Origin of the sequence: Paenibacillus sp. FSL P2-0136 (assembly GCF_037975325.1) — a bacterium.
Taxonomy (GTDB): Bacteria; Bacillota; Bacilli; order Paenibacillales; family Paenibacillaceae; genus Paenibacillus_AQ; species Paenibacillus_AQ silagei.
Genome location: NZ_CP150244.1, coordinates 2,305,380 through 2,363,050 on the forward strand (window position 1 = coordinate 2,305,380; position 57,671 = coordinate 2,363,050).

Annotated in this window: 57 protein-coding genes and 1 other RNA gene (2 of these 58 cut by a window edge); 36 read left to right on the plus strand and 22 right to left on the minus strand. The window is 53.4% G+C overall.

The features are described from left to right. Positions 1-1,112 carry the 5' portion of a class I SAM-dependent RNA methyltransferase gene (locus tag NYE26_RS09520; protein WP_339255337.1) on the minus strand. The gene continues 22 nt to the left of window position 1, outside the view, so only the first 1,112 of its 1,134 coding nucleotides appear in the window; the start codon lies at positions 1,110-1,112; the stop codon falls past the left edge of the window. Between the two features lie 250 nt (positions 1,113-1,362). Here NYE26_RS09520 and NYE26_RS09525 point away from each other — a divergent pair, with 250 nt between their 5' ends. Continuing rightward, a complete protein-coding gene (locus tag NYE26_RS09525; RefSeq protein WP_036725254.1) occupies positions 1,363-1,992 on the plus strand; it encodes an O-methyltransferase in 630 nt (209 codons plus the stop codon). 52 nt (positions 1,993-2,044) lie between these two features. Here the strand turns inward: NYE26_RS09525 and NYE26_RS09530 are convergent, their stop codons facing one another. After that, positions 2,045-3,265 (minus strand): MFS transporter, encoded by a 1,221-nt coding sequence (locus NYE26_RS09530; protein WP_036725253.1) that lies wholly within the window; start codon positions 3,263-3,265, stop codon positions 2,045-2,047. Positions 3,266-3,494: 229 nt separating this feature from the next. On the opposite strand from NYE26_RS09530, the gene hemE reads away from it, so the two are divergent. The 10 genes from hemE (at position 3,495) to NYE26_RS09580 (ending at position 14,063) form a co-directional block, all read left to right on the plus strand. Further along, entirely contained in the window at positions 3,495-4,556 is a 1,062-nt protein-coding gene (gene hemE, locus NYE26_RS09535) for a uroporphyrinogen decarboxylase (protein WP_209874309.1), read from the plus strand. 88 nt (positions 4,557-4,644) lie between these two features. Beyond that, positions 4,645-5,589, plus strand: coding sequence for a ferrochelatase (gene hemH / locus NYE26_RS09540; RefSeq protein ID WP_339255341.1), 945 nt, complete (start codon positions 4,645-4,647; stop codon positions 5,587-5,589). After that, on the plus strand, positions 5,586-7,046 hold the full coding sequence (gene hemG / locus NYE26_RS09545) for a protoporphyrinogen oxidase (protein ID WP_209874302.1): 1,461 nt from the start codon (positions 5,586-5,588) through the stop codon (positions 7,044-7,046). The genes hemH and hemG overlap by 4 nt, the downstream gene beginning before the upstream one ends. 130 nt (positions 7,047-7,176) lie before the next feature. Further along, positions 7,177-8,577, plus strand: coding sequence for a CapA family protein (locus tag NYE26_RS09550; protein WP_036725244.1), 1,401 nt, complete (start codon positions 7,177-7,179; stop codon positions 8,575-8,577). 19 nt (positions 8,578-8,596) lie between these two features. Beyond that, complete coding sequence (locus tag NYE26_RS09555; protein ID WP_339257420.1) at positions 8,597-9,328, plus strand: glycerophosphodiester phosphodiesterase family protein; 732 nt, start codon at positions 8,597-8,599, stop codon at positions 9,326-9,328. A gap of 60 nt (positions 9,329-9,388) precedes the next feature. Next, entirely contained in the window at positions 9,389-10,012 is a 624-nt protein-coding gene (locus NYE26_RS09560; protein ID WP_339255344.1) for a fumarylacetoacetate hydrolase family protein, read from the plus strand. A gap of 25 nt (positions 10,013-10,037) precedes the next feature. Beyond that, on the plus strand, positions 10,038-10,850 hold the full coding sequence (locus tag NYE26_RS09565; RefSeq protein ID WP_339257422.1) for a DUF92 domain-containing protein: 813 nt from the start codon (positions 10,038-10,040) through the stop codon (positions 10,848-10,850). A 76-nt stretch (positions 10,851-10,926) separates the two neighbouring features. Next, entirely contained in the window at positions 10,927-11,538 is a 612-nt protein-coding gene (locus NYE26_RS09570) for a helix-turn-helix domain-containing protein (protein WP_339255346.1), read from the plus strand. A gap of 52 nt (positions 11,539-11,590) precedes the next feature. Continuing rightward, positions 11,591-13,543 carry an ABC-F family ATP-binding cassette domain-containing protein gene (locus NYE26_RS09575; RefSeq protein WP_339255348.1) on the plus strand — a complete coding sequence of 651 codons (1,953 nt, stop codon included), beginning with the start codon at positions 11,591-11,593 and terminating at the stop codon, positions 13,541-13,543. Between the two features lie 31 nt (positions 13,544-13,574). Next, positions 13,575-14,063, plus strand: coding sequence for a tetratricopeptide repeat protein (locus NYE26_RS09580; protein ID WP_339255350.1), 489 nt, complete (start codon positions 13,575-13,577; stop codon positions 14,061-14,063). 402 nt (positions 14,064-14,465) lie between these two features. Here NYE26_RS09580 and NYE26_RS09585 read toward each other — a convergent pair whose 3' ends face one another. From NYE26_RS09585 to NYE26_RS09605, 5 genes are all read right to left on the minus strand, one after another. Further along, positions 14,466-15,509, minus strand: a complete 1,044-nt coding sequence (locus NYE26_RS09585; protein ID WP_076078417.1) for a M42 family metallopeptidase — start codon at positions 15,507-15,509, stop codon at positions 14,466-14,468. A 27-nt stretch (positions 15,510-15,536) separates the two neighbouring features. Continuing rightward, positions 15,537-15,860, minus strand: coding sequence for a lipopolysaccharide assembly protein LapA domain-containing protein (locus NYE26_RS09590; protein WP_339255352.1), 324 nt, complete (start codon positions 15,858-15,860; stop codon positions 15,537-15,539). 85 nt (positions 15,861-15,945) lie between these two features. Beyond that, positions 15,946-17,736: an oligoendopeptidase F gene (pepF, locus tag NYE26_RS09595; protein ID WP_339255354.1), complete on the minus strand. Its 1,791-nt coding sequence runs from the start codon at positions 17,734-17,736 to the stop codon at positions 15,946-15,948. 206 nt (positions 17,737-17,942) lie between these two features. After that, complete coding sequence (locus NYE26_RS09600; protein WP_209874284.1) at positions 17,943-18,113, minus strand: hypothetical protein; 171 nt, start codon at positions 18,111-18,113, stop codon at positions 17,943-17,945. Between the two features lie 6 nt (positions 18,114-18,119). Continuing rightward, positions 18,120-18,353, minus strand: coding sequence for a hypothetical protein (locus NYE26_RS09605; protein WP_036702226.1), 234 nt, complete (start codon positions 18,351-18,353; stop codon positions 18,120-18,122). A gap of 172 nt (positions 18,354-18,525) precedes the next feature. On the opposite strand from NYE26_RS09605, the gene NYE26_RS09610 reads away from it, so the two are divergent. Then, on the plus strand, positions 18,526-18,723 hold the full coding sequence (locus tag NYE26_RS09610) for a cold shock domain-containing protein (protein ID WP_036725228.1): 198 nt from the start codon (positions 18,526-18,528) through the stop codon (positions 18,721-18,723). 562 nt (positions 18,724-19,285) lie between these two features. Here the strand turns inward: NYE26_RS09610 and NYE26_RS09615 are convergent. Next, on the minus strand, positions 19,286-20,530 hold the full coding sequence (locus tag NYE26_RS09615; RefSeq protein WP_339255357.1) for an MFS transporter: 1,245 nt from the start codon (positions 20,528-20,530) through the stop codon (positions 19,286-19,288). Positions 20,531-20,723: 193 nt separating this feature from the next. Here NYE26_RS09615 and NYE26_RS09620 point away from each other — a divergent pair, with 193 nt between their 5' ends. From NYE26_RS09620 to NYE26_RS09635, 4 genes are all read left to right on the plus strand, one after another. Beyond that, positions 20,724-21,806: a tetraprenyl-beta-curcumene synthase family protein gene (locus NYE26_RS09620; protein ID WP_076078515.1), complete on the plus strand. Its 1,083-nt coding sequence runs from the start codon at positions 20,724-20,726 to the stop codon at positions 21,804-21,806. A 64-nt stretch (positions 21,807-21,870) separates the two neighbouring features. Then, positions 21,871-22,842 (plus strand): 6-phosphofructokinase, encoded by a 972-nt coding sequence (gene pfkA, locus NYE26_RS09625; RefSeq protein WP_036725223.1) that lies wholly within the window; start codon positions 21,871-21,873, stop codon positions 22,840-22,842. Between the two features lie 147 nt (positions 22,843-22,989). Next, positions 22,990-25,476, plus strand: a complete 2,487-nt coding sequence (locus NYE26_RS09630) for a CoA-disulfide reductase (RefSeq protein ID WP_339255360.1) — start codon at positions 22,990-22,992, stop codon at positions 25,474-25,476. 16 nt (positions 25,477-25,492) lie between these two features. Then, a complete protein-coding gene (locus NYE26_RS09635) occupies positions 25,493-25,753 on the plus strand; it encodes a metal-sensitive transcriptional regulator (protein ID WP_036725219.1) in 261 nt (86 codons plus the stop codon). 94 nt (positions 25,754-25,847) lie between these two features. Here NYE26_RS09635 and NYE26_RS09640 read toward each other — a convergent pair whose 3' ends face one another. The 4 genes from NYE26_RS09640 to NYE26_RS09655 all read right to left on the minus strand — a co-directional run bounded on the left by NYE26_RS09640 (position 25,848) and on the right by NYE26_RS09655 (position 30,000). Beyond that, positions 25,848-27,203 carry an MATE family efflux transporter gene (locus tag NYE26_RS09640; protein WP_339255362.1) on the minus strand — a complete coding sequence of 452 codons (1,356 nt, stop codon included), beginning with the start codon at positions 27,201-27,203 and terminating at the stop codon, positions 25,848-25,850. Between the two features lie 134 nt (positions 27,204-27,337). After that, positions 27,338-28,567 carry a putative glycoside hydrolase gene (locus tag NYE26_RS09645; protein WP_339255364.1) on the minus strand — a complete coding sequence of 410 codons (1,230 nt, stop codon included), beginning with the start codon at positions 28,565-28,567 and terminating at the stop codon, positions 27,338-27,340. A 241-nt stretch (positions 28,568-28,808) separates the two neighbouring features. Further along, positions 28,809-28,997, minus strand: a complete 189-nt coding sequence (locus NYE26_RS09650) for a hypothetical protein (RefSeq protein ID WP_171718441.1) — start codon at positions 28,995-28,997, stop codon at positions 28,809-28,811. Positions 28,998-29,172: 175 nt separating this feature from the next. Continuing rightward, positions 29,173-30,000 (minus strand): YitT family protein, encoded by an 828-nt coding sequence (locus tag NYE26_RS09655; RefSeq protein WP_036725214.1) that lies wholly within the window; start codon positions 29,998-30,000, stop codon positions 29,173-29,175. 326 nt (positions 30,001-30,326) lie between these two features. Here NYE26_RS09655 and NYE26_RS09660 point away from each other — a divergent pair, with 326 nt between their 5' ends. Continuing rightward, positions 30,327-31,994: a DEAD/DEAH box helicase gene (locus tag NYE26_RS09660; protein WP_036725212.1), complete on the plus strand. Its 1,668-nt coding sequence runs from the start codon at positions 30,327-30,329 to the stop codon at positions 31,992-31,994. Positions 31,995-32,070: 76 nt separating this feature from the next. Here the strand turns inward: NYE26_RS09660 and NYE26_RS09665 are convergent, their stop codons facing one another. Next, complete coding sequence (locus tag NYE26_RS09665) at positions 32,071-32,166, minus strand: hypothetical protein (RefSeq protein ID WP_036702210.1); 96 nt, start codon at positions 32,164-32,166, stop codon at positions 32,071-32,073. A 179-nt stretch (positions 32,167-32,345) separates the two neighbouring features. Here NYE26_RS09665 and NYE26_RS09670 point away from each other — a divergent pair, with 179 nt between their 5' ends. The 3 genes from NYE26_RS09670 to NYE26_RS09680 all read left to right on the plus strand — a co-directional run bounded on the left by NYE26_RS09670 (position 32,346) and on the right by NYE26_RS09680 (position 34,029). Continuing rightward, positions 32,346-33,194: a DUF624 domain-containing protein gene (locus NYE26_RS09670; RefSeq protein ID WP_339255366.1), complete on the plus strand. Its 849-nt coding sequence runs from the start codon at positions 32,346-32,348 to the stop codon at positions 33,192-33,194. A gap of 104 nt (positions 33,195-33,298) precedes the next feature. Then, a non-coding RNA gene (gene ssrS / locus NYE26_RS09675) (6S RNA) lies at positions 33,299-33,490 on the plus strand. A gap of 149 nt (positions 33,491-33,639) precedes the next feature. After that, positions 33,640-34,029 (plus strand): DUF1499 domain-containing protein, encoded by a 390-nt coding sequence (locus NYE26_RS09680; protein WP_339255368.1) that lies wholly within the window; start codon positions 33,640-33,642, stop codon positions 34,027-34,029. Between the two features lie 194 nt (positions 34,030-34,223). Here the strand turns inward: NYE26_RS09680 and tpx are convergent, their stop codons facing one another. After that, positions 34,224-34,742: a thiol peroxidase gene (gene tpx, locus NYE26_RS09685; protein ID WP_036725207.1), complete on the minus strand. Its 519-nt coding sequence runs from the start codon at positions 34,740-34,742 to the stop codon at positions 34,224-34,226. Between the two features lie 112 nt (positions 34,743-34,854). On the opposite strand from tpx, the gene NYE26_RS09690 reads away from it, so the two are divergent. Together NYE26_RS09690 and NYE26_RS09695 are read left to right on the plus strand one after the other, a co-directional pair. Further along, entirely contained in the window at positions 34,855-35,481 is a 627-nt protein-coding gene (locus tag NYE26_RS09690; protein ID WP_036725206.1) for a rhomboid family intramembrane serine protease, read from the plus strand. 14 nt (positions 35,482-35,495) lie between these two features. Then, positions 35,496-36,413, plus strand: a complete 918-nt coding sequence (locus NYE26_RS09695) for a LysR family transcriptional regulator (protein ID WP_209874261.1) — start codon at positions 35,496-35,498, stop codon at positions 36,411-36,413. A gap of 35 nt (positions 36,414-36,448) precedes the next feature. Here the strand turns inward: NYE26_RS09695 and NYE26_RS09700 are convergent, their stop codons facing one another. Continuing rightward, complete coding sequence (locus NYE26_RS09700) at positions 36,449-37,123, minus strand: zinc metallopeptidase (RefSeq protein WP_036725481.1); 675 nt, start codon at positions 37,121-37,123, stop codon at positions 36,449-36,451. 37 nt (positions 37,124-37,160) lie between these two features. Continuing rightward, positions 37,161-37,592, minus strand: a complete 432-nt coding sequence (locus NYE26_RS09705; RefSeq protein ID WP_036725200.1) for a MerR family transcriptional regulator — start codon at positions 37,590-37,592, stop codon at positions 37,161-37,163. A 562-nt stretch (positions 37,593-38,154) separates the two neighbouring features. On the opposite strand from NYE26_RS09705, the gene NYE26_RS09710 reads away from it, so the two are divergent. The 4 genes from NYE26_RS09710 (at position 38,155) to NYE26_RS09725 (ending at position 42,341) form a co-directional block, all read left to right on the plus strand. Further along, the gene (locus tag NYE26_RS09710) at positions 38,155-39,549 is read left to right on the plus strand and encodes an ammonium transporter (protein ID WP_036725199.1); all 1,395 of its coding nucleotides are present in this window, start codon (positions 38,155-38,157) and stop codon (positions 39,547-39,549) included. Between the two features lie 39 nt (positions 39,550-39,588). Continuing rightward, positions 39,589-40,662: a DUF294 nucleotidyltransferase-like domain-containing protein gene (locus NYE26_RS09715; RefSeq protein ID WP_339257424.1), complete on the plus strand. Its 1,074-nt coding sequence runs from the start codon at positions 39,589-39,591 to the stop codon at positions 40,660-40,662. Then, on the plus strand, positions 40,659-41,408 hold the full coding sequence (locus tag NYE26_RS09720; RefSeq protein ID WP_209874255.1) for an exonuclease domain-containing protein: 750 nt from the start codon (positions 40,659-40,661) through the stop codon (positions 41,406-41,408). The genes NYE26_RS09715 and NYE26_RS09720 overlap by 4 nt, the downstream gene beginning before the upstream one ends. 372 nt (positions 41,409-41,780) lie before the next feature. Beyond that, positions 41,781-42,341, plus strand: a complete 561-nt coding sequence (locus tag NYE26_RS09725; protein WP_339255374.1) for a TlpA disulfide reductase family protein — start codon at positions 41,781-41,783, stop codon at positions 42,339-42,341. Positions 42,342-42,436: 95 nt separating this feature from the next. Here NYE26_RS09725 and cimA read toward each other — a convergent pair whose 3' ends face one another. Beyond that, positions 42,437-44,056, minus strand: coding sequence for a citramalate synthase (cimA, locus tag NYE26_RS09730; RefSeq protein WP_209874252.1), 1,620 nt, complete (start codon positions 44,054-44,056; stop codon positions 42,437-42,439). A gap of 193 nt (positions 44,057-44,249) precedes the next feature. Here cimA and NYE26_RS09735 point away from each other — a divergent pair, with 193 nt between their 5' ends. The 3 genes from NYE26_RS09735 to NYE26_RS09745 all read left to right on the plus strand — a co-directional run bounded on the left by NYE26_RS09735 (position 44,250) and on the right by NYE26_RS09745 (position 47,510). After that, on the plus strand, positions 44,250-45,542 hold the full coding sequence (locus NYE26_RS09735; RefSeq protein ID WP_209874248.1) for a DNA polymerase IV: 1,293 nt from the start codon (positions 44,250-44,252) through the stop codon (positions 45,540-45,542). A 160-nt stretch (positions 45,543-45,702) separates the two neighbouring features. After that, entirely contained in the window at positions 45,703-45,945 is a 243-nt protein-coding gene (locus NYE26_RS09740; RefSeq protein WP_036702186.1) for a ferredoxin, read from the plus strand. 137 nt (positions 45,946-46,082) lie between these two features. Further along, the gene (locus tag NYE26_RS09745) at positions 46,083-47,510 is read left to right on the plus strand and encodes a L,D-transpeptidase family protein (RefSeq protein WP_339255377.1); all 1,428 of its coding nucleotides are present in this window, start codon (positions 46,083-46,085) and stop codon (positions 47,508-47,510) included. Here NYE26_RS09745 and NYE26_RS09750 read toward each other — a convergent pair. Continuing rightward, entirely contained in the window at positions 47,507-47,644 is a 138-nt protein-coding gene (locus NYE26_RS09750) for a hypothetical protein (protein ID WP_200869536.1), read from the minus strand. The genes NYE26_RS09745 and NYE26_RS09750 overlap by 4 nt on opposite strands. Before the next feature lie 155 nt (positions 47,645-47,799). On the opposite strand from NYE26_RS09750, the gene NYE26_RS09755 reads away from it, so the two are divergent. The 7 genes from NYE26_RS09755 to NYE26_RS09785 all read left to right on the plus strand — a co-directional run bounded on the left by NYE26_RS09755 (position 47,800) and on the right by NYE26_RS09785 (position 54,414). Continuing rightward, complete coding sequence (locus tag NYE26_RS09755; protein WP_339255378.1) at positions 47,800-48,294, plus strand: hypothetical protein; 495 nt, start codon at positions 47,800-47,802, stop codon at positions 48,292-48,294. Positions 48,295-48,449: 155 nt separating this feature from the next. Further along, a complete protein-coding gene (locus NYE26_RS09760; protein ID WP_339255380.1) occupies positions 48,450-49,544 on the plus strand; it encodes a quinone-dependent dihydroorotate dehydrogenase in 1,095 nt (364 codons plus the stop codon). 27 nt (positions 49,545-49,571) lie between these two features. Continuing rightward, positions 49,572-50,384: a GTP pyrophosphokinase family protein gene (locus tag NYE26_RS09765; protein ID WP_036725183.1), complete on the plus strand. Its 813-nt coding sequence runs from the start codon at positions 49,572-49,574 to the stop codon at positions 50,382-50,384. After that, entirely contained in the window at positions 50,350-50,838 is a 489-nt protein-coding gene (locus tag NYE26_RS09770; RefSeq protein ID WP_339255382.1) for a DUF309 domain-containing protein, read from the plus strand. Before NYE26_RS09765 ends, NYE26_RS09770 begins: the two co-directional genes overlap by 35 nt. 68 nt (positions 50,839-50,906) lie before the next feature. Further along, positions 50,907-52,523, plus strand: a complete 1,617-nt coding sequence (locus tag NYE26_RS09775; RefSeq protein WP_339255384.1) for an RsmB/NOP family class I SAM-dependent RNA methyltransferase — start codon at positions 50,907-50,909, stop codon at positions 52,521-52,523. Positions 52,524-52,526: 3 nt separating this feature from the next. Further along, on the plus strand, positions 52,527-53,276 hold the full coding sequence (locus NYE26_RS09780; RefSeq protein WP_209874234.1) for a pseudouridine synthase: 750 nt from the start codon (positions 52,527-52,529) through the stop codon (positions 53,274-53,276). 334 nt (positions 53,277-53,610) lie between these two features. Further along, the gene (locus NYE26_RS09785; protein WP_339255387.1) at positions 53,611-54,414 is read left to right on the plus strand and encodes a Cof-type HAD-IIB family hydrolase; all 804 of its coding nucleotides are present in this window, start codon (positions 53,611-53,613) and stop codon (positions 54,412-54,414) included. Positions 54,415-54,539: 125 nt separating this feature from the next. Here NYE26_RS09785 and NYE26_RS09790 read toward each other — a convergent pair whose 3' ends face one another. The 4 genes from NYE26_RS09790 to NYE26_RS09805 all read right to left on the minus strand — a co-directional run. Further along, entirely contained in the window at positions 54,540-55,766 is a 1,227-nt protein-coding gene (locus NYE26_RS09790; RefSeq protein WP_339255389.1) for a hypothetical protein, read from the minus strand. Positions 55,767-55,785: 19 nt separating this feature from the next. After that, on the minus strand, positions 55,786-56,451 hold the full coding sequence (locus NYE26_RS09795; RefSeq protein ID WP_339255391.1) for a hypothetical protein: 666 nt from the start codon (positions 56,449-56,451) through the stop codon (positions 55,786-55,788). Between the two features lie 310 nt (positions 56,452-56,761). Continuing rightward, the gene (locus tag NYE26_RS09800) at positions 56,762-56,851 is read right to left on the minus strand and encodes a sporulation protein YjcZ (protein ID WP_143803672.1); all 90 of its coding nucleotides are present in this window, start codon (positions 56,849-56,851) and stop codon (positions 56,762-56,764) included. A 114-nt stretch (positions 56,852-56,965) separates the two neighbouring features. Further along, positions 56,966-57,671, minus strand: the 3' portion of a protein-coding gene (locus NYE26_RS09805) for an RsmB/NOP family class I SAM-dependent RNA methyltransferase (RefSeq protein ID WP_339255393.1). Its footprint extends 701 nt past the window's final position; the window shows 706 of its 1,407 coding nt (coding positions 702-1,407); the start codon falls outside the window, past its right edge — the gene reads right to left on this strand; the stop codon is at positions 56,966-56,968.

The following is a 57,671-nucleotide window of genomic DNA, read 5'->3' on the forward strand; positions in this document are numbered from 1 at the left end:
CCCAGGTATTGATAGTATTGGCATTCGATCCGGCCGTTGTAGAGCTTGCGGCGCTTGTCCGCCTTGCGTCCGTAGTATTGCTCGAACTCCTTGTACGGGCTTATGGCGAAGAACGACCAGGTCGGCAGGTAGAGCATCATCTCGCCGAACTGGCGGGTCAGCTTCTCCACTTCCTTGTCATTGCTGATCCGCTCGCCGTAAGGCGGGTTGGTGATGATGCAGCCGTATTCGCCTTCCGGCCGGGCCTTCGCAGCGGCCATATGCTTGAACGTAATCTCACCGGAGAGTCCGGCGCTCTTCGCCGCCGCCTCGGCGATCTCAATTGCTGCCGGATCGATATCCGTTCCGGTCAGCTGCAGCGGGTAATCGTCACGCACCGCATCGAAGGCTTCTTCGCGGGCTTCCTCCCACAGGCGCTGCGGAATCTCCGGCCAGTGCTCGGATGGGAAGGAGCGGCGCAGGCCCGGCGCGATATTCCAGGCAATCATCGCAGCCTCGATCAGAATCGTGCCTGATCCGCAGCAAGGATCATAGAGCGGACGATGGCCGTTCCAGCGGCTGAGCTGGATCAGAGCCGCAGCCATCGTCTCCTTCAGTGGTGCTTCCGTAGCCTGGCGGCGGTAGCCGCGCTTGTGCAGGGCCGGGCCGGTGGTATCCAGGGTAATCAGCGCGATATCATTCAGCAGGATCACTTCTACCACATACCGGGGGCCGTTCTCCGGGAACCATTCAGTGCGGTACGACAGCTTCAGCTTCTCGACAATGGCCTTCTTAACGATCCCTTGGCAGGCAGGTACGCTGGTCAGCTGAGATTTATGCGAGCGGCCCTCTACCGGGAATTCGCCGTTCTCGGGAATCCAGTCCTCCCAATTTATCGCCTTCACTCCTTCGAACAGCTCATCGAAGGTTTTGGCCGGGAACTGGCCCATCTTCACCAGTACACGGTCCGAGGTACGCAGCCACAGATTGCAGCGGCAGATGTCGATGTAATCCCCGCTGAACAGGACCCGTCCGTTCTCGACCGTGGTCTCATAACCCAGCTCGTTTAATTCGCGTGCTACTACAGCCTCCAGCCCCATGGGGGCGGTGGCGATCAATTGTAATTTGCCCAAGTGCGCTCAACTCCGTTTAACTTGTGGATAAATACGTATAGCCAGTACAATAAGAGTAACTATATAAATTGTACATGTAAGTTTTTCAGTAGGGGCTCCGTTACTTTTCCCTGTCTGTAGATTTTCAAGTTCAATTTATATGGTTTGTCATCTGAACCTGTAGAACGTTCAGCTTACAGTATAGGGTAAGGAAGAGTTCTGCACAATGCCTGTCCGCAGGCACACACACCCATTCAAGAGGAGAATACATATGCAGAATCAGGAAGAGTACAGCGAACAGCTATATACAGAAGACGAATTATTGCTCCAAGTCAAAGCCGCCATCGCGGCCAAAGGCATGCCGGAGGTGTCCATTGCCCCGGGCTACGGCAGACTGCTGACGATGCTTGTGACCCTCTCCCGCTCAGCAAACCTGCTGGAGATCGGGGCGCTTGGCGGCTACAGCGGAATCTGTCTGTGCCGGGGACTCACGCAGGAAGGCCGTCTCACCTCTTTGGAGCTTAAGGCTGAATATGCAGAGCTGGCACAGAGCCATCTGCAGCAGGCGGGCTTCGGCGACCGGGTGGAATACCGGACCGGCCCTGCACTGGACAGCCTGAAGCTGCTCGAAGCACAGGGGAACAGGTATGATTTCTTCTTCATCGATGCCGATAAGGAGAACTATCCGAATTATCTGGAATATGCGATCCGGCTTGCTTCACCGGGGGCGATTATTGCCGGGGATAATATTTTTCTGCGCGGCCGCACGCTTAATACGGAGAAGAACGGACCGGCCGTCCAGGCTATGCGCCGCTTCAATGAGATGATAGCGGGCGATCCCCGCCTGACCAGCACACTGCTGCCTGCCTATGACGGCCTGGCGCTGGCGATGGTGAAATAACTTGTGCTACACCAGCCACACCAGTTATACCGCCCATAAGAGAAGCAGCCTGTTAACGGAATAGCCGGGGTTCAGTCTTCTTGTACAGCTTGATCCGCACCCAGACCGTATTGATCAGCAGGAATGCACCGGAGACAATGAACAGGCCTTCAATCCCGATATAACCGGACAGGAATCCGCCGATTACCGCACCGAGCATATTGCCGAGCGCGAGCGTACTGCTGTTGAAGCCAAACGCCCGGCTCTCCTTGCCGTCAGGCGTATAGGAGCGGATCAGGGCGTTGACGCTAGGCAGCAGGCCGCCCATGAAGACGCCCATCAGGAAGCGGACAAGAATCAGCTGCCAGACACTGGTCACGAACGCCTGCGGGATCAGGAACAGAGCGGCGCCGATCAGCGCAAAGGTCAGTATCCGGTGCGCCCCTACCTTGTCGCTGAGCTTGCCGAGCAGCGGCGAAGCGAGCATATTCGAGATACCGGTCACTGCACTGACCATACCTGCCCAGAAGGCAAGGTCCACGGTGGTGCCGTGCAGCTTCTCAACATAGAGCGGCAGCAGCGACATGGGACTGACCATGGCGAACTGCAACAGGAAGGTCACGCCGAACAAGGCGGGAAGCTGCGGTACCTTCGCCAGTTCCTTTAAGCCTTCCAGCACGGATACCTGAGGCACCTGTGCTGCTTCTGCCCGGTCGAATTTCTCTTTGACCAGGAATAACGCCAGCAATGAAGCAACGAACAGCAGTGCGCCGACCACATAGAAAATCGGTCGGAACCCGATCCAGTCCGCCAGTAATCCGCCCATTAGCGGCCCCAGAATCGTTCCGGCTACCGCGCCGGACTGCATCAGGCCCATCGCGAAGCCCATCTTCGGTTTCGGTGTGGTGCCTGAGACCAGCGCGACAGAGGCGGGGTTGAAGCCGGAGATGGTTCCGTTAAGCAGCCGGAGCAGCAGCAGCTGCATCGGGGACTGGGCGAAGCCCATCAGCACAATAACAATCGCCATGCCGAAGCTGGAGCGCAGGAGCATAATTTTGCGTCCGTATTTGTCGGCAAGCTTGCCCCAGAGCGGCTGGAAGATGAACGAGGTCAAGAAGTTGGCGGCAAAAATAAGCCCGGCCCACATCCCGATTGCGCGGTCGCCGGTCACCCCCAGATCTTTGGCGAGATAAAGCGACAGAAACGGGGTAATCATAGTCATGCCTGCATTTACCAGAAACTGGCCGAACCAAAGCACCATGAGGTTGACTTTCCAGGTCTCCCAATTCTTCAAAGTGCTTTCACTTCCTTTCAGGGGATTCATTAATACAGAGTTCACGAAAAATTGACATTATATCAGTATATCATAGATTTTCAGCCGGACAATGCAACACATGTCATAGTAATGTCATGGGATTGTCATTCCCTTTCGGGTGAGGCGGTTGTTAGCCGCTTACAAAAGGGGCATAATAATGATATGTGTTTTTTCACAGTATTCTATCAAATCTAATGGAGATCTTATCATGACCTACAACGACACTTTTATCCGTGCCTGCAGACAGCAGAACACGGAGTACACCCCCGTATGGTACATGCGGCAGGCTGGCCGGTATGATCCCGACTACCGTACAATCAAAGAGAAATATTCGCTGCTTGAGATCTGCAGGCAGCCTGAGCTTGCGGCCGAGGTGACTCTGATGCCTGTGCGCAAGCTGGGCGTGGACGCGGCGATTCTGTATTCCGACATCATGAATCCTGTGGCCTCCCTCGGTGTGGATTTTGACATTGTGAAGAACATCGGGCCGGTTATCGAGAATCCGATCCGCTCCGCAAGTGATGTGGACCGGCTGAAGCCGATTGATGTGGAAGGCGATCTGGGCCATATATTGGAGACCATCGCCATACTGGACAAGGAGCTGGACGTTCCGCTGATCACCTTCGCCGGGGCTCCGTTCACCATCGCCAGTTATCTGATCGAAGGCAGACCGTCCAAGACCTATCACCGCACCAAGGAGCTGATGTTCAGCCAGCCTCAGGTGTGGGAGAAGCTGATGGAGAAGCTGGGCGATATGGTTATCGCCTATCTGCGCGCCCATGTCGCCAGCGGCGGGAAGGCGTTCCAGCTGTTCGACAGCTGGGTCGGGGCGCTCGCTCCACGTGATTTCGGGCAGTATGTGCTGCCGACGATCACCCGGATCTTTGCCGAGTTGTCTGATCTGGAGGTTCCGAAGATCTACTTCCCGGGTGTCAGCTCAGGGGAGCTGCTCCCCAGCCTGACCAAGCTGCAGGCCGATGTAATCGGGCTGGACTGGCGGGTAAGCATCACCGAAGGACGGCGCAGACTGGGCGGGGGCTATGCGGTTCAAGGCAATCTGGATCCATACCTGCTGACCGCGCCGATGGATATGCTCAAAGCCCGGGCCAAGGAACTGATCGATGAAGGCATCACGCAGCCGGGGTATATTTTCAACCTGGGGCATGGATTATTCCCTGAAGCTTCACTGGACACGCTCAAGGAATTAACGGATTACGTGCATGAGTATTCGGCAGCAGCAATGAAACAGGCGGCACCGCCGCTGGCCTAGTTGAAGAAATAGCATCAAGATGGCAGCAGCCTTTGCTGCTCTCTTTGCTGTATAGGACGTTAATTAATTCATAAAGGGGATGGAAACCGTGGCCAACAAAATTGGAGTACTCGTGATGTCGTACGGCACGCCTGAGAGTCTTGAGGATGTAGAGCCTTATTATACGCATATCCGCCGGGGGAACGCTCCCTCTGCTGAGCAGCTTAAAGAGCTGACTGACCGCTACAAGGCGATTGTCGGCGGGGTTTTTCCGCTTAGAGAAAATACCGACCGTCAGGTGGAAGCCTTGCAGGCCAAGCTGAACAGCGGGCAGATCCAGTATGTTTGCTACCAGGGTCTCAAGCATGCCAGACCATTCATCGAGGATGGTGTCGAGGCTATGGTCCGGGACGGTATTACCCAGGCGATTGGCATCGTGCTGGCTCCGCATTACTCTGTGATGAGTGTAGGAACCTATATCAAGCGCGCCAAGGAAAAAGCTGAAGCCTGCGGTATTCATATGGAGTTCGTAGAGAGCTACCATATGCATCCCGAGCTGATCGATGTGCTTAGCCGGAGAGTGACTGCCAAGCTGGACGAGTTCGAAGAGACCGGCGCGGCGCGCGAGGAAGTGCGCGTGCTGTTCAGTGCACATAGTCTTCCTGAACGTATTCTGGCGATGGGCGATCCGTACCGTGACCAGCTGCTGGAGACCTCTCAGGCGATTGCCGCTCAGGCGGGGGTGGAATCCTGGCAGTTCACTTGGCAGAGTGCGGGCCGGACAGCGGAGCCTTGGCTGGGCCCGGATATTCTCGATACGCTGCGTGAGCTGGCCGAGAGCCAGGTGAAATACGTGCTGTCAGCCCCGATCGGCTTCGTCTCCGACCATTTGGAGGTGCTGTACGATCTGGATATTGAAGCGCAGCAGCTTGCCTCCGAGCTGGATATGCGTCTTCTGCGGATTGACTCGCTGAACAGTGATCCGGCCTATATGTCGGTGCTCAGCGATGTGGTGCGTACGAAGGCGAACCAGTTGAAGGTGAATCTGCCATGACGGCATCACCCCGCAAGGTAGTTATTATCGGCGGAGGCCTTAGCGGGCTCAGCGCCGCGTTCTATATCCGCAAGTTCTACCGTGAGGCGGCAGTACAACCGGAGATTACCTTAATCGAGAAGGACAAGGTCCTTGGCGGCAAAATCGAGACACTGCACCGTGACGGCTTCGTGATTGAGAAGGGCCCGGATTCCTTCCTGGCCCGTAAGACGGCGATGGTCGATCTGGCCAGGGAGCTGGAGCTGGACCACGAGCTGGTAAGCACGAATCCTAATGCCAAGAAGACCTACATTCTGCAGCGTGGCAAGCTCCATCCGATGCCTGCCGGTCTTGTGCTGGGCATTCCGACAGAGCTGAAGCCCTTCCTGAAGAGCGGTCTGGTCTCCTTCGGCGGCAAAATGCGGGCGATGATGGATTTCGTCCTCCCGCCCCGCCGCAGTGCAGAGGATGAGTCGCTAGGCGATCTGATTGAGCGCCGTCTTGGTACAGAGGTGCTGGAAAATATGACGGAGCCGCTGCTGGCAGGGATCTATGCAGGGGATATGCGCAAGATCAGTCTTCAGGCGACCTTTCCGCAGTTCGGTGAGGTCGAGCGCCAGTACGGCAGCCTGATCCGTGGAATGACCACCGGCAGGAAGCCGGTGGAGACCCATACGGGAACGAAGAAAAGCGCCTTCCTCACCTTCCGGCAAGGGCTGCAAAGTCTCGTGCATGCGCTCATCCATGAGCTGCAGGATGTCCGGCAGCTCACGGGGACAGGAGCGAAATCCATCCGTGTTCTGGGAGGTGCGGGTTCTTCCGGCGCTGCCCGTTATGAGGTGGAGCTTGAGGGCGGTGAGTTGCTGGAAGCAGACGACATCTATATTACAGTGCAGAACTTCGCAGCCGCAGAGCTGCTGCGTCCCCATGTGGATGTCTCGGCGCTGGATGCAGTGAACTATGTATCAGTAGCTAATGTGGTTCTGGCGTTCACCCGGCAAGATATCGTTACTGAATACGACGGATCGGGCTTCCTTGTTCCGCGTAAGGAAGGGCGGAACATCACCGCCTGCACTTGGACCTCTACCAAATGGCTGCATACCAGCCCTGACGATAAGGTACTGCTGCGCTGCTACGTGGGACGGTCGGGGGATGAACAGAATGTGGAGCTGCCCGATGACGCGCTGGCAGAGCTGGTCCGCAAGGACCTGAAGGAGATCATGGGGATCACTGCAGCGCCGCTGTTCACAGAGATTACCCGGCTGAGGTCATCTATGCCGCAGTATCCGGTCGGCCATCCCGGCCGGATTGCCGGCCTGCGCAGCGAGCTGGCGCAGAAGCTGCCCGGCGTCTATGCTTTTGGCGCAGGCTATGACGGCATCGGGATGCCGGACTGCATCAAGCAGGCGAAGCTTACGGCTGAGACTGCCGCAGCCAGTCTCACGAAGCTGCCGGAGCCGGCGGGAGCTACAATCTAAAAGCAACGGTGGAGCGGAGCAGTGGCGCTCCACCTTTTTTTATGAGAGGCTCCGTTCCCGGCTTGGAGCGGCGGCTGATAGATATGCTATAATAGAAACACTTTAAGGGTAAAGGAGATTACTTGGACTCATGTATCCGCCGAGATCAGGCAATAGACAAGGCAAGAGACAACATAGCAGGCGACGGCGCAGAAGGGTCTGGGCGTGGGTCAATGTGGCGCTGCTGCTGATGATTACCGCAGCGCTCGCTTATTCATTCATGGATGACAAGGACCCGCAGGGCTCTGCTGCTCCGCCAGCGGCGCTTGTCACATCCCCTTCACCAGAAGCTGATGCAACGGCGGCCGTCCCTACAGAAGCCGTCCCTACAGCGGCAGAGACTGGGACGGAGGCTACAGCCACTGCTGAGCCTGCTCCGGAGGAGACACCGGAGGCTTCTCCAGTGCCTGCGGCGACCACGGAAGCTTCGGCTACGCCTGCACCGTCACCAACGGATCAGGCAACCCCTACGGATGCACCGCGGGCCACAACGGGAAGCAGCAGCGGGCTGGTCGCAGGCTTGCCGGAGAATACCTCCGGCGGGACGGTGAAGCTGAGCTTTGCCGGAGATATCATCTTCAGCGGAAAAGCAGGCGCACTGCTGGAGCAGAAGGGCTACGATTATTCCTACAGCGCGCTGGATGGAATGTTCAAGAAGGATGACCTCACGGTAGTCAATTTGGAAACGCCGATTACTACACGCGGGGTTGGGGCCAAGAACAAGCAGTTTGTGTTCAAGGGCCCGCCGAAAGCACTGGACGCGCTCAAAGCCGCCGGTGTGGATGCCGTCAATCTGGCTAACAACCACACGCTGGATCAGGGGGAGGAAGGTCTGCTGGACACCCTGAAGCATTTGGGTGAACGCGGAATCCCTCATGTGGGGGCAGGGCGGAATAGTCAGGAGGCCTATTCGGCGCAGTATTTTGAACGTAATGGAATTAAGATTGCCCTGCTGGGCTTCACCCGGGTGATGCCGGTGATTGAATGGAAGGCGGAAGCGGGCAAGCCTGGCCTTGCCTCGGTGTATGACAGTGCGGAAGCGCTCAAGGCGATTGCCGCAGCCAAGCAAAAGGCCGATGTTGTCGTTGTCGTCGTCCATTGGGGACGGGAGCGGATGGAGCAGTATGACAAGACCCAGCAGGCGCTTGGGCATAGCTTCATTGATGCCGGAGCCGATCTAGTGATGGGCGGCCATCCGCATGTGCTGCAGGGAATTGAGCCGTACAAAGGCAAATGGATTGCCTACAGCACAGGCAACTTTATTTTCACACGCGGCTCCATCCCGGCGACTTGGGAGACGGCGGTATTCCAGGCGGAATGCAGCAAGCAGGGGCAATGCGCTCTTAAGCTGAAGCCGATGGATGCCGAGCTGGCGCAGCCGGTGCCGATGAATGAAGCCGACGGGCAGCTGCTGCTGCACAGAATACAATCTATTTCTTCCGGCCTGATCAAGGTCCGCAATGACGGTACCGTAACCCAAGCGGTGAAATAGCCGGAGGTGCGTATCAATGATGAACAATATGTGTGTAGCCCACCGCGGTTTTTCCGGTAAAGCCCCTGAGAACACATTGGCTGCCGTGCGGATGGCGATTGCGCTGCCTTATGTACGCTGGATGGAGATTGATGTGCAGCTGACGAAGGACGGGGTGCCTGTGGTCATCCATGATTATTCCCTGGACCGCACGACTAATGGACACGGCAAGGTGAAAAATATGGATTATGAACACATGCGGCGGCTGGATGCCGGTAGCTGGAAAGGGCGTGCTTTTCGCGGAGAGCGGGTGCCTTCCCTGGAAGAGGTGCTCGCTCTGGCGTCAGGCCGGCTGCGGCTGAATATTGAACTGAAGACGGTGGGCGACATGTATCCCGGTCTTGCGCAGGCGGTCATTGATCTGGTGAATGCCAGGGGAATGCGTGAGGAAGTGGTGCTGACCTCGTTCGATGCCGGCGTGTTACGGCGGATCAAGGAGCTGGACGCGCGGTTCCATACAGGGCTGATCTATGACTCCAGATCCGGTAATCCTGCGGGTAAGCTTGATGAGCTGGGCTGCTCCTTCTTATCCATCAGCTATGACCGGCTTAGCCCGGTTCTGGCCAAATCCCTGATTGCACGCGGGGTGCAGGTGATGGCCTGGACCTTGAACAAGGGCAAGGAAATGCGCCGCCTGTCGGAGATTCATTCCGATATTATGATCTGTACGAACCGTCCGGATATTTGGGGCGAACTCTTTTTGAAGGCCTAATAAGGATTGCAGCATTGCAGTATGAATTCCAATTCATAGAGGAAGAGAGCTGACGGAACAATGAGCAGTGCGATCAATAATGTATACTGTGTAGGACGCAACTATCAATTACATGCGGAGGAGCTGGGCAACAAGGTGCCTGCCGAGCCGCTGATCTTCCTGAAGCCGTCTCATGCTGCCGTGGCCCTGGATAAAGCGATCATCCATCTGCCCAAGGACGCCGGATTGATTCATTACGAGGGGGAGCTGGTGCTGCGCATTGCACGTGATTACGTGCCGGGGATGAGCGTGCAGGAGCTGGTGGATGTCATGGCGCTGGGCCTCGACTTCACGCTCCGTGATGTGCATAATGATCTGCAGCGCAAGGGGCTGCCGTGGACCGCTGCCAAGGGCTTCAAGAACGCAGCTCCGCTGACCCCGTACATGGCATTGCCTGAGGAAGAGGAACTGGAGGCCACCGACTTTACCGTCCGCAAGAACGGAATTGAGGTTCAGCGCGGGAACGTGAAGAACATGATTTTCTCCCTGCAAAAAATCGTTGAATTCATTGCCGCCCGCTACGGGCTGGGCAAAGACGATATTATCTTCACCGGAACTCCCGCCGGGGTAGGTCCGGTAGTGGCGGGCGATTCGTTCGAGCTGTTCTGGGGCGACACCCTCATGGGCACCTGCCTGATCGGTTAAGGCGATGCTCTCAGGACTTGAAGTGCTGCAATGGCTGATCGGGGCCTGCGGTGCGCTGCTGGTTGCCGGGGCCGCTTACTGGAAGCAGTCGCTTAGCTTCTCAGGAATGGTGGCGGCAGTGGTTATGGGGACGATCTATTTCGGCGCGGGGAATCTGTTCTGGTTCGGTATCCTGCTCCTGTTCTTCATCTCTTCAACCCTGCTGTCGAAGCTGCATCATGAGAATAAGGCAGAGCTGGAGGCCACGTATGACAAAACCGGACGCCGCGACGCGGGCCAGGTCTTCGCCAACGGCGGACTCGGGATGCTGGCCGTTCTGCTGAACGCGGTCTATCCGCTGGAGCTCTGGGGCTTCCTGTTCATCGGGGTGATGGCTACCGTGACCTCGGATACATGGGCGACAGAGATCGGCACACTGGCCCGGAAGCCTCCCCGGTCGGTACTGACCGGGAAGGTGCTGCAGGCAGGCACCTCCGGCGGCGTATCCCTGCCCGGGACGCTGGCCGCTGCGGCGGGAGGAGCGCTCATCGGTGCAGCCTCCTGGCTGCTGCGGGCGGCCTCCGGCATGACGCCCCATGCCTCCTGGCTGCTGGTGCTGGCCGGACTGCTGGGCGGGCTTGCGGGAGCTTTTGCCGACTCGGTTCTGGGTGCTACCGTGCAACGGATGAACCGCTGCACGGTCTGCGGCCGCGAGGTCGAGGCCTCCAAGCACTGCGGGAAGCCTACGGTATACGCCAGGGGCTGGCGCTGGATGGACAATGATACTGTAAATGCTGTAAGTTCTATAATAGGCGGTGCTGTAGCGCTGCTGGTCAGTTATATCAGTTACATAGGATAAGGACGGACCTGAGGATTAAGCTGGCCGTTGCGTTATCCGGTAACATACAGGATTCTATGGGTTGGGAGGTGAACCGTTGAGCAGTGCATCCGTAGACAAACATGCAGCTATTCTGGATGCCGCTTATGAGCTTTTCGGTTCAGGCGGCTTTTATGAGACCAAGATGTCGGAAGTGGCCGAACGTGCAGGCATTGCCAAGGGTACGGTCTATTTATATTTTAAAAGCAAAGAGGAGCTCTTCATGGCGGTTACCCGCCGCGATTGTGAAGGCTTCCTTGAGCAGCTTGAGGGTAAGCTGAGGACCTGCTCCGCAATGACAGACAAGCTCTCCGTGATTGCAGAGCATCATCTGTTCTATTACTATGAGCGCAAGCAGCATACGAAGCTGTTCTTCCGTGCGCCTAACAATAACCCGGAGCTGGTGGCTTATATGGCGCAGTTCATGGAAGCCTATATGCAGGCTGTGGTGAAGGTGCTGCTGGAAGGCGGGGCTACCGAGCCGGAGCTGATGGCACAGTCGTACATCGGGATTCTGGACCGTCTGAAGATGGATATCCTGTTCGACCCTGAGTTTGCCGAGGCAGATGCGGATAAGAGGGCGAAGTTTGCGGCCAGGCTCTTTATCAATGGGGCACTGGGCAGCCTGGATTCGGCGCTGGGCGACTTCCCTGCTGAAGCTGAATCTTAAGAGAGTACAGCTAAGTTCCGGTTTCAAAATATAAGGCAAGCGAGGACAACTGATGAATATTATGACGGTGGAACACCTCTCCAAGAGCTACGGGGAGAAAACCCTGTTCCGTGATGCCTCCTTTGGCATGGACGACAGGGATAAGATAGGCGTAATTGGCGTCAACGGCACGGGAAAATCAACCTTTCTGAAGATTATCGCTGGGCTCGATACAGCAGATGAAGGGCAGATTAGCATCGGCAATGATGTGCGGGTGCAGTTTCTGGCCCAGAATCCGCCTTATGAGCCTGGAAATACGGTCCTGCAGCAGGTATTTGCCGGAGAGGACCCGGAGCTTGCGACGATGCGGGAATACATGGAGGTGATGTCTCTTCTGGAGCAGAATCCGGGAGACTCAGGGCTGGAGAGCAGGCTTGTCCGGATTGGACAGGCCATCGACGCCGCTGGAACCTGGCAGCTGGAGAGTGAGGCCAAGACGGTCCTCACGAAGCTGGGGATTACCCGCTTCGATGCCCGGATGGAGAGCCTGTCGGGCGGACAGCGCAAGCGCGTAGCACTGGCGGCGGCACTGATTACACCGTCGGAGCTGTTGATTCTGGATGAGCCTACCAACCATATTGATACGGATTCCGTAGCCTGGCTGGAGCAGTATCTGCAGAAGCGGCGCGGGGCTCTGCTGATGGTAACGCATGACCGTTATTTCCTGGAACGGGTAGCCAGTGTAATGCTTGAGCTGGACGGCGGGAATCTGTACCGGTATGAAGCGAACTATTCGCGGTTCCTGGAGCTGAAGGCAGACCGTGAAGAACGGGAGGCTTCGGCCGAGCAGAAGCGCAAGAATCTGCTGCGCACCGAGCTGGCCTGGATTCGCCGCGGGGCTAAGGCCCGCTCCACGAAGCAGAAGGCGCGGATCGACCGCTTCGAGAAGCTCAAGGAGAGCACGGGAGGCGCATCGGCGTCATCTATGGATATCTCTGTAGCCTCCACCAGACTGGGCCGCAAAATCATTGAGATTCAGGATCTCACCAAATCGCTGGATGGCCGGACCTTAATCAAGGATCTGAATTATATTGCTGTGCCGCAGGACCGCGTGGGGATTGTCGGCAAGAACGGCAGCGGCAAGTCCACGCTGCTTAACCTGATTGCCGGTAAGCTTACCCCGGACAGCGGTGAGGTGCAGCTCGGAACAACCGTGAAGCTGGGCTATTTCACCCAGGAGCATCAGGACATGGATCTCAGCCTGCGGGCGATCGAGTATGTGAAGGAAGAAGCCGAGATCATCAAGACCGCAGACGGCAGTGTCATCACCGCCGGGCAAATGCTGGAGCGCTTCCTGTTCCCGCCCGCGATGCAGTGGACGCCAATCTCCAAGCTGTCCGGCGGCGAGAAAAGACGTCTCTACCTGCTGCGCGTCCTCATGGGAGCCCCGAACGTGCTGCTGCTCGATGAGCCGACGAATGATCTGGACATCGGCACACTCGCTGTACTGGAGGATTACCTCGATGAATTCCCCGGCGTAGTCTTCACCGTATCGCATGACCGCTACTTCCTGGACCGTACCGTGGATAAGCTGATTGCCTTCGAGGATGGGGGCATCCGCCTGCATGTCGGCGACTATAGCGAATATGAAGAGTGGCTGGCGAAGAACGTCCCTTCGGCCAGCGGGAACGCCGGCAAGGCAGACGGCGGCTCCGGCCGCAGCGCCAACGGGACGGGTGCTGCCGCTGCTGAGCAGGGCGGGAATGCTCAGGCCGGGTCAGCGCCGCGCGAGAAGCTGAAATTCACCTTCAAGGAGCAGCGCGAGTATGAGGGGATCGACGAGGCCATCGAACAGGCAGAGCAGCATCTGACAGACATCTCGGCCCAGATGGAAGCGGCCTTCGCTGACTCCGGCAGGCTGCAGGAGCTGGTGGAGAAGCAGCGGCAGGCCGAGGCAGAGCTGGAGCGTCTGATGGAACGCTGGACGTATCTGAATGAATTGGCGGAGAAGATCGCGGGTAAATAACACCGCGGTGCAGAAGGAGGGAACAGTGGCTGTGACTCATACGATAGAAGCTGCTGTGCAGCTCCGGTCCTCTGGCCGGGCAGAAGAAGCAAGGACCATGCTGCTAGAGCTACTGTCAGCAGACGGGAGCAATGCCGAGCTGCATTATCAGCTGGCATGGACGCATGATGTGCTGGGCTTGGAGCGTGAGGCGGTAGCTTATTATGAGCGGAGTCTTGCCCTGGGGCTTCCAGATGCGGAGCAGAAGGCAGGCGCGATGCTGGGCCTGGGCAGCACCTTCCGGACGCTCGGGCAGTATGCGGAGTCCCGTGTGGTGCTGGAGCAGGGAGCGCTTGAATTCCCGCAGCGTGCGGAATTTAAGGCTTTTCTGGCCATGACGCTGCATAATCTCGGTGCTCACACCGAGGCCATGGAACTGCTGCTTACCTTGCTTGCGGATACATCCGCCGATCCTGGTATCCAGGATTACCGCAAGGCCATTAAGTACTATGCGGACAAGCTGGAGCAGGTATGGCCTTAACCGGGGGATGCAACATCTCACGCGTGAACACAGCCCTAATCCTCAAAGTCAGAGGGTATGCGGAAATCCTGCCCAAAATGCAACATCTCTCTCGTTATCTCAGCTCTAAGCCGCAAATGTTGCCCAAAATGCAGGATTATTCCTCACCGGAGCCGGTGGGCAGGGGAATTGTTGCAATTTGTGCAGGAATCCCTGCAAATATTCAATTATGGGCGGGCCAGGTTGCAATAGTTGCAACATTTCGGCCGTGTAAAGTAATATTTGTCTAATTAATATATCACCAAGGTTAACTAAAAAGGCAGCACCAGCTATTGAAGTGAGCTGGTGCTGCCTTTTGTACTTGTTTACTAATATCCAGGTCGTGTTGCTATAGAAAGTGACCCGCCGTGGCGAGCAGCCCGATCAGTTCGCCCCAACATAAGCCGCCAGCAGCTTAGCCGTATTAAGCACAGCCTGCTTGTGGGTACGCTCCATGGAGTGCGAGGCGTGTACGCCCGGTCCGATCAGTGCGGCCCGGATGTTATTTCCGCCGCGCAGCGCAGCAGAGGCGTCGGAGCCGTATTGGGGATAGATATCGACCGCGAATGGAATAGCCAGACCGTTCGCCAGCTCGATCATGCGGCTGGTCATGGCATAGTCATACGGGCCGGAGGAGTCCTTGGCACAGATGGAGACATCCGTCTCTTTGCAGCTGAGGTCATCGCCCATCGCGCCCATGTCCACAGCGATCATCTCATTGATCTCCCCTGGAATCCAGGCAGCGCCGTGACCTACCTCTTCATAGTTGGAGATGAGCAGGGACAGGTTATGCAGCGGCTTCCAGCCTTCGCGCCGGATGCTCTCCAGCAGCCCGAATAAGGCGGCTACACTGGCTTTGTCGTCCAGATGGCGGGATTTGATATATCCGCTGGGGGTGAGCACCGCCCTTGCATCGAACGAAATGAAGTCACCTACCGAAATCCCCAGCTTCAGCACATCATCCTTGGTGGAGACCAGCTCATCAATCCGGATCTCCATGTTCTCTTCCGCACGCTTGAAATCACGGGCATCGGCATACACATGCACAGATGGATGACTGGTCAGGATCGTACCGGTATAAGTTAAGCCGCTGCGGGTATGGATGATGCAATATTCATTCTCAATGCTGTTCATGCTAAATCCGCCCACAGAGGTTAAACGGAGGGTACCGTTAGACTTAATAGAGCGGACCATGGCACCGAGCGTATCCACATGGGCGCTGATGCCGATCGTGCGCGAAGGATCAAGTCCGGGTACGGTGAGCATCGCGCCGCCTTTTTCATTCCAGGTGAGCGGAATATTGAGCGCCGCCGCTTCTTCAGCCACGAGTGCCATCACCTGGGCGGTGAAGCCGCTGGGGCTTGGGGTGTCCAGCAGTTTTTTGAGCAAATTCAGAATATATTCTTCATTGGGCTGGATGTTAAGCAAGGACAGTTCCTCCTATTCGTCTATAAATTACAGCTGGGATGATCCTTCTGGCGTAAAGGGGTCACTCTCAGCAGGGATAGGTTCCATGTTGATACTATTAGCGTCACGCAGCTTGGCCAGCTCCGCATTCAGGCTCTTAATCTGCTTCTGCAGCTTGTACTGGCGGAAAATTCCGTACGAACCTACAACCACGCCGCCGATCAGCGCACAGCCAAGAATAACGAGGATAAGCGGAATGCTGACAAAGTCAAACCCGAAATTAACGGGCACCGTATCCACATTCATTACTGCGAATACTGCAGTCAGCAGAGCGAAAAATAAACCTAATATAAGTGACCATTGAAATTTCATATAGCTTCCTCCTCAGGATGATCTGACAATACAAATCCCCTGCCATCAAAGGGCAAGGGATTACTGTAATACTAAGCCTTCTATCTTACTTGGTCAACTGCTCCATCTGTTCGATCACGCTCTCGAATACGCTCATGGCTTCGCGGATCGGTTCAGGAGACGACATATCAACCCCGGCTTTGCTCAGGATGTTAATGGAATAATCACTGCCGCCGCTCTTTAGGAAGCCGAGGTAACGGTCTACCGCTGGTTTGCCTTCCTCCAGAATCTGTTTGGCGAAGCTCGTCGCCGCCGAGAAGCCGGTAGCATATTTATAGACATAGAAGCTGTTATAGAAATGCGGGATCCGCGCCCACTCCATCTCAATATCCTGATCAATCACCATATCCTTGCCGTAATACTTGACATTCAGGTCATAGTAGATGGCCGAGAGATCCTGCGGTGTGAGCGACTCGCCTTCTTCAGCACGCTGGTGAATGATTTTTTCGAATTCAGCGAACATCGTCTGCCGGAATACCGTCGTGCGGAACTGGTCGGCATAATAGGTGAGCAGGTACATTTTTTCCTTCGGATCTGTGGATTTGTTCAGCAGGTAATCCATCAGCAGCGCCTCATTGGTAGTAGAAGCAACCTCCGCCAGGAAAATAGTGTACTGCGCGTCCCGGTATTTCAGCGCTGTGTCCGAATAGTAGGAGTGCAGGGCGTGACCCATCTCATGTGCCAGTGTGAACATGCTGTTCAGATTGTCATTATGGTTCAGCAGCACAAAAGGATGGGTGCCGTAAGCTCCCCAGCTGTATGCGCCGGAGCGTTTGTTCTCGTTCTCGTAGACATCGATCCAGCCTTTGTCATAGCCTTCCTGCAGAACACTAAGGTAGTCCTCGCCAAGCGGCTTCAGGCCTTCCTTGGTAATCTTCTTGGCCTCGTCAAACGTAATATCCAGCTTATATTCGTCTACCAGCGGAGCGAACAAGTCATACATATGTAGCTCATCTACCCCAAGCAGCTTCTGGCGCAGCTTCATATAACGGTGCATCAGCGGCAGACTCTCGTGAATCGTATCGATCAGATTCGTGTAGACTTCCTTCGGAATATTGTCGCCGTAGAGGGACATTTCCAGCACGGAAGGATATTTGCGCACACGGGAGTAAAAGACATTCTTATTCACATTCGCGCTCAGCGTGGCGGCAATGGTGTTCTTTTGCTTGCCGTAAGTTTCATAGACCGCTTTGAAGGCGTTCTTGCGTACCTCACGGTCCGGGCTTTCGAGGAATTGAATATAGCTTCCGTGGGTCAGCTCAGCTTCCTTGCCTTCTTCGTTCTTAACCTTCGGGAACTTCAGATCCGCATTATTCAGCATGCTGAATACAGTTTGCGGGGCCTGGGCGATCGTGCTGACCTGAGCCAGCAGCGCTTCTTCCGCCTTGGACAGGACATGGGCCTTCTCACGCTTCATTTCAGTCAAGGTGAAGGTATAGTCAGAGAGCGAAGGGTCAGCGATGAACTGGTCCAGTGTCGCATCAGGCAGGGCCAGAATCTCAGGTGTGACAAAAGAAAGAGCTTCACCCGCTTCAACGCCAAGCTTCTTGGCCTTGGAGGAGAGAGCCTGGTACTTCGGAGCCGCTGTATCCTCGTCCTGGCGCATATGCGCATAGACATAGAGGCGTTCAGTCAGCAGGGACAGCTTATCGTCCAGCTCGAAGCACTTCTTCAGGGCATCCGGAGAATCCAGCTTCCCCTGGAAGGAGGCAGCGCTTGTAATCAGCGCCTTCACTTCCTTATATTCGGCATCCCATTGCTCCTCTGAAGCAAACATATCTTCAAGCTTCCAGCGGTTCTCGGCGGGCACTTCACTTCTCTTAGGTAATTGTTCCATAGAAATCCTCCTCGGTAGATGGGATGCGGCTGGGCTGCTCTCCGCCTGCGGGAGCGCTGAGGACAGATTTCCCTGCAGCAGGCTGAGCGCAAGCAGGAGCGGGAGTGATTTGGCGGTAACGGACATGACGGCAGCCTCCTGATTCTCAAAGTCTGCTTAGTATGCCCTGCCAATTCATGTTTATTAAATCTTGCTTACAGATGAAGTTATGTGAGCAGGCTATAAATAATGAAGACAAAAGCCAGCGCAATCATAATGACTGCGGTCAATGCCATCCCGCGCTTCAAGCGCGGGGGCATTTTGTCCTTGCTCATAATCAGTACGGCACCCAGGCACAGGACGACAATGACATAAATGACAAGACTCTCATTATCCATGCCGGACTATACCTGTTTGAAGGCTGCGATGATATTCTTGTACTCTTCTTCATTATCCTTGTAGGATTCTTTATTGAAGCGGTTGTTCACCCACTGCATCATAGCCGGACGGCTCATGAAGGTATGCGTTTCTTCTCCCCATTGGTCGGAGATTTCACGAAGGATAATATAACGTCCCTGAACCTCCACCGTCATCATGTTCCACTTGTCTGTTTTGTATATTTCATGTTTTTTGATCATTATCATTACCACCCTGGCGATTTTTGGCTTTTGGGTCAATGATAACGCACCAGAGAAGGGAAAAGCAAATTAAATCATGAAATCAGGGAAAAGATGGATTGCTTTACAAGTATAGAAAGAGTATAATGTAAGCATACGCCATATATGGCGGTATTTTTAGGAGGTTGTTCATTTGAAAGGTACAGTAAAATGGTTTAACGCAGAAAAGGGTTATGGTTTCCTTCAAGTTGAAGGCGGCGAAGATGTATTCGTTCACTTCTCAGCGATTCAAGGCGACGGATTCAAGACTTTGGACGAAGGCCAAGCGGTAGAATTCGATGTTACGGACGGTAACCGCGGTCCACAGGCAGCGAACGTAGTTAAATTATAAAATACGGCCAAGGCAGAGCTTCTGTCAGCCGCAATATATATATTTGATCTAGCACGCACTGGCATAAGTAGCATCAGGCAGCTTGAGCAGCACAGTTCCTTCGGGGGCTGTGTTTTTTTATTGGTTAGGAAATTATGATTTACGTCCGATGTGGATAAGTTACGCATCAAGTTAATAGGAATGACTTCGCTGATTTCAGCGAACAGCCGGATATGGTCGAAAAACCGACCACATCCGGTACGGCAGAGGCGAGTGGGCCGGATATGGTCGAAAAACCGACCACATTCGGTACGGCAGAGGCGAGTGGACCGGATATGGTCGAAAAACCGACCACATTCGGTGTGGCAGAGGCGTGTGGGCCGGATATGGTCGAAAAACCGACCACATTCGGTGCGGCAGAGGGGCAAGGGCCGGATATGGTCGAAAAACCGACTACATTCAGTGCGGAAGAGGTGCGAGGGCGGGATGTGGTCGAAAAACCGATCACAATGGGGATGCCGCAGGCATTTTTTTATGCTGCAACGGGCCCGGTGGTGCTATATCCTTCCCCGCCCATAATCAGTCAGAGCGGGGTCTTGCTCTTACGCCGCAGCGGGCGGTCCGTGCCGCCCCCGAGGTCCATCAGATGCTTGGACAGGAAGCCGATGAAGGCCAGAACCGAGAAGCCGGTAGCAACCAGATAGAATACAATCCGGCCGGCATCCTGGTAGATCAGTCCGCCGAAGGTGCCGCTGAGCAGACCTGCGCCGCTGGACCATACGACGGTGAAGAGTGCCATTCCGGTTGCCCGCAGGTGATCAGGGATGATCCGTGTGATGTAGCGGACCGCAGTTACATAATAAATGCCGAACGAAATGCTATGCATGGCCTGAATGGCAACCACGGTACCCGGCTCCTGGGCCAGCGACATGAACAGAAAGCGCAGCGTGAACATCAGGCTGGCAAAAGCAAGCAGCGGCAGCTCCTTGAACTTGTCGCCATATCTGCTGAGCAGGAAGAAGATGGGGATCTCACTGAGCGCTGAAGCCAGCAGCGCCCAGCCGACAACTTCATCTCCTGCATTCATGCCCTTGAGGCTGATCGTCAGGAAGGCCTCGTTCATCCGGTAGCCGATGGCGAGCAGGAATACAGAGCCGAAGAACCACAGCACTTCCTTTTGCAGGAGAATCTCGCGGAGTCCGGCGCCCTTCAGCGGTCTGTCCGTAGACTCCTTGTCTACAGAGAGCGGAGCCGCCTCGGTTCGCTTCACATCCTTCAGCCCAATCGTAATCAGCAGCGCGGTTACGACAATCACAATACAAATCGCTACGCTGTACTGAGGTCCCAGCGTTCTGAGTACATAGCCGATTGTAAGGGCGAAGAAAGAGTATCCGAGCGAGCCGAATACACGGATGGCAATGAAATTCCGCCCGTGACGCTGGGCAATTTTAATTGCCATCGTATCTGCCAGTGGAAAGACAGGGTAATAGAAGAAATAGAAAAAGGATAAAATAAGCATGACACTCGAGAAATCGGTGGCTCTGGCCAGAATAATGGCGGTAATCAGCTGGCCTCCAAGCAGGAGAGCCATAATCTTACGGACGGTACCCAGCCGGTCGCTCATCATACTCCAGAACAGATTAGAGAGAATCGAGATTAACGGGCCTACCGAGTAGAGCAGACCCATTTGCGGACTGCTGAAGCCTAAGTGGGCATAAAATAACGGGAAATAAGAAACAACCAGCACACTGGTGCCGTACAGCGTAAACATAAAGGATCGCAGCCAGTTTTGATCACTGTATTGGCCGCCGCTCCGCCTCGCATTCATGATTGTGCACTCCTTCGGGATATAGAAAAGTATAGTATAGCATAAAGCGAAGAGGCCGGGGGATTCGTATAATATCGATTTTCTGAATCTTTCAAGAGTTTGCGAAAGTGATTTTGTTGTTTGTACAAATCCGCTCTGCATATTATAATAATCATGATTTGGATAAGGAGACAACAATGTGGAGGCACTGTCATTGAATGAATTTGAGCAAGGCCGTAACCGTAGTCCGCGCGGTCCTATTGGACTCATGAAGAGGGTCTATAAGTACGTGCTGCCGGAAGTGCGATCATGTCTCGATTCCTGGCGCAAGGATGCAGAAGGAATTCCCGATCCCGAGCTCCGTAAGCAAGCGCTTGCCAGCATTGAAACGAAGCAGTTTCATTGCGAAGGCGGCGGAATCTATGCCGCCGGCAATTTGTCGATGAGACATATACTGATTCCGCTAATTGTTGCTTATCAGACGATCAGTGATTATTTGGACAACCTGTGTGACCGCAGTACTTCGCTTGATCCGGCCGATTTCCGGTTGCTGCATAAGTCCATGCTGGATGCTGTTACCCCCGGCGCGGAGCCTGTGAACTATTACGCGCTGCGCACGGAACAGAATGACGGCGGATACCTGCACAGACTGGTCCGCAAATGCCAGGAGATGACCTCCCGGCTACCCGGCTACGGTGCTGCTACTGAAGAGGTCTATAATCTGGCTGTATTGTACACTGATCTTCAGGTCTATAAGCACATTCACCCGGAGCTTAGAGAAGCTGCCCTCAAGGAATGGTGGGAGAAGGAGGGGTACCGCGCGCCTCATCTCCAGTGGAATGAATTTGCGGCCGCAACCGGTTCAACCCTGGGCGTATTCATGCTTTTTCTGGCATCCTGTGATCCTAAGCTAAGCACAGTGGCATCATCATCCATTCGTGCTGCTTATTTTCCGCATGTGTGCGGTCTGCATATCATGCTGGATTATCTGATCGACCAGGATGAAGACCGGGCCGGCGGTGATCTCAATTTCTGCAATTATTATGAGAATACGGATATGATGCTGAACCGGATCGCTTCCATTGTGGAGTGGGCCCGCAAGGATGTCCGGAGTCTTCCTGAGAACTCCATGCACCGTATGATCATCGAAGGACTGCTGGCCCTGTATTTATCCGATCCCAAGGTTAGTGAGCAACGCGAGGTCCGCTCGGTATCCCGGAGGCTGATGAAGAATAGTCCGCTGACCAGACTCTTCTTCTTCGTCAACAGCCGCTGGATACGCAAACACATGTATTAGATGCTGCCGGATCTTCTCCGGGTAAGGAGAGAAACTGGCACAAATTTAAGGAGGAACTAACAGAATGTCAAACGTAAAAAAAATCGCAGTATTAACCAGTGGAGGAGACTCCCAGGGGATGAACGCCGCAGTGCGTGCGGTTGTCCGCAGCGCGATCTACTTCGGAATTGAAGTATTCGGCATTCAGCGCGGGTATCAGGGCCTGTTGAACCGCGACATTTTCCCGATGGATCTGCGCAGTGTCGGAGATATCATCCAGCGCGGAGGTACGGTTCTGCAGTCTGCACGCTGTCTGGAGTTCATGAAGCCGGAAGGCCAGCAGAAAGGTGCTGACATTCTGAATGAGCTCGGCATCGACGGTCTGGTTGTTATCGGCGGAGACGGCTCTTACCATGGCGCCAACAAGCTCAGCAAGCTTGGGATCAAGACGATGGCTCTGCCGGGTACCATTGATAATGATATATCGTTCACAGACTACACTATCGGATTCGATACTGCCGTTGGCGTGGTAGTGGATGCGATCAATAAATTGCGCGACACCATGTCATCCCATGAGCGTTCCTCCATCGTAGAGGTTATGGGGCGTCACTGCGGAGATATCGCTCTGCATGCAGGTCTTGCTTCCGGGGCGGAGACGATTCTGGTGCCGGAAATGCCTTATGACCTGAATGAGGTAGCTGACCGGATGAAGGATAATTTCGCACGCGGCAAACGTCACAGTATCGTCATTGTAGCTGAAGGCGTCGGCAAGGGTGAGGATGTTGCTCAGGCACTCAAAGACCGCCATGCTTCCCTGGATGCCCGTGTTACGGTACTGGGACATATTCAGCGCGGAGGTACTCCAACACCAGGAGACCGTAACCTCGCCAGCCGTCTGGCTGATTTCGCGGTCCGTAAGCTGATCGAAGGCGAATCGGACAAGGCATGCGGAATTATTAAAGGGGAATTGACCCTGACCGATATCGATAAGGTAGTGAATACGAAGAAGGATTTCAATATCGAGCTGTATGAGCTGGCTTCCCGTTTGTCCCAGTAAGAGCAGCAGAATTTATAGGATCTTCAAATTTCACCGGAGCAGCAAGCCTTCCATCACCGGAAGGGGCTGCTCTTTTTTGACTTGACAGTATACCCCCACCCGTATATATTAATACCCATAGGGGTATACAATTAGGAGGGAATAAGCATGAGTAGAACTATAGTCATTATCGGCGGTGTTGCCGGAGGGGCATCCGCTGCGGCACGCCTAAGAAGACTGAACGAAGAAGACAACATTATCATGATTGAGCGGGGAGAGCATGTTTCTTTTGCCAATTGCGGGCTGCCTTATTATATTGGGGAGAGTATTGATTCCCGGGACAAGCTGTTTCTGCAGACACCGGCTGGAATCCGGGCACGCTTCAATATTGATGTGAGAATCTTTACCGAGGCGACAGAGATTGACCGTGAACATAAGCAGGTACACTGCCGCAATGTTACAACAGGCGAGAGACTGCAGATTCCATATGATATCTTAGTACTTTCACCGGGAGCGAAGCCGATAGTTCCCCCGATGCCGGGTATTTCAGAGGCTGAGAACCTGTTTACCTTAAGGAATATTCCTGATACAGACCGTATCAAGGCCTATGTGGACAGCCGTCACCCCCGGCATGCCACTGTAATTGGTGCAGGTTTTATTGGTCTTGAGATGGCGGAGAACCTGCGGGAGCGGGGGCTTGATGTCACTGTGATTGACCGGGGTCAGCAGATTCTGAACCCGCTTGATCTCGAGATGGTTCGTCCACTGGAAGAGCATATGCGTATGCACGGGGTGGAACTGCGGATGAATGAGGGTGTAGAGGCTATTGAACAGCAAGGCAGCCTGCTCCGTCTCTCCTCCGGCGGGGAGCTTAGAACGGATATGGTTATCTTGGCAATTGGGGTCAGTCCTGAGAATGACCTGGCACGGAGCTGCGGGCTGGAGCTGGGCATCCGGGGATCGGTTAAGGTCAATGCCTCGCTACAGACCAGTGATCCGGCCATCTATGCCGTAGGGGATGTCATTGAAGTGAAGGACCGCGTTCAAGGGTTCGATACCATGGTCTCCCTGGCCTGGGGAGCGAACCGGCAGGGGCGTCTGGCCGCCGATCATATCAACGGCCGGGAAGCCTCTTACACTGGGGCATTAGGTACTGCGATTATCAAAATTTTCGATATGACTGCTGCGCTGACCGGGAACAACGAGAAGACGCTTAAGTCGCTTGGGGTACCTTATGAAGCTGTGCATATCCATCCGAATTCTCATGCCGGTTACTACCCCGGTGCTGCACCGATAGCGCTTAAGCTGCTGTTCAACCCGCAGACAGGAGAGATTTATGGAGCACAAGCGGCCGGAAGTGCCGGAGTGGACAAAAGAATAGATGTCATTGCCACCGCGATCCGCAGCAAGCTTAAGGCAGATGAGCTGGCCGATCTGGAGCTGGCGTATGCGCCGCCGTATTCCTCGGCCAAAGATCCGGTCAATATGGCGGGCTATGTTGCCTCCAATCTGATGGAGGGACTCGTCCGTAATCTGCAATGGCATGAAGTGGACGAATTCACACGTAGTGGCGGCCTCATCATTGATGTAAGAGACGAAGCAGAGCGTTTAGCCGGGTTCATTCCGGGTTCCATCAACATTCCGCTGGCTGGGCTGAGAGACCGGCTCACAGAGATTCCAGGGGATCGGGAGATCGCCGTGTCCTGCCAGGTAGGGCTGCGCGGCTACATTGCTGCCCGCATGTTAATCCAATACGGATATGCAGTACGAAATGTTGACGGAGGGTACAAAACATACGCAGCGATGGCAAGGGGGAATAACACTGATGATTCCGGGAAAAGAGAGACGCCGGCTTTAAAAGTGAATGCCCCGTCTCCCGCCAGTATAGTCCATAGCCACGAACAGCTCAGCCCTAAGCCGCAGCTCCTGCTGGATGCTTGCGGATTACAGTGCCCCGGCCCTATACTCAAAGTATATGAGACTATAAGCTCAATGGAGGAAGGCCAGCGGGTTGAGATCACTGCAACGGATTTCGGTTTTGCCGCTGATATCAGGCAGTGGTGCAGCAAGACAAGGAACACACTGGAATCAGTGGATGTATCCGGGGGCAAGGTTCAGGCGTTGGTACGGAAGGGAGTAGACCTGGCAGACAGAACCGTAGTTCCGGCGGAACAGTCAGCAGTCTCTGAAGGTACAACGATGATTGTTTTCAGCGGTGATCTGGATAAAACTATCGCATCCTTCATTATTGCAACAGGCGCCGCAGCAATGGGCAAGCAGGTAACCATGTTCTTTACCTTCTGGGGGCTTAATGTTCTGCGCCGGGGGCAGTCTCCGCAGGTGAAGAAGAATGCTCTAGACCGGATGTTTGGCATGATGATGCCGAAGGGAACGCGGAAGCTTCCCTTATCCCGCATGAACATGGGCGGGCTTGGGTCGAAGCTGATCCGCTATACTATGGGCCGTAAGAATGTGGAATCCCTGGAGAATCTGATGCAAGGCGCACTGAATGCCGGGGTTAAGCTGATGGCCTGCACGATGAGCATGGACATCATGGGCATCAAGCAGGAGGAATTAATTGAAGGTGTAGACTTCGGCGGTGTTGCCAGCTATCTTGGAGCTGCCGAGGATTCCGGCGTGAACTTATTCATCTAGAGGGGGCCAAGGGACAGTGGAGTATGATAAAGCTATTAGCAACCGGTTGAAGCGTATCGAAGGTCAGGTGAGGGGAGTACTCGGGATGCTGGAGGAAGGCAAAGATTGCCGCGAGATCGTGACTCAGCTGACAGCGATCCGAACAGCCGTAGACCGCTCTATTGGTGCAGTGATCGGAGACAATCTGGAGCACTGTATTCAGGAAGAGCTTGCGAAGGGGAACTCCCCTGATCAAGTGATTAAGGAAGCAGTAGATTTGCTTGTAAAGAGCCGTTAATGAAGAACAGCCACAGACGAAGGAGAGTAATCTCCCTTGTCTGTGGCTGTTCTTGTTATAAGACAAGAACTTTTTTGTGGAGCTCCGTGCTATTTCATGCCTTCTCCGGGGCGAATCTGCGCTGCACCCTGACGAGCCGGCCCAGGAGCAGAATTGCGCCGATTCCAAGGCCGGTAATGAGTCCGATCCAGTAGCCGTAAGCCCCAAGCTCAGTATAAGTGGCGAGCAGGTAGCCGACGGGCAGGCCGATCACCCAATAGGCAATGAAGCAGATGACGAACGCAGGATTAACATCCTTATATCCCCGCAGTACGCCTTGGGTCGGGGTTGCGATGGCATCAGAGATCTGGAAGAAGATCGCGTAGATCAGGAAATGCTGGATCAGCGAGATCACCTCATGGTCATCCGAATACAGTCCGGCGACATGATTCCCGGCGAAGAGCAGCACCAGCGCTGTGAGCAGGGAGAGGACAGCCGCCGTACCAATGCCCATAATGCCATACTGGCGCGCATCCCTCAGCCGGCCGGAGCCGCTCTCGAAGCCGACGAGAATCGTCAGACTCATGCAGATGCTCAGCGGAATCATATAAAGGGTGGAAGCGAAGTTAATGGCGGCCTGATGGGCAGCGATTGTAATGGTATCGAAGCGGCTCATCAGCAGGGTTACAGCCGAGAACACCGCCGTCTCGAAAAAGATCGAAAAGCCGATAGGCACACCAATCTTCAGCAGCTCCTTGAGACTTACCAGGGACACCGCATGAAATTTACGGAAAATCTGCAGATTGCGGAAAGGCTCAGCCCGGTAGACGAAGATTAGGGCAATTAGAAAAATGACCCAATACGTGATCGCAGAGGCTACGCCTGCGCCTACTCCGCCAAGGCGGGGGAAGCCGAAGTTGCCGAAGATCAGCAGATAGTTAAGCCCCACATTGACCGGCAGGGCAATCAGGGTGATGAACATGGAGACACGGGTCTGACCCAGGGCATCAATACAGCTGCGGACAACGGTATAGCCGAACAGCGGGATAATGCCGAAGGAAATGGCACCGAGGAAGCGGAAGGCAATATCTCGTACCGCAGGCTCCAGATTCATGAAATTCAGGATCGGTGTGAGAGCGAGGCTGCCAAGAATCAGCACGAGCACGGATACGATCAGGGAGAGCCAAATGCCCTGCATCACCTGGTTAGCCACATCCTTACTCCGCTTGCTGCCGAGGAGATGAGACACAATGGGCGTAATTCCCATAAGAATACCGCTAAGGCCTGTCTGGATCGGAATCCACAGGCTTGTGCCGATGGCTACGCCGGCCAGATCATTCGTGCCGAATTTGCCGGACATATTGGTGTCGAAGAAGGTAATGGCCGACAATGCAATCTGAGTAATTAGAATCGGAAGCAATATATGCAGGAATTGCCCGGCCTTTTGTTTAATGGAAGTTGTCTGTTTCATAATCATCAATGCCCCGTTATCTTTATTTTGAATACTTATTTTCCCAGTGTAAATATTCCCAGTAAAAAGCCCGGCAGCTGCCGGGCTCTCTAATATCGTGCGGCTATGGATACATCCGGATAATTGCAGAAAGCTTATTGGTCGTACTTTACATCGGCGGTGTAGCGGTTATTGGCATTCCAAAGCAGGAATTCGTCGATATTCTGATCCTTCAAGGCACGGATCTGATCTTCAACCTGCTTCTTGCCGTATTTGACATAATGCCCGCTGCCCAGCCAGCTGGCGGTGAAATCCTGAATCCATGGGCGGATGACCGGCTTGTAGCTGCCTAGCGGATTGAGCTTCTTGTGTGTATCGACCATTGAGCCCTTAATGGTAGCATAAGGGTCTTTGTCCGGGTCCTTCACATCGAACCAGCCGGTGGAATAATGGCTCGGATAGACCATCGGGCTGATAACATCGACATTCTTTGAGATCTTCACGAAATCCTGTCCGATACCTTCTGCGGCAGGTACCGAGGCGGCATAGCCGAAGATATCCACAGAGATCCGAACTCCCAGTGGTGCCAGCTCAGCTTTGGCATACTTAACAAAGTCGGCGATAATTTCCACGCGCGGTCTGTCGCTCTTCGTGTATTTCAGAGTGTCCGCACGCTTCTCGAAGCCTTCAGGGAAGCGTACATAGTCAAACTGGATTTCCTTGAACCCGAGCTTAACGGCCTCCTTGGCAATATCTACGTTATACTTCCACACAGTTTCATTATAAGGATTGACGAAGCTGTCTCCGCCTTTGTTGGCCCAGACAGAGCCGTCTTTGTTCACGAAGGATAATTCCTTGTTCTTTTTGGCGAGCACAGAATCCTTGAATACTACGATACGCGCAATCGGGTAGACATCATGCTCCTTCAGGCGGGTCATCAGCTTGTTGATATCACCTATGAACGGTTGTGGATGTCCCATTTGCTGAAGTTCAGCATTGTCCGTTTTGTAGGTGATGTATCCGGCATCATCTTTAATATCGATAACCATGGAGTTGAGCTCAGTCTTGTCCAGCAGGGCAAGCAGGGTCTCCATCCGTGCACCCCCGGCACTGTAGGCAGTCACGTATATCCCTTTAACCTTGGGAGCATCCGGCTGCGGATCGGCAAGAAGTGCTGTCTCCGGCGATGCGCTTGGTGAAGGTGCAGGAGAGGCAGTGCCGCCTCCGTTCGGTGATGCTGCTGCGTCCGGATTGGTGGTGTGTTCTGCGACGATGGGGGGATTCATGGCGCTCTGCAGGGCTGCTGCCACATCGGCTTCATGTCCTTGATTCGGAACACCTACGCCTCCCAGGGCCATCATCAGTAAAGCCCAGGTGATATTCATTTCTTATTCGCTCCCTTTATGTACATTCCTTATAAAGTATAAGGTAACGGATGCACCCAAAAAGAACAGACTTGTAACAATACCCGTAATTTTTTGAGGTCATATTTCCGCTCTTGTTGTTTATAAACGGGATGTACAGATTTTGAACCGCTGATTATAAAAGTAAATGCCGCCCCGGACTGGCACGAAGGCCAATGACCAGGGCGGCAACTATTACAACTTGCTCTTTAGGGCAGCTTGCTTAATGAAGATACGCAGAATTCTGATGCTCGCAAATGCTGTAATGGATGATATCCATGGCATCTGCCGGTTCCAGAATACTCAGACCGTCACGCAGTACGATTACAGAATTGAGTTCGTCCTGCTTCAGGAACGGTATCATATCCGGATACCACCTCATGACGATTGCTGACAGTTTTACCGTTTCCATTTCCACAAAAATCACCCTTTCCTTTTTCGAATCGAACTGAATCAGAATTCAGGGTCCACCCGGAAAAACGAAGTGCCTGGAAAAAAGAGGGTAAATCACAATCTTCATGAAATTGTTAAGGTCCTGCGTAGCTATAATATAACATAATTTGAACGGATAAGCATTTTCTTATGAATTACCGTTTGCGGAAAGAGCCCATCACACCGACAGTCTCAACGATATTTACAAAAGCCTGCGGGTCGCTTGTTTTAATAATACGTTTCAGTTCTGCAAGCTCATACCGTGTGGTCACTGTCATTAGCATGTCCCGTTCTACATGAGAATAAGCACCTTCTGTCTTAAATTTTGTAACGCCGCGCTGAAGGCCCAGCAATTGCTGCAGCAGCTCGTCAGTCCGGTTGGTGATAATGTACACGGTAACTTTGATGTGGCTGATATGAATCAGGTCGACCACCTTGCCGGTGACGTAAATGGAGACCATCGAGGCCAGCGCCAGATTCCAGTTGTCGTCAAAATAAGCCGCAGCAAGAATGACGAGACCATTGAGACCGACCAGCACACTGCCTACCGGGAAATCCCGGTACCGTGTTATAATGGAGCCCAGAATATCGAAGCCGCCTGAGGAGCCTCCTACACGGAAGGAGATGCCCGCACCGGCACCCACAAGCACCCCGCCGAAAACAGAGGCAAGCAGCATATCCGAGGATACTTGAAAGACCGGTACCACCGTCATCAGCCAGGTGGTAGCACCTACAGAGACCATGCTGAGAATAATAAACCGGCGGCCCAGCTGGAACCATCCTGTAGCAAGCAGCGGGATATTGAAGAGTAAATAGAGTAAGCTGATGTTAAAAGGAGTGAAATAACCGGCCAGCATGGCGAGGCCGGATACGCCTCCGCTGAGCAGTCTGTGGGGGATCAGGAACAGATTAAAGCCGCTTGCGATCATCGCTGAACCGAAGAGGACGGCAAGAAAGCTCCCGAATAATCTTAGTTTAACCAAGCAAATTCACCTCTGAGTGTAGTGTGAGTGTCATGTAAGTAATGAAAGTAAGGAATACACTGGTATTCCTGATTGGGTTTGTGATATAATGTATAGGATATTCTTGAGTAGGACGTTACAATGGTATTTTTGCATTGCTTAGAATGCGAAGCTACAATTGTCAGGTGTATGTAGTGGCCTGATCATAGGACAGTTGTTTGTCCCAATACGCGCTAAACCATGCAGAAAATCCGGCATGATTGGACAGCCTATAAATGTGTTTACCGCTACTTAAGAATACAGACAAGCATGTGGAATGTCCACTGTATAGAAGGAGCATGAATAATTTGAAAACATTCGCAGAATTCGGCTTGGAGCCAAAAGTACTTCAAGCAATCACAGAGCTAGGATTTGAGGAAGCAACACCAATCCAGGAGCAGGCTATCCCGCTTGCTATGGCCGGATCGGATCTTATCGGACAGGCACAGACGGGTACAGGTAAGACCGCAGCCTTCGGGATTCCCCTCATCTCCAAGATCGCAAGAGAAGAAGAGAAGATTCTGGCACTGGTAATGACGCCAACACGTGAGCTGGCCATCCAGGTCGCTGAAGAAATCGGTAAGTTGACCCGCTTCAAAGGACTTCGTTCACTGGCTATCTACGGCGGGCAGGATATCGGCCGCCAGATCCGCGGACTGAAGAGAAAACCACAGATTATTATTGGTACACCAGGACGCCTCCTGGACCATATCAACCGCAAGACCATCCGCCTGGATGATGTTCAGACGATCGTACTGGATGAAGCCGATGAAATGCTAGATATGGGCTTCATGGAGGATATCCAGACCATCCTCAAGCTCGTTCCTGAAGAACGTCAGACCATGCTCTTCTCGGCTACTATGCCTCCTAACATTCAACGCCTTGCCCAGCAGTTCTTGAAGAACCCGCAGCATGTATCCGTAATTCCTAAACAGATTAGCGCACCGCTTATCGACCAGGCTTATGTTGAAGTGCCTGAACGCCAGAAATTCGAAGCGCTTAGCCGCTTGATTGACATGGAATCGCCAGATCTGGCAATTGTATTCGGCCGCACGAAGCGCCGGGTAGACGAGCTTGCAGAAGGCTTGCAGAAGCGCGGATATTCCGCTGACGGCCTGCATGGCGACTTGTCGCAGAACCAGCGGGATGCTGTAATGCGCAAATTCCGCGACGGCAGCATTGATGTACTGGTTGCTACAGACGTAGCTGCACGCGGCCTGGACGTATCCGGCGTAACGCATGTAATCAACTTCGACCTTCCGCAGGACCCGGAGAGCTATGTACACCGTATCGGCCGTACAGGCCGCGCCGGCAAAGAAGGAACAGCCTGGTCCTTCGTAACTCCGCGCGAAATGGATCACCTGCACCTGATCGAACGCGTGACCCGTCACCGCATTACCCGCAAACCGCTTCCTACGATGGCCGAGGCTATTGAAGGCAAACAACGCATTACAGCAGAACGTCTGCTTGCAATGGTTGAGGTTGGCGAACTGAACGAATACAAAGGCATTGCCATTCAATTGCTGGAGCAATATGATTCTGTACAGTTGCTGTCCGCAGCTATGAAGCTTCTTACCGGCGATAACAAGGATGCGCAAATTGAGTTGACTCCTGAAGATCCGATCCGTGCCAAGCGCCGCGGCGGCAAGAACGACATCCGCAGCGGGCGTAAGCCTAACGGCGGCTATGGCGGCAACCGTTCCGGTTCCGGTTCTAGCTCTGGTGGCGGCTATCGCGGCAACCGAGACAATGCAAGCGGCGGCGGCTATCGCGGAAATCGTGACAATGCCAGCAGCGGCGGAAGCACCCGTGGCGGCTACAGCAGCGGCTATGGCGGCAACAGCGGAAGCGGCAGCAGCTACGGCGGCGGCTACAAAGGCAACCGTGATGGAGCGAGCCGTAACACAGACGGAAGACCTTCCTCGCGTCCGAGCAGCACAAGCACCCGCCCGGCCAAGCAGGATTTTGACGCTTAAGCTATAACAGAACACCTTGAAGAAGACGAGCAACCGTTACCGGTTCCCGTCTTCTTTTTTTTTGCTGTGGATTCACTTAGATGAAGGTACGGCTGATGATGACCAGCAGGATGAAGAGCACGAGAATTGTTCCGGTGGAAGTCCAGGGATTGCAGCAGCCAGGTGCGGACATGAGGTCAACCTCCTTTGAGCATGGGGGATTTGTTGTGGTTACAATGTAATATATGGACGTATTGCGGAGCTTGCTTAGACACTTACCTAGAACTTGTAAACTTGGGCGCTGGAAAAGTCCTGTACAAACAGGTATAGTTAAGATACGCAGTATGCACAAGATAGACAGGAGGAAGGGAATTGGAGTTTAAAGGAGCAATGGGCGGTATATACCGCATCACGGAATGGATCTCACGCATCGCCTTCAGCAATATTTTATGGGCATTGTGTTCGATACCGTTTCTGTTCGCAGGAATTATGAAGATCCTCATGCTGGGTTCAGGAGCAGGCGGACCGAATGAGCAGATTATGCTGAACTGGGTACTTGGTGTATTCGCGCCATTTACTGTATTTCCGGCTACGTCGGCGTTATTTACAGTGGTGCGCAAATGGGTAATGGGCAATACCGATGTAAGTACATTCCGCACTTTTTTTCAGGGATACAAAGAGAATTATCTGAAAAGCATGCTGGGAGGGCTTATCTACACCCTGCTGTTTGTCGTGATGTACGTTGATGTGACCGTATACATGACGCAAATGCCGAATTTCAAGATTGTCGGTATCCTGATGCTGGTGCTGATGATTATTTTGTTCGTATCGATGTTTAACTTCTTCTCCATCGTGGTTCACTACCAGATGACGTTCAAGGAAGTGGTAACCAATTCGATTCTGCTCACGATCGCCCGGCCGATCCGTGTGTTCTCGACGTTGATTGGTTCAGGCGTTCTTCTCTATATAGGTCTGCGGTATCCGGTGCTCTATGTGCTGTGTATTCCTACGCTGATTGCTATGCTCGCCTTCTTTAATTTCTTCGCTACATACAATAAGCTGCAACTTCAGGTGGAGAAGAAGAAGCTGGCTGAAGAACAGGCCGCGCTGGAAGCAGCTGAGAATGAAGGTCTGCCGGCCGATGATGATGACGATGATGACGAAGACGAGGATGAAGACGACAGAGATAAGGACACCGGTAAGGATTTTAAGCGGACTTAACATTTCCGTGATCATCCGGGCAGTAATGTCAACGGAAAATGATCCCGGCGTTAAATAAAGCGCATACAGGTTTACTTTTTCGTCAAAACGCACTATAATGTTAATAAATCCTGCGATGTACGTTATGGTTGCTCGTTGTTTTGAACCAATGATAATGTCTTGGGAGATCTACATGAAGCGCGGCTGAACAGCCCTGTCTATATGACCTGGGGAATTCAAAAACGACTTCTGCGGTCACCCACCTGCTCTAGCAGGTTCAGAAGACACTGCAGCCGGACGGCATAGGCGGGTTTTCTAATGGAATTGACAAGGCATCCTGTTACCTGCTCACTAGCGGGTAGAGGGTGCCTTTTTCAAGGTTAAAGTGAGCAATGCCCTTTTGTTCCGCGGACAAGAGTGTTACACTTAGGGTAGTGAACTTGGGATTTGAAGAGGGGGAAGAATTTTGTCGTTGAAAAGAACCTTGGTCGGTTTATTTCGCAGTCATGACGGAACAAGCGACCGTGCCAAAGATCCGGCATTGAAAACGCGTTATTACAATCTTTCAAGAGACAAGGCGTGGGATGAAGTATCCGCAACGCTGAAGAAAATTCCTGGTTATAAGGTCTTGCATGAAGTGCAGTCTGTAGGGGAGATTACCCTGGAGAAAAGAACGGCGTTAGGCCGCTCGCTGGATATTACCGTATCTGTGTTAAGCACCACGCCCGTACGCTGTGCCATAGATATATATTCAGCATCCAGAGGGTCGCTTGGCGATCTGGGTGCCAATTACCGTGTCATTCAGCGTTTGTACCAGTCTCTGGATAAGAAGCTGGGCAAATATAAGGTGGATTAAGGATAGCATTCGGGCATGTATTGCCGGGATTGTATGCGGTTTTCGGGAGTGGGACAGCCTGTTCCAGGCACGGATACCCTTATTGATCATCATACGCAAAAAGCGGAGAAGGATGACCTTCTACCGCTTTTTTTCAAAAATGTACATTTATAGGCCTGGATGCTGTATAACATATCAGTGCTGTCAGTCTTAGCTTAGAGCAGAGCTTTAACTGCGGAAATCGCCGCTTCGTAGTCCGGGTGCTCAGCCATTTCACCGAGATACTCGACATAAGCCAAAGTGTCGTTCTTGTCTACAACGAAGATGGAGCGCATGTCGAGGCGGAATTCCTTGATCAGGACGCCATAGGCTTGTCCGAAGGAAGTCTCTTTGTGGTCGGACAGGGTAATTACACTGTCGATGCCTGCGGCGCCGCACCAGCGGGCCTGGGCGAAAGGAAGATCTGTGCTGATGGTGAGAATGACTACATCATCGCCAAGACCGGCAGCCTCACTGTTGAAGCGGCGGGTCTGCGCATCGCACACACCGGTATCCAGGGAAGGTACAACGCTGATCAGCTTGATTTTGCCAGCGTAATCTGTAAGTGTAACATCTTCCAGGAGATTCTTGCTTACCGTGAATTGCGGCGCGGAATCTCCGGCTTTCAGCTGCGGGCCTACCAGAGTAATGGGGTTGCCCTTAAAAGTGGCTACGCCTGTTCTTTCTTGCGTCATGTCCTTGTTTCCTCCTTGAATTGCATTATTGGCATGTACCTGCCAGAATAAATTATAATCTTTTTAGAAGCTGGATGTCGAGCTGGACAACATACATAAAAGGATGGGTGTTATGATTTTTATAAGGTATGAGAAGTGGAGAAGCTATCTCCGGTATTATCCTGTAACCTGTGCGCTGATTCTGGCCAATGTGGTTATGTTCATCGTGCTGTCCCTGAATGGCGGCTCCACCAACCTGTATACACTTGTGGAGTACGGGGCTACGGTCAATGTGGGTGCTGAAACGGATGAGTTGTGGCGCTGCGTGACGGCGATGTTCCTTCACAACGGCTTCGCTCATTTGTTCTTCAACAGCTTCTCGCTGCTTGTGTTCGCCCCGCCGCTGGAGCGGTTGATGGGCTGGTGGCGTTATGCACTGCTGTATCTGGGCGGCGGCTTCATTGCTAATCTGCTGTGGGTTCTTATAAGCAGCCGAGGGAATGTGGAGATTGGAATTGTCTCTGTAGGGGCCTCGGGGGCGATCTACGCCGTCTATGGCGCATTCCTCTATATTGCGGTGTTCCAAAGGGCAATGATGGATGAGGGCTCGCGCAAGACGCTTTACGGACTTCTGGTGATGGGGATTATCATGTCCTTTGCCGCTCCAAATATCAATTATATGGCTCATATCGGCGGCCTGATCGCTGGATTCTTCATCTATGGGCTAATCATCCGTGTATTCAAACGAAAACGGCGATAAGGAAGGGTGTAATCGTGGAGCTTAGACAGCTGCAGTATTTTCTGAAGGTTGCCCAGAAGGAACATGTCACCAGAGCGGCGGAGGAGCTGCATGTCGCACAATCTGCGGTAAGCCGCCAGATTCATCAGCTGGAGCAGGAGCTGGGAGTGGATCTGTTCATGCAGAAGGGGAGGAATCTGCAGCTTACGCCTGTCGGGCAGCTCTTTTGCAAAAGAGTGGAGTCGGTCCTGAATGAACTCGACCGGTCGGTGGCGGAGGTGCATGAATTCCTTGACCCGGAGCGCGGCGAGATCCGCATCGGCTTCCCGCACAGCCTCGGGACCCATCTGATTCCTTCCATTGTGGCGGAGTTCCGCAGCCATTATCCCCATGTGAAATTCCGCTTCAAGCAGGGAGCCTATCCATCCTTAATCAAGGATGTTATCTCTGGAGAGGTGGATCTGGCATTCATCTCGCCGTTCCCGGAGAATGTAGGGCATGTGGCCGGAGATATCGTAATGACCGAGGAGCTGTTCGCCATTCTGCCGCAGAATCATCCGCTTGCAAGCAGGGAAGTGATCCGGCTGGAACAGCTGCGGGACGAGAAGTTCGTATTGTTCAGCCAAGGCTACTCGCTGCGGCCGATTGTGTGGCAGGCCTGCCTTGCGGCAGGGTTCAAGCCGCAGATTGCTTTTGAAGGCGGGGAGACCGATACAATCCGCGGTCTGGTAGCCGCCGGGATGGGGGTAAGCTTGCTGCCGGAGATGGCGCTCTACCAGACCAACCCGATGCAGCCTGCACAGGTCCGGGTGGTGGAGCCTACGATTACCAGAACCGTCGGGCTGATTCACCGGGCAGAAGGCAAGCTGCCGCTGGTCGCCCAGTCCTTCCGTAACTTTCTGCTTACCTATTTCAAAGACAGGCACACAGACAATACCCCGGTCGGCTCATAGCCTACCGGGGTATTGTCTGTGTAGTAATATAGATCTTAATCGCGGTTACCGAGGAACATCAGGATCAGGCGGATCAGCTCGATCAGAGATACCAGCGCTGCTGCCACATAGGTGAGCGCTGCGGCATTCAGGACCTTGGCTACGCCGCGCTCTTCATCATTACGGATGAAGCCCTGCTGTACCATAATCCGGCGCGCGCGGCTGCTGGCGTTAAATTCAACGGGCAGCGTGACGAGCTGGAAGGCTACTGCGGCAGAGAAGAAGATAATGCCGAGCCCGATAAGGTTGAACGAGCTGAAGATGAAGCCTGCAAGCAGCATGAAGGGAGCGACCCCGGAGGCGAAGTTCACGACCGGGAACATCCGGTGGCGCAGCGCCAGCATCGGATAATGCTCCTTGTGCTGAATCGCATGGCCGATCTCGTGACAAGCGACGGAGACCGCTGCGATGGAGCTTTCATAATATACAGGCTCCGACAGCCGTACAACGCGGTTAATCGGGTCGTAGTGGTCTGTAAGAGTTCCCTGAACCGGTTCAATGGGAACATCGTAGAGTCCGTTGGCATCCAGCATACGCCGGGCAGCTTCATAACCCGTTAAGCCATTCATGTTCGGCACCTTGGCCCATTTCTTGAAATTGCCCTTGACCCTGAACTGGGCCCATACAGAAAAGATAAAAGCGACAGCTAACAACAGATACATTAGTGGCATCATATGTGCTCATTCCTCCATTATAAATTACAAGCTGTTACATTGGCGGCCCTTGCGTCAGCAGAAGCCGGATCGCTTCCATACAGGCGACGCCCTGAGGAATCAGTGCTGCCAGTGCCCGGTTGGCCTGGCCAGGCTTCAAACCGCTTATCACGGGCTCCAGGGCCTTCACTTCCCGTTCTAGCTGCTGCATCTGAAGCTCAAGCTGGACCAGCTTGCCGGAGACCTCAGCCTCAGGTGTGGCTGCATTCCACTTGCCCATCAGGGATTTGATTTCTTCCAATGTATATTTCTCTTGCTTAAGCTGATTAATACGTTGAAGAACGACTAAGGTTTCATGACTGTAGAGCCGGTAATTCTTCATGCTCCTGGATTCCGGTGTAATCAGTCCAAGCTTCGTATAATAATCAATGGTACGTTCACTGATGCCGGCAGCCTTGGCCAGCTCTCCGATCCGGTAAAGGGTCATATCTCCAAGTTATCTCACCTCGCTATTTCCTGCGTAAAATAATCATATCAAATTGGAAACCGTACAGTCAAACGTGACGCTTACTTTAAAGTATATGCTGACTTTTCATAAAGATGCTGGGGAGGCAATCGAAGCGAGAATATTCCTTAGAGGAGAAGAATCCATGTAAAACATGACATGGCGTGTCATATACTTAAGCGCCCAGCTCAGCTGGTAATCATCAGGATCGCGGTGAGCGGGTGATACGGTATGGTGTGATCAAGGGATAATAAAAGGCATGTTTACTAATAGACATTAATAAAAATACAGTATGAAACTTAGGAAAAAGCTCTGTTGACTGTATGCGTTTGCATGATTGGTACGTAAGGAAGCGTGCTAATTGTGCCGGGTTACCGGTAATCGTGCTCGGGAATAGTCCTTAAGTGAAGAAAAGCGCAGCTTCCAAAATTAAATTAAAGCATTCAAAAAAATAGTCTTGTCAATTTACCTGACTTCTGATTATAATGACATTAAGAGTTTCACGCTTTGTTAGAAAATATAACATTGGGGAGTGGGGTACACTATGAAAAAAAAGATGTTGATGATGTTCCTGGGTATGATTACACTAATGATCTATCCGGTCAGCGCCTTCGCGGCTGAGGGTCCGGCAGCACCGGATCTGCAGATTGGACTCGACACTGCATTTACGTTCCTGGCATTTATCCTTGTATTCTTCATGCAATCAGGATTCGCATTACTTGAGGCGGGTTCGGTCCGGATGAAGAATGCCGGCCACGTGGCCGGTAAGACGGTACTGACACTGGCGATTGCCAGCTTGTGCTTCTGGGCACTGGGCTTTGGCCTTGGCTTCGGTAACGGCAACAGCTTCTTCGGAACTACAGGCTTCTTCTACGGTGGAGATTCCACAGCCTCCGCATTTGAATCCCTGGCCTTTTCCGATGTTACACTAAATACGAAATTCCTGTTCCAAATGGCATTTGCGGCAGTCTCCCTGGCGATTGTATCCGGCGGTATGGCTGAACGTGCTAAGCTTAGCGTATATATTATCTTCGGAATTCTCTTCTCGGTTGTGATTTATCCGGTTGTAGCTCACTGGGTATGGGGCGGCGGCTGGCTGGCAGAGCTGAGCATGCAGGATTATGCAGGCTCTACAGTAGTCCATCTTACAGGTGCAACAGCGGCTGTAGTGGCGACCATTCTCCTCAAGCCCCGTCTTGGCAAATTCAACAAAGAAGGCAAGCCGGTTATTATTCCGGGTCATAACCAGGTCTTCACTGTACTTGGTGTTATCATTCTCTGGTTCGGCTGGTTCGGCTTCAACCCCGGCAGCGCGTTGTCCCCTATGGGCGGATTCTTCGGACACGTAGCGCTGACTACGAACATTGCAGCGGCAGCAGGCGGTCTGGCAGCACTGGCAGCTTCCTGGCTGTACTTCGGCAAATCCGATATTCCGGCCATGCTTAACGGCGTACTGGCAGCTCTGGTTGCCATCACCGGTGCCTGTGCCTTTGTAGAGCCTTGGGCAGCCATCATTATCGGTCTCATTGCCGGTGCCTTTACTTTCATGACCTCGCAGTGGCTGGAACGTGCAGGATTGGATGATCCGATCTATGCTTTCTCTGTACATGGTATCGCCGGTATGTGGGGGGCGTTGTCTACAGGCCTCTTCGCAGCACCTGATCTGATTGAACAAGGCGCACTTGTAGGTAAAGCAGGTCTGTTCTACGGCGGCGGCTTCCATCAGCTCGGCGTGCAGGCACTGGGTGTAGTCGGAACCTTCGTGTTCGTAGCTGTGATGTCCTTCGTCATCCTGTATGTAATGAAGATGGTTATGGGTATCCGTGTAACGGAAGAAGAAGAATTGATGGGTCTGGATATCAGTGAGCATGGTACGTACGGTTATCCTGAGCAAATGAAGCTGATTAGTGAATCAGAATCCAAAACCCTCAAACACTAATATTTATACTCAGGCAGGGAGGCGGACCGAGTGGCTTCGATGGAGGCAGCAGATTGGAACGAAGAAGAAAGTTACTTGTCCATCGTAACAGCCGGTTCGCCGGAGGAGCTTAAGGCGAGGCGTACCGCTTGTCAACAATTGCTGCTGGAGCAGCTGGGCGTGATTCCCGTTCAGGTATGGATGCACCGGGTCAATGCGATGCATGACCAGCTTGCCGGGACGGCGGTACGCATATGTGAGGCGCAGATGAAGGAGGCGGGCTACGGCCTGCCTCCCTGCGCCTATTCCTTTATTGTATTCGGCAGTGCGGGCCGGCAGGAGGCTACGCTGTGGAGCGATCAGGATAACGGCTTAATTGTAGAGGAAGCGCTGGAGGGTGAGCGGAAAAGGTATTTCGAAGCTTTTGGCAGCATGCTGTCGGATGTGCTTGAGGCGATTGGCTATGAGAAATGCGAGGGCAGGGTCATGTGCTCTGAGCCGCTCTGGCGGAAGTCACTGGCAGACTGGAAGCGCCAGCTGTCTGACTGGATGGAGCAGCTCGAATGGGAGCCTGTCCGGTACCTGATTATAGCTTCGGATATGCGCCATGTAGCGGGAAGTGAGGCACTGTCTGCGCAGTGGCGGGAAGCCTTGCATGCCGGATTCACAGATAACAGCAAATTGACGATGGCGGTACTGCGCAATACGGTGCGCCATAAAGCAACGCTGAATCTGCTGGGGCAGGTGCTCACGGAGCGGTTCGGTGATAATGCTGGCGGCTTCGATGTCAAATATGGTCTCTACATTCCGCTTGTCAATATTGTCAGGCATTTGTCGCTGCTGCACGGAATCGAAGCATCTTCGACACTGAAGCGGCTTGATGAGCTGGCTAAGCTGGAGCAGTATCAGCATCTGGAAGAGATCAGGCGCGCTTGTCTGACGGCGCTCAGGATGCGGGTGAACACGCCGTTTACAGTGACGGACGGCCTGCTCGTGAGCAGCGATTATTATGCCGAGAATGATCTGAAGAATAAGCAGCTCCGGGCGGAGCTGCGGGAAAGCCTGCTGCTGATCAGACGCCTGCATAAGGCGCTGCAGCGGCAGCTCCGGTCAGCGGAAAGGAGACAGCTATGAAGGAGCCGAGCAAGGGCGGAGGATTCTGGAATAATCTGCGGCAAGGCGGAATGCCCTCCGCCATCGCTTCCATGAGAGGCGGAGAATCGGCGCAGCAGACAGCCCAGCAAATGGCCTTTATCCGTTCTCTGATGCGTGAGAAACGGCGTCCCGAGGTGCTGCATACTCCGCTGTCTGAACTGGAGACGGTGATATTCGATCTGGAGACTACGGGCTTCTCCCACCAGGGCGGGGATGAGATTATGTCCATCGGGGCGATCCGGGTGGTCGGGGAAGAGATCAAGGCAGAGGAATGCTTCTATACACTGGTGAACTGCGGGGCAACGATTCCGGACAATATTACGAGACTGACCGGAATCTCAGCAGAGATGACCTCCTCTGCTCCGCCGCTGATGGACGGCTTGCATAACTTCATGTCCTTCGTCGGGCAGCGGGTACTGGTGGCGCACGGAAGTGCCCATGATAAGGCGTTCCTGAATGCCGCCCTATGGAAGACCTCCAAGGTCCAGTTAACCCACCGGGTGCTGGATACGATGATGCTGGCCCGCTGGCTGGAGCCGCACCGCAGCAATTATACGCTGGATGAGCTGCTGGCGATTCATGAGATTCCCATCGAGGGCCGCCATCATGCGCTGGAGGATGCCAAGATGACGGCGAAGCTGTGGGTAGCTTACATCCGCCAGATCTTACAAAAGAATCAGGTAGATACGTTAGGCGACTTATACGCCTATCTAAGCAGGACATGAGAGTTATTGGTAAGACTGGCCGGATTGCAGTGCAAAGCGGGGACTGATTAAGGTATATCTGGAAGGCGGCGGGTCAGGCGCTACGTTGCGTATCGGCCTTAGGCCAATACACATGCCACCCGCTGCGGCAGCGCCAGCAGCTGTTCGCAGGTCTCCTGCGGCAGCCGGGCAGCAGAAGCTTCCCCAGCCTCTGCTGTACGGAAGAGTCCGGTCTGAACAGCCGGGGGCTTCCCTGGCCGCTGTCAGCTTTACCCCTCTCTCTTCATGGGATTTCGTCTTTGACGGAATCCTCTTTTTTTATGATAACGTTTGAAACTGGAGCAAGTGGGGGTACAATAGAGAAAAATCCTCCATGTAAAGGATCTGAACTCTATGAAAGCAGTCCATAAACGGAATGTAACGATTCTGGCCTTGATTGTTTTTCTGGCCGTTCTTGCCATAGAACATAAATTGAAATCGGAGCCTAAGGCGGTTGCGGTCCTGCAGCAGACGGCGGAACCGGAGATTGGTGCATCTGCCGGACTCAAAGCGCCTCCTTTTACAGTGCAGGAAGGGGATAAGCAATATGGCGTCGATGGGGCAAGGGAGAAGCCGGTGATTCTTAACTTCTGGGCCTCCTGGTGCGATCCTTGCCGGCAGGAGGCTCCTGAACTGAATAAGCTGGCTATGAAATACAGCAAGGTGCTGGATGTATACGGCATTAACGTAACTAGCCAGGATTACAAGCCTAATGCGGAACGCTTCGTCAAGAAGTATATGCTGACCTTTCCGGTAATGTATGATCTAAAGGGCCAGATCTTCGACAAGTATAACGGGGCGGTGTTCCCGACCAATGTATTGATTGATAAGAACGGGGTCATCAGCGAGATTATTCTGGGGGTCCTGAGCGCAGAGGAATTGGAGAAAAAGATTATTGCGCTGACTGGCTCTTAGCACCGGCGATCAGCCGCATAGTGAAAAGCCCTCCTGCGCGGAGAAAGTTCCGCAGCGGAGGGCTTTTTGGAGTGCATAGAGCGAAGCCAAGGAGGTCAGTGATTCACCAGACCTCTCGGTTCATTGCTGGTCTGGATGCCCTGCTCCAGTGAGATCTGTCCCAGAAGGGCATATCGCATGGAATCGACCAGAGCCTCCCAGCTCGCTTCGATCACGTTGCTGGATACGCCTACTGTGCTCCAGGTGTCGCTATAATCCTTGGATTCAATCAGCACACGTACCTTCGCGGCAGTCTGATCCTGTTCATCCAGCACACGGACCTTATAGTCGGAGAGGTGCATATCCTTAAGCTGAGGGAAGTAGGTCTGCAGCGCCTTACGCAGCGCATTATCCAGCGCGTTGACCGGTCCGTTGCCTTCGGCAGCTGTGTACAGGCTCTCACCGCCGACCTTCAGCTTGACGAAGGCCTCGGAGACGACGGGGCGGCCGGCGGTCTTCTCAACCAGCATCTTGAACGACTCGAAGGTGAACAGCTCATTCATCTCGCCGGTCGCTTCCCGGAGCAGTAATTCAAGCGAAGCATCCGCGCCTTCGAACTGATACCCCTGGTGTTCAAGATTCTTGATCTTGTCAATCACCTTGCGTGCCTGCTCGCTGCTTGGATCAAGGCTGAGTCCCATCTCCTGCGCCTTGGATAGCACATTGCTCTGTCCGGCAAGCTCAGAGACCAGCACACGCTGCTTATTGCCGACCAGCTCAGGGGCGATATGCTCGTACGTGCGTGAATCGCGCAAAATGGCAGATACGTGGATGCCGCCCTTGTGGGCGAATGCGGCTGTGCCGACATAAGGCTGATTCACCGGCATATTCACATTGGCAACTTCGCTGATGAACCGGGCCGTATTGGTTAACTGCGGCAGGGAATCGCCAGGGATGCAGTGATAGCCCATCTTAAGCTGAAGTGTGGGAATGATGGAACACAGATTGGCATTGCCGCAGCGCTCGCCATAGCCGTTAATAGTCCCCTGAACCTGCCGGGCACCAGCACCGATTGCGCTCAGGGTGTTGGCAACCGCAAGCTCACAATCGTTGTGTGTATGAATACCGAGCGATGCTTCCGGGAGCAGCACGCCGATGCTTGTCACAATATCATGAATCTCCTGCGGCAGGGTGCCGCCGTTCGTATCGCACATCACCAGCCAGTCTGCTCCGGCCTCGCGGGCACGGGTGAGAACAGCAGCGGCGTACTCAGGGTTGTTCTTGAAGCCGTCGAAGAAATGCTCTGCATCGAAGATGACCTCAAGCCCCTTGCGCTTCAAATAAGAGATGGAGTCGAAGATCATGGCCAGATTCTCTTCCAGGGTGGTCTGCAGGGCAGTATGAACATGGAAATCCCACGATTTGCCTACCAGGGTAGCCGCCGGAACGCCTGCGTTAATCATCCGCTGCAGCCCCTCGTCCTGCTCGGTTACAGTGTTTTTGCGCCGGGTGCTGCCGAACGCGGTAATCTTGGCATTCAGATGAAGCTCCTGGACTCTTTTGAAAAATTCGATGTCCTTGTTGTTGCTTCCCGGATTGCCGCCTTCGATATAATGGACACCCAGATCGTCGAGTTTCCTGGCAATCTTCAGCTTGTCATCCGCCGACAGACTGATCCCCTCGCCTTGTGTTCCGTCGCGCAGGGTAGTATCGAAGATGGAGATAGACTTAGACATGAGTGTCCTCCTAAAGTGTTATTAGCCTTCGCATAGGAAATTAATTTTTATATTATAGCATTTTTACGCGGGAAAGTAACAAAGAACTTTTCACCCCGCTGTCACAAGCGCCTCTCTGGCAAGTTGACCTTCCGCCGGGGTAGAGGTATGCTGACAATAACAATGGAACCCGGAAGATAAGAAGGTGGATGCCATGCAGAGTGTGGATCAATATTATCCGGCAAGCGGCAGGGTTATTCTGCATGTGGACATGAATGCCTTCTACTGCTCTGTGCATGAGGCGGAAGATCCGGAGCAATATAAAGGCAAGGCGACAGCTGTGGCGGGCAGCGTGGAGGCTAGAAGGGGAATTATCGTCACCTGCTCCTACGCCGCGCGCAGGCTGGGCATCTCCACGGGCATGCAGGTGCAGAAGGCGCTGCGGATTTGTCCGTCTTTAATGCTTATTAAGCCGGATTTTCATCTATACCGCAAGTACTCCAATGCATTCATGCAGATTGCCTACAGCTATACTCCGCTGCTCGAAGCCGTCTCTATAGACGAATGCTATCTCGATATCACCGGCTCCCGCCAATTCGGAACGCCGCCGGAGATTGCCGAGGCGCTGCAGCGGCGGATTATGGAGGAGCTGGGTCTGCCTTGCTCCATCGGGATTGCCCCCAACAAGCTGCTGGCGAAGATTGCTTCTGATCTGAAGAAGCCCAGCGGCATCTCCGTGCTGCGGCTGCGCGATGTACCGTCCGTGCTGTGGGACAAGCCTTGCAATGAGATGTTCGGCATTGGCGGCAAAACGGCCGAGAAGCTGCGCAAGCTGGGCATCTACAGCATCGGACAGCTGGCAGCCGCAGACGAGGCGATGCTGGTCGGCCATTTCGGTGTCATGGGCGCCTGGCTGAAGCGGGCGGGGAACGGGATTGATCACGGGATCGTGAATCCTGAGCGGGAGCAGAGCAAATCCATCGGCCATACAACCACGCTGCCGCATGATGTGGTGGGGCTGGCTGAGGCGCGCCCGATTCTGCTGAACCTGAGCGATCAGGTTGCGCGGAGGCTGAGGAAGCAGGGGCTGGTTGCAGCGGGGGTACAGCTGACGATCCGCACGCCGGATATGAAGACGATCACCCGCTCCCGCCAGCTTGAGGCTCCCACCGAGAGCGCCGAGGACATTTATAAGGTGGCATGCGACCAGTTCGCGCGCCACTGGAAGGGCGACAAGCCTGTGCGGCTGCTGGGGGTAACGCTCCAAGGGCTGATGCCCAAAGAGGAGTCGGCTATTCAGCTGGACCTGTTCGACTACGAGCGGCAGCCGAAGAAGGAGTCGCTTAATAAGGCGATGGACATGCTGCGCAACAAGTTCGGCGAGAATGCGGTGCTGACCGCAGGGATGCTGAGCGACAGCCACTCGGCGCGGCTGCGTAACCATAAGGAGCGGGGCACCTCGCTGCAGAAGGACAATCTGGGCGGCGCAGACAAGGATATAGACTGAATTAAGGCCCGTCATCAGCCGCCTGGAGCACCGCAGAGAATGAGGCAATAATGTCAACACATTGAAAATTCATTGAAATTGTATCCTATTTATATTAATATGAGAAAAATAACAGGCTGCGACTGCAGGCTGTATAGTTAAGCGGGAGGCAGAGAAAAAAATGGCTAAGTACACTTGGGTCGAGAAGGACACATGCATCGCTTGTGGTGCTTGTGGCGCGACGGCCCCTGATATTTTTGATTATGATGACGAAGGTTTGGCAGAAGTGATCTATGAGAACGACGGCAACCACGGTAATGTTGTGATTCCGGACGACTTGTTCGATGACCTGCAGGATTCAGCTGACGGATGCCCTACAGATTCCATTAAGATTGCAGATGCACCTTTCAACAAAGAGGGCTAAGCTTCTGCCGTCTCCATAAAAGACATCTCAGGACCGCGATAAATGCGGCTTGAGGTGTCTTTTTTTGCATTCCCTGCCGATATACAATAGAAGGTACATACGAATACATAACCATACCACCAATAGTGGAGGCCAACATGAAGAATGCTCAGCATCTAAAAGCCTATGTACAGATGCATCCGGATAATAAGATGGCATGGTACTTGCTTGGTAAGGAATACTATAAGAACGGGCAGTATGGAAAAGCGAATTACTGCTATAATCAGGCCGGGGAAGTGTATGAGGCATTTGAACGCAGCAAGGTGCCCGCGGAAATGCTGCAGCAGTACGAGGAAGGGCTGCTGGAATCGGCCCGGGAACGGCAGACCGCGAGGCTCAGGAAGCGCCGGGTGCTGCTGGCTCTAATGCTGCTGCTGCTCATGCTTATTCCGGCTGCCGTCGCACCGGGAATTCTGCCGGACAGTAAGGGTGCAGCTGCCCCGGTCGAAGCGGTCTCAGCCGTGCTGCCGGAGACAGCCGCAGAGACGCAGGGAAGTCCGCAAGAACCGGCAAGTCTGGATTTCACGGCGGTAGCGGCGGATGCTGCTGCGGGGGGCGGGGGCCTGGCAGCCATCCTGAAGTCGGCGAAGACGCCTTCCGCCACCGCACTGCTCGGTATGAAGCGCTCGGGCAAATGGCTGCTGTGGAAGAAAGGGCTGCCGCTGGAGGCTACTCTTGCTAAGAGCGGAGAAGGGCGTATAGTCTATCAGTCCTATATTCCGGCAGCGTGCGCATGCCAGCCGCCGGATTCGGCGGAGCTTAAGCAGCAGGGGCTGGGCTGGCAGAAGCAGCAGGAGGAGCTGGCTGTGCTCTGGAGTGCGCTGCGTGCGTACAAGAGCAGCAAGGGAGCATATCCCGAAGCGGTACAGGAATTAGTGAAGCCGTTCCCGGCGAACGTGCTGGGCGGCATCACCCCGCTGATGAAGGAAGCCTTCGCACCTCTGCGCAGAGCCGCACGGGGAGAGGCGCCGCTGTTCTCAGCATCACCGCAGCCGTCCGGCGGCCAAGATGCAGGTATTCCGGGGCAAGAGCAGACGGGCGGCGGAGGTCCGGCGGAGGGGCCGGGGGAGAAGCTTTTTTTCAAAGAACCGCTTGCTATTATTGTAGATAAGCAAAACCACCGTCTGGCGGTCACCAGCGGCAATGTGATTCTACGGAATTATGCCGTAGGACTCGGCGGAGATAAGACCCCTGAAGGGGAGTTCTTCATTAAGGATAAGGTTGTGAACCCGAACGGGCGCGATAACGGGGAGTTCGGCAGCCGCGGCATGCAGCTCTCGGACAGTAATTATGCGATTCACGGGACGAATGAGCCGGATAGCATCGGCAAGGATGAGTCGCTGGGGTGTATCCGGATGAGCCGGAAGGATGTGGAGGAACTGTTCGCCATGGTGCCGATGGGCACGAAGGTTCAAATCAGTCAAGGGGTTCTGCCTGAGGAGCTTGTCGTACCGGAGGAACGTTTCCCTTCGGATTCGCCCCGTAATCAGACCAACCCCCATAAAGTGTACCATTGGCTGAACTAATTCCCGACAAAGACAAATAAAACGGCGATAAGCGCAATCAGCAGTACCAGACTGGCGCTGATCCACAGAATGGCTTTGCGGTTCACTTCTTCTTTTTTCTGCTGGAGTGTGGGAGGCTTGCGTTTCGTTGACATTTGGTCACCCTTCTTTCTCTCTTGATCTGTGATAACCCTTACATGTGAGGATTGGCGGCGGTGCATGGAACTTGTACCCGCTCCTCTATTCTAGTCTGGATGAAAAGACAAGTCTAGCTGCAATCTCTTACGGTAGGGACTGGCTGGCCGAAGTCTTGGTCTATACAGAGGATTACCGGCTGGAGTATCATAAGGAAGGTTTTATGCTGGAGCATGAAGAACACAGGAGCAGGAGTGATGCTGCCATGGCGAGCAGGTCCAAAAGCGAAATTCCGGTACTGCTCTACCGCTATGCAGGTCCGCGGAGGAATATAGGGTTTACCTTTTCCCGGTATGATTTGAACATGGACGCGGGCGGGAATGCACCGGGAGAGATGCTGTTTATTTATGAAGGGGATTTCGAGTATCTTAAGCCTGCAGTCAGCAGGGTCTTCCCTCTATCCGATCCGTTCACCGGGGAAGAGATGACATTGCTGGACCCGTGCTGGGAGAACCCGATTCCGAAGAGCCAGTGGGAGTCTATCTTGACTGAACTGGAGCAGCAGCCGGTTACAGACGCTGAACTGCAGGATTTCCTGAACCAGTTCATAAGCTGGGCAAGGAATCACCTGCGGACTGCGGACGGGATTGAAATTACGGGGAATCTGTGAGGATTGGCGGCGGCGTTAAGGAAGTACGGCAGGGCGGAGACAATCGCTGCGGCAAAAAACTTTTCTTTTCCCCCGGAAACGGATAAAATTAAGAAGAAACCTATAGATACGGGAGTCGTTATGTCAATTGTGGTTCCCTTAAAGGAGCGAGAACGGTGCTGTATCGACATTTTGGTAAACCAATTTTCTTTAAAATGGACCCGGAGACGGCACATCATCTCGTCATCGGCGGACTGAATAAAGCAGATCTGGTTCCCGGCGGGAGCGCGGCTATGCGCCTCATGTACGGGGTTCCTGAGACAGCTGACCTTGCGGTGGATCTGTTCGGGGTACATTTCCCGACCCCAGTGGGCTTAGCGGCAGGACTGGATAAGAATGCAGAAGCGGTAGGAGGATTCTCTTCGATCGGCTTCGGATTTATGGAGGTAGGCACGGTAACTCCGGTAGGCCAGCCCGGCAATGACAGTCCCCGGCTGTTCCGGCTGCTGCCCGACAAGGCGCTCATTAACCGGATGGGCTTCAATAATGAAGGCGCGGAGGCCATGGCTGAACGCCTCAAGAGGCTGAAGAAGCGCAGAATTCCGGTGGCGGTCAATATCGGACGCAACAAGGCCACCCCGAATGAATTGGCACATGAGGATTACCGCAAGTGTATCCGTACGCTGTATCCGTACGGTGATTTTTTTGTGGTCAATATCAGCTCGCCGAATACCCCGGATCTCCGGAGTCTTCAGCATGGCAGCGAGCTCTCGAACCTGCTTAGCGAGGTTAAGGAAGAGATGGAGCTGCAGCGGGCGAAGACGGGCGCCGCGAAGGGGCTGCTGGTCAAGATTGCTCCCGATGTCAGTGACGCTGAGCTGGAATATATGGTACATACCATCGCGGAAGCCGGAATGGACGGTATCATTGCCACCAATACGACCCTCTCCCGTGAAGGGCTGCAAAGCGACAAAGCCGGTGAGACGGGCGGGCTGAGCGGCCAGCCGCTGCGCGAACGTTCTACAGAGATTATCCGCAGAATCTATAGCCAGACGGGCGGCAAGCTGCCGATTATCGGTTCGGGAGGGATTTTTACAGCCCAGGATGCTTACGATAAGATACGGGCAGGCGCCAGTCTGGTCGAAATTTATACAGCACTCATCTATGAAGGGCCGGAGGTTAACCGCAGAGTGCATGCCGGACTACGGCAGCTGCTGCGGCGGGACGGCTTCGAGAGGCTCCTTGATGCGGTAGGCGCTGATCATCACTGAAGGATGAATGGACAGGAGGACAAGGCGATGGACGTCAGGGACTGGGGAACTTTTCTGCTTCCTTATGAACAAACGGTGGAGGAATTGAAGGTTAAATTCAAGACGATGCGCTCTGAACTCAAGAAAAGGGAAGAATATACGCCGATTGAATTCGTTACCGGCCGTGTGAAGCGGCTGTCTAGCATACTTGAGAAGGCCAAACGGTTAAATGTAAAAATGGAGGATCTGGAAACGGGCATCGAGGATATCGCCGGCATTCGCATTATGTGCCAGTTCGTCGAGGATATCCGCAGAGTGGCGGAATACATCCGTGCCCGCAAGGATCTTGAAGTGTTATATGAGAAGGACTACATTACCAACTATAAGGAAAGCGGCTACCGCAGCTTCCATATGATCATCCGGTATCCGGTACAGACTGCGCTTGGCCAAAAGATTGTGCTGGCTGAAATCCAAATCCGTACACTGGCGATGAACTTCTGGGCAACCATTGAGCATTCGCTGAATTATAAATACCGGGAGAGCCTGCCCGATGAAATGCGGGTGCGCCTGAAGACGGCAGCAGAAGCGGCTTCCATTCTGGACAGCGAGATGTCGAGTATCCGGGAAGAGATTCTGGAGGCCCAGAAGACTTTCGAGGAGAACTCGAACATGACGACCCAACTGCTGAAGGCTATTCATCAGCTGTATTTCTATCATCTTGTGAATGAAGCGATTGAGAGCCAGGAACGGTTCAATGCGATCTGGCAGGCTCAGGATATGGATGCGATGAAGGAACTGCTGGACCATGTGCGCGAGCTGCTCTCGAATGCCAAGAAGGGCAGCGAGCCGGATGGCTTATGAGCCGTTGTATCTGGCCTACCTCATCTACTTCAACCGGGACAGGGATTATTTCGAATGTCATGAGGTGCTTGAGGAATTATGGCTGGAAAAGCAGCGTGATCCGTTATACAAAGCTCTGCTGCAGGTGGCAGTCGGACTGTACCATTTCCGTAATGCCAATGTGCGCGGGGGATTGATTCTGCTGAAGCAGTCTCATGAAGTACTGGGCAGATATCCGGCGGTGACGCTTGGTATTGATCTGGAGAAGCTGGTCCGGGAAGCGGGAGCGTATGTTGCCCGTCTGGAAGCTTACGAAGATCAGCCCTTTGATTATTATGATCTCACCATCCGCATCGTAGACCCCGTGCTGAAGGAAGAGGTCAGGCTGGCGGCAGAGTCCATTCAGCCTGTGGTGCCCCAGCGGCGCGGGCCGCAGCAGCCGGACAGACCGAGGAACAGGCCGGATGGCGCTTGACCATAGTAAGGCTACAACAGGAGCACCCGCAGGGGTGTTCCTGATTATTTGAGCGGGAGGAAGGCATCATGACAGCACAACTGCCCGGAGCTTTCGCGCGGCGTATGAAAGAGCTGCTGGGACCGGAATATGAGCAATTTACAGATACCTATCAGCAGTCACCTTACGGGGGAATCCGTGTCAATACACTGAAAATAACGGTGGACGGGCTGCGGGGGCGTTCCCCCTTCACCCTGGAGCCGATTCCCTGGTGCCCTTCGGGCTTCTATACCGGAGAGGGAGCCAGACCCGGCAAACATCCCTATTATCATGCCGGGCTGTACTATATTCAGGAGCCGAGTGCCATGGCCCCGGTTGAACTGCTGGACATTCAGCCGGGGGACCGTGTGCTCGATCTGTGCGCAGCACCGGGCGGCAAGTCTACACAGATCGCCGCCAAGCTGCAGGGTGAAGGTCTGCTGGTGACCAACGACCTGCATCCCGAGCGGACAAAAGCACTGGCCAAGAATCTGGAGCTGTACGGCGTGCGTAACGGTATTGTCCTGAATGAGCGCCCGGAGCGGATTGCGGCGGCCTTTCCCCGCTTCTTCGACCGGATTCTGATCGACGCGCCGTGTTCGGGTGAAGGCATGTTCCGCAAGGACGAGGATATGGTCAGACAGTGGGAGCCGGGAACCCCGGACAAATATGCGGAGATGCAGCGGGAGATTCTGCAGGCCGCAGCTTCAGCGCTGAAGCCAGGCGGTACTATGGTGTACTCCACCTGCACGTTCGCTCTGGAGGAGAATGAGGAGATGATTGCCGGATTCCTGTCCGGGCATCCGCAGTTCTCGCTGGTTCCCGTAGGCGGAACCGGCCCGTTCGCTGCCGGACTCGGCCCACTGCCGTGTGCGGCGCGGCTGTGGCCGCATAAGGTTAAGGGGGAAGGACATTTCATGGCTGTATTGCGCCATGACGGAAGTGGCGGACCTGCGAGAGAGGCATTTGAGGCCGGGGCAGCAGAGAATGGAGCTACGGTGACAGACACTTTAGAGAATGTAAAAGCACGAAATGATAAAAGAGAGAGAAGTCTGTCTGCCGCGCCCCGGAGCACGGCTGCGAAAACAGACTTTCACAGTAAGGCAGTTCCCGGCAGGGCAGATCACGGCCGGGGCGGCAAGGGAGGACGCGGATCTGGACACGGCTCCGGCTCTGGTAGAGCCGGAACGGGTCCAGGTCCGCAGTCACAGCGAACTGGCGGGGAAGCGCTAGCGTTCGCGGTCTATGCGGACTTTATTCAAGAGCTGCTGGGGACACAGCCGCCCGGACATGCCATATGGTTCGGCGATCATCTATATATCTCCCCGTTGCCGCGTGAAGCGCTGGACGGTCTGAAGACGGTTCGGCCGGGCTGGTATGTGGGGCAGATCAAGAGCGGCAGATTTGTTCCCGGTCATCCGCTCGCTACAGCACTGCGTCCTGAGGAATGCAGCCGCTCGGTATCGCTATCCAGCGCCAGCGGGGAAGCGGTGTCCTACCTGAAGGGGGAGACCCTGTCGATCCCCGCAGGGCGCCTGTCCGTTAAGGAGGGACATGCTTACAAAGGCTATACCCTCGTCTGCATTGACGGCTTCAGCGCAGGCTGGGGCAAATGGCAGGACGGGCTGCTGAAGAACGAATATCCCGCAGGCTGGAGGTGGACTTAGAGTATGGCTACAGGAGAAAATGCAAATAAGAAGCAACGGATTGACAAGGTGCTGTCCCACATGGGGATCGGCTCGCGCAGCGATATCCGCAAGCAGGCCAAGCAGGGCCTGATCACAGTAAATGGAGCTGTCGTCAAAGACAGCGGGTTCCATGTAGACCCGCAGCAGGACCGCATAGAGGTTGGCGGGGAGCCGGTCCTCTACCGGGAATTCATCTATCTGATGATGAATAAACCCCCGGGCGTGTTATCCGCCACCGAGGATAAACGGGACCGCACGGTTCTGGACCTGCTGAAGCAGGAGCATGCGCTGTTCGAGCCTTTCCCGGTCGGGCGGCTGGATAAGGATACCGTGGGTCTTCTGCTGCTCACGAATGACGGCAAGCTGGCACATGAGCTGCTGTCCCCGCGCAAGCATGTCCCCAAAACCTACGAGGCCACCGTCGAGGGGGAGGTCGATGCTGCGGATGTGGCTGCTTTTGCCGAGGGTGTTACGCTTGAGGATGGTTATGTGACCCTGCCCGCGCAGCTTAGCATTCTGAGCAGAGAACGGGGCAGCCGCGTGCTGTCGTATATCTCACTCACCATTACAGAAGGCAAATTCCATCAGGTGAAGCGGATGTTCGTAGCTGTCGGGAAGAAGGTAGTGTTCCTGAAGCGGGTGTCGATGGGCGAATTGAAGCTGGACGAGACTCTGCCCGAGGGAGCCTGCCGGGAGCTCACGGCCCGTGAGCTGGAGCTGCTGAAGCGTTAGATGATACACCTCTGACAGCCTGATAGCCTAACTGCCGGTAACGGACTCAACTGCGCTTATTTCGGCAAAAAGGCTGATTTTAACCTGTTAACGGACTCCATAGCCTTTATTGGCGGGCATTTGGCGTAATTTCAACCACTGGTGAGGAGATAAGTACACTCGGGTCCGTTAGATGCTTAAAATAACCTTTTGTGCCGAATTAGCGTCTTTGGAGTCCGTTAAACGGAAGCTTAGTTAGGTACGCCGGGAGCAGCTTGATCTCAATGAGCTGCCAATGAATGGTGAAGCAGGAAAATGCCTAGCGGTATACTATACAGAGATAGGATGATGGGGTATGAAATACAAACTGATTGCACTGGATGTAGACGGAACACTGCTGAATGATGATCATCAGCTCAGCGAAGAGAACAAAGCGGCGGTTGCTGAGGTCACGCGTCAGGGCGGGCAGATTGTACTCTGCACAGGGCGCAGTCCGCAGAATTCGATTCCTTTTATGGAGGAGATGGGCTTGTCGGGGTATGTGCTGGGCCATAACGGAGCGGCTACAGTGAGTGTCAAGGACCGTAAGGTACTGCACCAGTACGGGCTGGACGCCAGAGGGCTGGACCCGTATATCGCCTATTGCCGCGAGCGTGATATCCATTTTGATGTGAATACGGCATTTGAGATGTATGTGGATAATGTGGAGAACCTGACGAAGGAAGCCCACTTTATGTATGAGCATTTCCGGATTATGCCTGCATCCCTTCCAGCCTGGGAGGAGTTCCGCGAACCGATTGTCAAATTCACTGTGTTCACACAGTCCGATATTCTGGATGAAGCGCAGCGGGAGTGGGCTACTTGGGGAGAGCAATACAATATTCTGCGCAGCGGAGAGTTCTTCGTTGATCTCATGCACCCGGAATCCTCCAAAGGCAATGCCCTGAAGCACCTGGCAGCCGAGCTTGGCATTCCGCAAGAGCAGGTGCTGTCGATCGGCAACTATTATAATGATATCTCTATGCTGACGTATGCCGGTCTGGGCGTGGCGATGGATAACTCTCCGGTAGAGGTCAAAGCAGCCGCAGATGTGATCACCGGCACCAATAATGCGAACGGTGTGCGCGATGCGCTGGTGAAATATTGTTTGTCTTCCTGATGGCTTGTACACTCAGCATATCTAATTTCTTGCTAAGTAGCGAGCGACCAAAAATGCAAAAGGGCGATCCTCCAATAACGGAGAATCGCCCTTTTTTTGCCGCTTTAAGCTTTTAAGAAGCTACTCTACTTCAAGTCCGACAATGATAATTGAATTTCGCTTAAGCTTCTGAGGTCGTTCTCATCGGTCTGATTTGCACGTTGAAGAAGTCCCTGAAGAATTATTTCTTGAGATTCATGGTCTTTGATAATTAGTTCTTGCTCTGTATTCTTAGTATCGTATCGTTGGAAGGCATCAATAATGGTTTCGCTTCTATCCAGTTGGTCATTAATATCCTGTATTGATTTTTCTTTAGGGGTCAGCTCCTCATTCGTAGGACGGATAGATTCAGTGACTGGAAATTTTGTTGCATAATAAAATACTTGATCATCAGAAGCCTTTAAACTCGTGACCACAGATGGGGCGATATTCAGTTTACTTGCTTGTTGGTCTATTTCATCTCTTGGTATTTCTATGATCCCACATTCAGCTTTTTCTTCGGGAGTCATCATTCCTGGGTTCCAGTTTTTGTCTTGTATCGCAGCAGACTTAGCTAAACTATTACTACTTCTTGCTGTACCAGCAGTCAGGTTATAATAACGTTTCCCCGCGGATAACACCTCGTATCCAGTGCCTAATAGCATATATTCAGCAGAAAGTTGCGAGGTTGTATTTGCAGGGACATCAGCACTAAACCAAAAAAATTGGCCAGTATCAGCAATGTCGGTTGACCAGTTCCACTGACGAGTTAATGCTGAAGCACTAGTTGTATTACTGTCAGAAACATTGCGCAATGAAGCAATGAGACTACCAGTGTTATAAAGAAAACCGCTCATGGGAGTAAGGAGGAATGTAGAAAAATTTAATACTGCATAGGCTGCATTATAGTATCCTGGTAGGTTAGATCCTGAAGATTCGGGAGCAGAACCGATAAATGCTGGGTCTGTATATGAATTAAGTGCCATATTACTTGGGTTTTGAGTGTTTTTTATCTCCATTCTTGCTATTTGGATCCTATTATTTATAGGTATGGGAGGGCTTGTGGTCGCTCTGCTAGCCCCTGTGCCCGCGAATCTGAAATCGAAATGCCATCTATTAATTGTACCAAGCCATGTTGCCCCCATGAATCCAATTGACGAAGAAGCAGCAATTTTGTTAGCTCCAGTAGTGTAAGGCCAATTAATTGAATTACTAGCGTCTACATGACTTACGGGCGTATCATATGCGTAAGCCATTCCTGTGGGTACTAGAGTTAGAGATAAAATGAGTGCTATACGAATAGATTTGAGTGCTGACTTTCTGAATTTAATCATAATCTAACATCTCTCCTCATTAATCCTTGCTCTCAGCTTTCACAGAGATTGGGATTTTAATTGAATTGACGCCTATCGACCTTACGCCGCCTTTGGTATCGGAGCCAACGGAAACCATAATGTTGAAATTTTCCGAAGGTAAAATTGTTTTGCTATCGGATACTAGATCGATAATTATCATTCCACTTCCACCGCCTGCAGGGTTTTGTAGATTTGTTACACCGACTTCAACCTTATTTCTCCACTCCTTACCTAGGTTCATATCAGTTTCGGAAGCAAATGGCTGTAGTAATGTTTTTTGATTCTCAGGGAAATTGCTTAGAATGTTGGCGATATACCATTTCTTCGGAATGTAGATAGTCATTCCGCCGAAATCTTTGGGATCAATTTCAAACGAAGCAACAATTCGTATGCGCTTGGCCATTGCTTTTTCGCCCCACACAAAAATCGATCCTACTGCTGATGTGTTTTGTTGTGCAGTTTTGGATCTGATACTAAATTGCTTAGTTACCACAACACCATCATTTACAACGGTATAGTCGGAGAGTTTCTCTTGAGTAAGGAAATGTTGCACTATTATGATAATCATGACAACTACAACCGCAGAGCACACAATCATAATCTTGTTTTTAGACGATTTCAGAGTAATCCCTCCGATACTTCTAATATAAATAATCACCTCCATTATAACAGGTATGGTCTAAGTGGATATTCCATATTTTAGCATTGTTTAAATTTTACGAATATAGGTATTTAATACCAATAATTGTCGAATTTACAGGAATGAAGAGGTATGAATTAGAGAATAGCGGGAACAAAGCGGAGCTATATGGCGAAAACATAAAGCATAATTCGGTGCCATGAGGCTTTAAGGTTCTATTAAAAACGGCTTTATAATATGTATCACACGCGATCAGGAGAATCGAAAAAGCAGCCTGCCCCCTTAAAGGGGGCGGGCTGCTTGAGGTCCGTGTGCTGTGCTGCTTATAGCGGAATTAGACGAACAACGAACGGGAAATGATTACGAGCAATATGAAGAGTACCAAGATCGCACCGGTCGAAGTGAAGCCTACACCTGCACCCATGTCTGATTCCTCCCTTGATTCATGTCTGTTCCCACTTGCCGCCTTAAGTCCGGCGGACTGCCATGGGATAATGACATCATATGCGTAGGGAGGCTTCATGAACTGGTCAACTGCCTAAACCTCGTCAAGATGGGCTTTTAGAATCCGCAGACCCTTGGGCAAATGATTCTTGAGCTGGCCGGAGCTGGCTTTGCCCCAGCCTACAGGCAAGCCGTCTACGGTTACCAGCGTCCAGCCATGCAGGCTTGGCGGAACCGGCAGACTCTCGCCGCGCAGCCAGGCCTGAATCTCCGTGCCGTCCGCAGTCATATCATAGCTGCGCGCCGCCTGATCCGGCCGGAGTGTCATGGCCAGGGCGTGGGCGGGCTCGATCCGGTTTTTCTTAAGATGGGCAATATGCAGTCCGGCACGCGGCACCTTGAGCCCGTCCAGTATCCCGGTGTGCAGCCGCCCATTGAATGCCTCAGGCAGCAGATACAGGGATTCGCCGAAGAGAAGCGGGACGCCGCGATCGGCGAATCCGGGCAGCTCTGCCGCCGCCCAGCTCATGAACTGTTGATAGGCCTCCCTAAGCGTAGCACTTGTCTTCGGACCGTCACTGCCGCGTTCACCGCGCTTGCCCCGGCTCTTGCGCGGAGCGGAATCCGCCGGGTCTGCTGAAGCCGCCTTGTGCAGCAGGGCCACGAAATGCCCTTCGCCCCGCTCCAGATGCGGCCACAGCCGCTTCGTAACGATCAGCTCCATATCGGGATAGGTCTGCACGAAGCGCTCCATCGTCTCCTCATTCTCCTGGCGGTTGAAGGTACAGGTCGAATAGACC

What these genes read in the sequence shown, in the direction of transcription:
- NYE26_RS09665 (WP_036702210.1), bottom strand. Translation starts at nt 32,166, where the DNA reads ATGTCCGCACCTGGCTGCTGCAATCCCTGGACTTCCACCGGAACAATT.
- NYE26_RS09725 (WP_339255374.1), top strand. Translation starts at nt 41,781, where the DNA reads ATGAAAGCAGTCCATAAACGGAATGTAACGATTCTGGCCTTGATTGTT.
- NYE26_RS09630 (WP_339255360.1), top strand. Translation starts at nt 22,990, where the DNA reads ATGAGTAGAACTATAGTCATTATCGGCGGTGTTGCCGGAGGGGCATCC.
- NYE26_RS09750 (WP_200869536.1), bottom strand. Translation starts at nt 47,644, where the DNA reads ATGTCAACGAAACGCAAGCCTCCCACACTCCAGCAGAAAAAAGAAGAA.
- NYE26_RS09690 (WP_036725206.1), top strand. Translation starts at nt 34,855, where the DNA reads ATGATTTTTATAAGGTATGAGAAGTGGAGAAGCTATCTCCGGTATTAT.
- NYE26_RS09640 (WP_339255362.1), bottom strand. Translation starts at nt 27,203, where the DNA reads ATGAAACAGACAACTTCCATTAAACAAAAGGCCGGGCAATTCCTGCAT.
- NYE26_RS09745 (WP_339255377.1), top strand. Translation starts at nt 46,083, where the DNA reads ATGAAGAATGCTCAGCATCTAAAAGCCTATGTACAGATGCATCCGGAT.
- NYE26_RS09645 (WP_339255364.1), bottom strand. Translation starts at nt 28,567, where the DNA reads ATGAATATCACCTGGGCTTTACTGATGATGGCCCTGGGAGGCGTAGGT.
- NYE26_RS09555 (WP_339257420.1), top strand. Translation starts at nt 8,597, where the DNA reads ATGAACAATATGTGTGTAGCCCACCGCGGTTTTTCCGGTAAAGCCCCT.
- NYE26_RS09560 (WP_339255344.1), top strand. Translation starts at nt 9,389, where the DNA reads ATGAGCAGTGCGATCAATAATGTATACTGTGTAGGACGCAACTATCAA.
- NYE26_RS09785 (WP_339255387.1), top strand. Translation starts at nt 53,611, where the DNA reads ATGAAATACAAACTGATTGCACTGGATGTAGACGGAACACTGCTGAAT.
- NYE26_RS09575 (WP_339255348.1), top strand. Translation starts at nt 11,591, where the DNA reads ATGAATATTATGACGGTGGAACACCTCTCCAAGAGCTACGGGGAGAAA.
- cimA (WP_209874252.1), bottom strand. Translation starts at nt 44,056, where the DNA reads ATGTCTAAGTCTATCTCCATCTTCGATACTACCCTGCGCGACGGAACA.
- pepF (WP_339255354.1), bottom strand. Translation starts at nt 17,736, where the DNA reads ATGGAACAATTACCTAAGAGAAGTGAAGTGCCCGCCGAGAACCGCTGG.
- hemE (WP_209874309.1), top strand. Translation starts at nt 3,495, where the DNA reads ATGACCTACAACGACACTTTTATCCGTGCCTGCAGACAGCAGAACACG.
- NYE26_RS09705 (WP_036725200.1), bottom strand. Translation starts at nt 37,592, where the DNA reads ATGACCCTTTACCGGATCGGAGAGCTGGCCAAGGCTGCCGGCATCAGT.
- NYE26_RS09765 (WP_036725183.1), top strand. Translation starts at nt 49,572, where the DNA reads ATGGACGTCAGGGACTGGGGAACTTTTCTGCTTCCTTATGAACAAACG.
- NYE26_RS09590 (WP_339255352.1), bottom strand. Translation starts at nt 15,860, where the DNA reads ATGAAATTTCAATGGTCACTTATATTAGGTTTATTTTTCGCTCTGCTG.
- NYE26_RS09605 (WP_036702226.1), bottom strand. Translation starts at nt 18,353, where the DNA reads ATGATCAAAAAACATGAAATATACAAAACAGACAAGTGGAACATGATG.
- NYE26_RS09650 (WP_171718441.1), bottom strand. Translation starts at nt 28,997, where the DNA reads ATGGAAACGGTAAAACTGTCAGCAATCGTCATGAGGTGGTATCCGGAT.
- NYE26_RS09600 (WP_209874284.1), bottom strand. Translation starts at nt 18,113, where the DNA reads ATGGATAATGAGAGTCTTGTCATTTATGTCATTGTCGTCCTGTGCCTG.
- NYE26_RS09780 (WP_209874234.1), top strand. Translation starts at nt 52,527, where the DNA reads ATGGCTACAGGAGAAAATGCAAATAAGAAGCAACGGATTGACAAGGTG.
- NYE26_RS09710 (WP_036725199.1), top strand. Translation starts at nt 38,155, where the DNA reads ATGAAAAAAAAGATGTTGATGATGTTCCTGGGTATGATTACACTAATG.
- NYE26_RS09550 (WP_036725244.1), top strand. Translation starts at nt 7,177, where the DNA reads ATGTATCCGCCGAGATCAGGCAATAGACAAGGCAAGAGACAACATAGC.
- NYE26_RS09715 (WP_339257424.1), top strand. Translation starts at nt 39,589, where the DNA reads ATGGAGGCAGCAGATTGGAACGAAGAAGAAAGTTACTTGTCCATCGTA.
- NYE26_RS09615 (WP_339255357.1), bottom strand. Translation starts at nt 20,530, where the DNA reads ATGAATGCGAGGCGGAGCGGCGGCCAATACAGTGATCAAAACTGGCTG.
- tpx (WP_036725207.1), bottom strand. Translation starts at nt 34,742, where the DNA reads ATGACGCAAGAAAGAACAGGCGTAGCCACTTTTAAGGGCAACCCCATT.
- NYE26_RS09770 (WP_339255382.1), top strand. Translation starts at nt 50,350, where the DNA reads ATGCCAAGAAGGGCAGCGAGCCGGATGGCTTATGAGCCGTTGTATCTG.
- NYE26_RS09525 (WP_036725254.1), top strand. Translation starts at nt 1,363, where the DNA reads ATGCAGAATCAGGAAGAGTACAGCGAACAGCTATATACAGAAGACGAA.
- NYE26_RS09800 (WP_143803672.1), bottom strand. Translation starts at nt 56,851, where the DNA reads ATGGGTGCAGGTGTAGGCTTCACTTCGACCGGTGCGATCTTGGTACTC.
- pfkA (WP_036725223.1), top strand. Translation starts at nt 21,871, where the DNA reads ATGTCAAACGTAAAAAAAATCGCAGTATTAACCAGTGGAGGAGACTCC.
- hemG (WP_209874302.1), top strand. Translation starts at nt 5,586, where the DNA reads ATGACGGCATCACCCCGCAAGGTAGTTATTATCGGCGGAGGCCTTAGC.
- NYE26_RS09795 (WP_339255391.1), bottom strand. Translation starts at nt 56,451, where the DNA reads ATGGAGGTGATTATTTATATTAGAAGTATCGGAGGGATTACTCTGAAA.
- NYE26_RS09790 (WP_339255389.1), bottom strand. Translation starts at nt 55,766, where the DNA reads ATGATTAAATTCAGAAAGTCAGCACTCAAATCTATTCGTATAGCACTC.
- NYE26_RS09775 (WP_339255384.1), top strand. Translation starts at nt 50,907, where the DNA reads ATGACAGCACAACTGCCCGGAGCTTTCGCGCGGCGTATGAAAGAGCTG.
- NYE26_RS09720 (WP_209874255.1), top strand. Translation starts at nt 40,659, where the DNA reads ATGAAGGAGCCGAGCAAGGGCGGAGGATTCTGGAATAATCTGCGGCAA.
- NYE26_RS09735 (WP_209874248.1), top strand. Translation starts at nt 44,250, where the DNA reads ATGCAGAGTGTGGATCAATATTATCCGGCAAGCGGCAGGGTTATTCTG.
- NYE26_RS09740 (WP_036702186.1), top strand. Translation starts at nt 45,703, where the DNA reads ATGGCTAAGTACACTTGGGTCGAGAAGGACACATGCATCGCTTGTGGT.
- NYE26_RS09700 (WP_036725481.1), bottom strand. Translation starts at nt 37,123, where the DNA reads ATGCCACTAATGTATCTGTTGTTAGCTGTCGCTTTTATCTTTTCTGTA.